General features: G+C 73.3%; 53 protein-coding genes (2 of these 53 running past the window's edge). 26 read left to right on the top strand and 27 right to left on the bottom strand.

Annotated elements, in window-relative coordinates; translation table 11 throughout:
• On the top strand, positions 1 to 310 hold the 3' portion of the coding sequence (locus ACIA5A_RS11900) for a methylated-DNA--[protein]-cysteine S-methyltransferase (protein ID WP_396759898.1). It extends 170 nt beyond the left edge of the window; only the last 310 of its 480 coding nucleotides appear in the window; its start codon lies off the left edge, out of view; it ends in the stop codon at positions 308 to 310.
• Positions 311 to 375: 65 nt separating this feature from the next.
• Here the strand turns inward: ACIA5A_RS11900 and ACIA5A_RS11895 are convergent, their stop codons facing one another.
• Together ACIA5A_RS11895 and ACIA5A_RS11890 are read right to left on the bottom strand one after the other, a co-directional pair.
• Positions 376 to 1,455, bottom strand: coding sequence for an inositol-3-phosphate synthase (locus ACIA5A_RS11895; protein WP_396759895.1), 1,080 nt, complete (start codon positions 1,453 to 1,455; stop codon positions 376 to 378).
• 24 nt (positions 1,456 to 1,479) lie between these two features.
• Complete coding sequence (locus tag ACIA5A_RS11890; protein WP_181570972.1) at positions 1,480 to 2,118, bottom strand: PadR family transcriptional regulator; 639 nt, start codon at positions 2,116 to 2,118, stop codon at positions 1,480 to 1,482.
• 177 nt (positions 2,119 to 2,295) lie between these two features.
• On the opposite strand from ACIA5A_RS11890, the gene ACIA5A_RS11885 reads away from it, so the two are divergent.
• The 3 genes from ACIA5A_RS11885 (at position 2,296) to ACIA5A_RS11875 (ending at position 7,444) form a co-directional block, all read left to right on the top strand.
• Positions 2,296 to 2,742: a DUF5318 domain-containing protein gene (locus ACIA5A_RS11885; protein ID WP_396759892.1), complete on the top strand. Its 447-nt coding sequence runs from the start codon at positions 2,296 to 2,298 to the stop codon at positions 2,740 to 2,742.
• 194 nt (positions 2,743 to 2,936) lie between these two features.
• The gene (locus ACIA5A_RS11880) at positions 2,937 to 5,762 is read left to right on the top strand and encodes a transglycosylase domain-containing protein (protein WP_396759889.1); all 2,826 of its coding nucleotides are present in this window, start codon (positions 2,937 to 2,939) and stop codon (positions 5,760 to 5,762) included.
• A gap of 122 nt (positions 5,763 to 5,884) precedes the next feature.
• Entirely contained in the window at positions 5,885 to 7,444 is a 1,560-nt protein-coding gene (locus tag ACIA5A_RS11875) for a glycosyltransferase family 87 protein (protein WP_396759886.1), read from the top strand.
• Positions 7,445 to 7,514: 70 nt separating this feature from the next.
• On the opposite strand, the gene ACIA5A_RS11870 is transcribed toward ACIA5A_RS11875, so the two are convergent.
• Both ACIA5A_RS11870 and ACIA5A_RS11865 read right to left on the bottom strand, forming a co-directional pair.
• Positions 7,515 to 9,707 (bottom strand): hypothetical protein, encoded by a 2,193-nt coding sequence (locus tag ACIA5A_RS11870; protein ID WP_396759884.1) that lies wholly within the window; start codon positions 9,705 to 9,707, stop codon positions 7,515 to 7,517.
• Positions 9,704 to 10,486 (bottom strand): deoxyribonuclease IV, encoded by a 783-nt coding sequence (locus ACIA5A_RS11865; RefSeq protein WP_396759881.1) that lies wholly within the window; start codon positions 10,484 to 10,486, stop codon positions 9,704 to 9,706. The genes ACIA5A_RS11870 and ACIA5A_RS11865 overlap by 4 nt, the downstream gene beginning before the upstream one ends.
• Positions 10,487 to 11,115: 629 nt before the next feature.
• On the opposite strand from ACIA5A_RS11865, the gene rpsF reads away from it, so the two are divergent.
• From rpsF to rplI, 4 genes are all read left to right on the top strand, one after another.
• Entirely contained in the window at positions 11,116 to 11,406 is a 291-nt protein-coding gene (gene rpsF / locus ACIA5A_RS11860; protein ID WP_088643630.1) for a 30S ribosomal protein S6, read from the top strand.
• 82 nt (positions 11,407 to 11,488) lie between these two features.
• Entirely contained in the window at positions 11,489 to 12,025 is a 537-nt protein-coding gene (locus tag ACIA5A_RS11855; RefSeq protein WP_269694542.1) for a single-stranded DNA-binding protein, read from the top strand.
• A gap of 41 nt (positions 12,026 to 12,066) precedes the next feature.
• Positions 12,067 to 12,306 (top strand): 30S ribosomal protein S18, encoded by a 240-nt coding sequence (gene rpsR / locus ACIA5A_RS11850; RefSeq protein WP_007073789.1) that lies wholly within the window; start codon positions 12,067 to 12,069, stop codon positions 12,304 to 12,306.
• A gap of 14 nt (positions 12,307 to 12,320) precedes the next feature.
• Positions 12,321 to 12,767: a 50S ribosomal protein L9 gene (rplI, locus tag ACIA5A_RS11845; RefSeq protein ID WP_396759877.1), complete on the top strand. Its 447-nt coding sequence runs from the start codon at positions 12,321 to 12,323 to the stop codon at positions 12,765 to 12,767.
• Between the two features lie 79 nt (positions 12,768 to 12,846).
• Here rplI and ACIA5A_RS11840 read toward each other — a convergent pair whose 3' ends face one another.
• Positions 12,847 to 14,358 (bottom strand): hypothetical protein, encoded by a 1,512-nt coding sequence (locus tag ACIA5A_RS11840; protein WP_396759874.1) that lies wholly within the window; start codon positions 14,356 to 14,358, stop codon positions 12,847 to 12,849.
• Positions 14,359 to 14,750: 392 nt separating this feature from the next.
• Here ACIA5A_RS11840 and dnaB point away from each other — a divergent pair, with 392 nt between their 5' ends.
• A complete protein-coding gene (dnaB, locus tag ACIA5A_RS11835) occupies positions 14,751 to 16,154 on the top strand; it encodes a replicative DNA helicase (RefSeq protein WP_396759871.1) in 1,404 nt (467 codons plus the stop codon).
• 6 nt (positions 16,155 to 16,160) lie between these two features.
• Here dnaB and ACIA5A_RS11830 read toward each other — a convergent pair whose 3' ends face one another.
• The 5 genes from ACIA5A_RS11830 to ACIA5A_RS11810 form a co-directional block, all read right to left on the bottom strand.
• Positions 16,161 to 16,844: a maleylpyruvate isomerase N-terminal domain-containing protein gene (locus ACIA5A_RS11830; protein ID WP_396759868.1), complete on the bottom strand. Its 684-nt coding sequence runs from the start codon at positions 16,842 to 16,844 to the stop codon at positions 16,161 to 16,163.
• 100 nt (positions 16,845 to 16,944) lie between these two features.
• Positions 16,945 to 17,328: a zf-TFIIB domain-containing protein gene (locus ACIA5A_RS11825; protein WP_396759865.1), complete on the bottom strand. Its 384-nt coding sequence runs from the start codon at positions 17,326 to 17,328 to the stop codon at positions 16,945 to 16,947.
• A gap of 23 nt (positions 17,329 to 17,351) precedes the next feature.
• Positions 17,352 to 17,984: a phosphoribosyltransferase gene (locus ACIA5A_RS11820; RefSeq protein ID WP_396759863.1), complete on the bottom strand. Its 633-nt coding sequence runs from the start codon at positions 17,982 to 17,984 to the stop codon at positions 17,352 to 17,354.
• On the bottom strand, positions 17,981 to 19,339 hold the full coding sequence (locus ACIA5A_RS11815; protein ID WP_396759860.1) for a glycosyltransferase 87 family protein: 1,359 nt from the start codon (positions 19,337 to 19,339) through the stop codon (positions 17,981 to 17,983). Before ACIA5A_RS11815 ends, ACIA5A_RS11820 begins: the two co-directional genes overlap by 4 nt.
• Positions 19,340 to 19,393: 54 nt before the next feature.
• Positions 19,394 to 21,931 (bottom strand): putative bifunctional diguanylate cyclase/phosphodiesterase, encoded by a 2,538-nt coding sequence (locus ACIA5A_RS11810; RefSeq protein WP_396759857.1) that lies wholly within the window; start codon positions 21,929 to 21,931, stop codon positions 19,394 to 19,396.
• A 504-nt stretch (positions 21,932 to 22,435) separates the two neighbouring features.
• Here ACIA5A_RS11810 and ACIA5A_RS11805 point away from each other — a divergent pair.
• From ACIA5A_RS11805 to ACIA5A_RS11785, 5 genes are all read left to right on the top strand, one after another.
• Positions 22,436 to 25,435 carry a BTAD domain-containing putative transcriptional regulator gene (locus ACIA5A_RS11805; RefSeq protein ID WP_396759854.1) on the top strand — a complete coding sequence of 1,000 codons (3,000 nt, stop codon included), beginning with the start codon at positions 22,436 to 22,438 and terminating at the stop codon, positions 25,433 to 25,435.
• A gap of 232 nt (positions 25,436 to 25,667) precedes the next feature.
• The gene (moaC, locus tag ACIA5A_RS11800; RefSeq protein ID WP_396759851.1) at positions 25,668 to 26,159 is read left to right on the top strand and encodes a cyclic pyranopterin monophosphate synthase MoaC; all 492 of its coding nucleotides are present in this window, start codon (positions 25,668 to 25,670) and stop codon (positions 26,157 to 26,159) included.
• The gene (locus ACIA5A_RS11795) at positions 26,156 to 26,626 is read left to right on the top strand and encodes a molybdenum cofactor biosynthesis protein B (RefSeq protein WP_396759848.1); all 471 of its coding nucleotides are present in this window, start codon (positions 26,156 to 26,158) and stop codon (positions 26,624 to 26,626) included. The genes moaC and ACIA5A_RS11795 overlap by 4 nt, the downstream gene beginning before the upstream one ends.
• A 37-nt stretch (positions 26,627 to 26,663) precedes the next feature.
• The gene (locus tag ACIA5A_RS11790) at positions 26,664 to 27,920 is read left to right on the top strand and encodes a molybdopterin molybdotransferase MoeA (protein ID WP_396759845.1); all 1,257 of its coding nucleotides are present in this window, start codon (positions 26,664 to 26,666) and stop codon (positions 27,918 to 27,920) included.
• Positions 27,917 to 28,348, top strand: a complete 432-nt coding sequence (locus tag ACIA5A_RS11785; protein WP_396759842.1) for a molybdenum cofactor biosynthesis protein MoaE — start codon at positions 27,917 to 27,919, stop codon at positions 28,346 to 28,348. The genes ACIA5A_RS11790 and ACIA5A_RS11785 overlap by 4 nt, the downstream gene beginning before the upstream one ends.
• Positions 28,349 to 28,361: 13 nt before the next feature.
• Here the strand turns inward: ACIA5A_RS11785 and ACIA5A_RS11780 are convergent, their stop codons facing one another.
• Entirely contained in the window at positions 28,362 to 29,798 is a 1,437-nt protein-coding gene (locus ACIA5A_RS11780) for a glycosyltransferase 87 family protein (protein WP_396759839.1), read from the bottom strand.
• A gap of 204 nt (positions 29,799 to 30,002) precedes the next feature.
• Positions 30,003 to 30,548 (bottom strand): DoxX family protein, encoded by a 546-nt coding sequence (locus ACIA5A_RS11775; protein WP_396759836.1) that lies wholly within the window; start codon positions 30,546 to 30,548, stop codon positions 30,003 to 30,005.
• A 126-nt stretch (positions 30,549 to 30,674) separates the two neighbouring features.
• On the opposite strand from ACIA5A_RS11775, the gene ACIA5A_RS11770 reads away from it, so the two are divergent.
• Positions 30,675 to 31,220: a GNAT family N-acetyltransferase gene (locus tag ACIA5A_RS11770; protein WP_396759833.1), complete on the top strand. Its 546-nt coding sequence runs from the start codon at positions 30,675 to 30,677 to the stop codon at positions 31,218 to 31,220.
• Between the two features lie 34 nt (positions 31,221 to 31,254).
• Here ACIA5A_RS11770 and ACIA5A_RS11765 read toward each other — a convergent pair whose 3' ends face one another.
• Positions 31,255 to 32,490, bottom strand: coding sequence for an AAA family ATPase (locus ACIA5A_RS11765; protein ID WP_396759830.1), 1,236 nt, complete (start codon positions 32,488 to 32,490; stop codon positions 31,255 to 31,257).
• Positions 32,491 to 32,624: 134 nt separating this feature from the next.
• Positions 32,625 to 33,485 (bottom strand): flagellar basal body protein FliL, encoded by an 861-nt coding sequence (locus tag ACIA5A_RS11760; RefSeq protein WP_396759827.1) that lies wholly within the window; start codon positions 33,483 to 33,485, stop codon positions 32,625 to 32,627.
• An 85-nt stretch (positions 33,486 to 33,570) separates the two neighbouring features.
• Here ACIA5A_RS11760 and ACIA5A_RS11755 point away from each other — a divergent pair, with 85 nt between their 5' ends.
• On the top strand, positions 33,571 to 34,578 hold the full coding sequence (locus ACIA5A_RS11755) for an EamA family transporter (RefSeq protein WP_396759824.1): 1,008 nt from the start codon (positions 33,571 to 33,573) through the stop codon (positions 34,576 to 34,578).
• 11 nt (positions 34,579 to 34,589) lie between these two features.
• On the top strand, positions 34,590 to 35,312 hold the full coding sequence (locus ACIA5A_RS11750) for a prepilin peptidase (RefSeq protein ID WP_396759821.1): 723 nt from the start codon (positions 34,590 to 34,592) through the stop codon (positions 35,310 to 35,312).
• A 58-nt stretch (positions 35,313 to 35,370) separates the two neighbouring features.
• Here ACIA5A_RS11750 and ACIA5A_RS11745 read toward each other — a convergent pair whose 3' ends face one another.
• The 5 genes from ACIA5A_RS11745 to ACIA5A_RS11725 form a co-directional block, all read right to left on the bottom strand.
• On the bottom strand, positions 35,371 to 38,550 hold the full coding sequence (locus ACIA5A_RS11745; RefSeq protein ID WP_396759818.1) for a UvrD-helicase domain-containing protein: 3,180 nt from the start codon (positions 38,548 to 38,550) through the stop codon (positions 35,371 to 35,373).
• A 102-nt stretch (positions 38,551 to 38,652) separates the two neighbouring features.
• On the bottom strand, positions 38,653 to 39,990 hold the full coding sequence (locus ACIA5A_RS11740; RefSeq protein ID WP_396759815.1) for a metallophosphoesterase: 1,338 nt from the start codon (positions 39,988 to 39,990) through the stop codon (positions 38,653 to 38,655).
• A gap of 11 nt (positions 39,991 to 40,001) precedes the next feature.
• A complete protein-coding gene (locus ACIA5A_RS11735; RefSeq protein WP_181570944.1) occupies positions 40,002 to 40,253 on the bottom strand; it encodes a MoaD/ThiS family protein in 252 nt (83 codons plus the stop codon).
• Complete coding sequence (moaA, locus tag ACIA5A_RS11730; RefSeq protein ID WP_396759812.1) at positions 40,250 to 41,266, bottom strand: GTP 3',8-cyclase MoaA; 1,017 nt, start codon at positions 41,264 to 41,266, stop codon at positions 40,250 to 40,252. The genes ACIA5A_RS11735 and moaA overlap by 4 nt, the downstream gene beginning before the upstream one ends.
• On the bottom strand, positions 41,263 to 42,180 hold the full coding sequence (locus ACIA5A_RS11725; protein ID WP_396759809.1) for a fructosamine kinase family protein: 918 nt from the start codon (positions 42,178 to 42,180) through the stop codon (positions 41,263 to 41,265). The genes moaA and ACIA5A_RS11725 overlap by 4 nt, the downstream gene beginning before the upstream one ends.
• 161 nt (positions 42,181 to 42,341) lie before the next feature.
• On the opposite strand from ACIA5A_RS11725, the gene ACIA5A_RS11720 reads away from it, so the two are divergent.
• Positions 42,342 to 43,475, top strand: a complete 1,134-nt coding sequence (locus tag ACIA5A_RS11720) for a DUF4192 domain-containing protein (protein WP_396759806.1) — start codon at positions 42,342 to 42,344, stop codon at positions 43,473 to 43,475.
• 28 nt (positions 43,476 to 43,503) lie between these two features.
• On the opposite strand, the gene fdhD is transcribed toward ACIA5A_RS11720, so the two are convergent.
• Positions 43,504 to 44,358, bottom strand: coding sequence for a formate dehydrogenase accessory sulfurtransferase FdhD (gene fdhD / locus ACIA5A_RS11715; protein ID WP_396759803.1), 855 nt, complete (start codon positions 44,356 to 44,358; stop codon positions 43,504 to 43,506).
• A gap of 171 nt (positions 44,359 to 44,529) precedes the next feature.
• Here fdhD and ACIA5A_RS11710 point away from each other — a divergent pair, with 171 nt between their 5' ends.
• The 3 genes from ACIA5A_RS11710 to ACIA5A_RS11700 are packed head-to-tail and all read left to right on the top strand — an operon-like array spanning position 44,530 to position 46,535.
• Entirely contained in the window at positions 44,530 to 45,129 is a 600-nt protein-coding gene (locus ACIA5A_RS11710; RefSeq protein WP_396759800.1) for a molybdenum cofactor guanylyltransferase, read from the top strand.
• Positions 45,126 to 45,383, top strand: coding sequence for a DUF6457 domain-containing protein (locus ACIA5A_RS11705; RefSeq protein WP_396759797.1), 258 nt, complete (start codon positions 45,126 to 45,128; stop codon positions 45,381 to 45,383). The genes ACIA5A_RS11710 and ACIA5A_RS11705 overlap by 4 nt, the downstream gene beginning before the upstream one ends.
• Positions 45,384 to 45,437: 54 nt before the next feature.
• Positions 45,438 to 46,535 (top strand): T3SS (YopN, CesT) and YbjN peptide-binding chaperone 1, encoded by a 1,098-nt coding sequence (locus ACIA5A_RS11700; RefSeq protein WP_396759794.1) that lies wholly within the window; start codon positions 45,438 to 45,440, stop codon positions 46,533 to 46,535.
• Here the strand turns inward: ACIA5A_RS11700 and ACIA5A_RS11695 are convergent.
• Together ACIA5A_RS11695 and ACIA5A_RS11690 are read right to left on the bottom strand one after the other, a co-directional pair.
• Complete coding sequence (locus ACIA5A_RS11695) at positions 46,532 to 47,488, bottom strand: zinc-binding dehydrogenase (protein WP_396759791.1); 957 nt, start codon at positions 47,486 to 47,488, stop codon at positions 46,532 to 46,534. The two genes, ACIA5A_RS11700 and ACIA5A_RS11695, sit on opposite strands and share 4 nt — an antisense overlap.
• 58 nt (positions 47,489 to 47,546) lie before the next feature.
• Positions 47,547 to 48,008 (bottom strand): Lrp/AsnC family transcriptional regulator, encoded by a 462-nt coding sequence (locus tag ACIA5A_RS11690; protein WP_396759788.1) that lies wholly within the window; start codon positions 48,006 to 48,008, stop codon positions 47,547 to 47,549.
• Positions 48,009 to 48,067: 59 nt separating this feature from the next.
• Here ACIA5A_RS11690 and ddaH point away from each other — a divergent pair, with 59 nt between their 5' ends.
• On the top strand, positions 48,068 to 48,901 hold the full coding sequence (ddaH, locus tag ACIA5A_RS11685; protein ID WP_396759785.1) for a dimethylargininase: 834 nt from the start codon (positions 48,068 to 48,070) through the stop codon (positions 48,899 to 48,901).
• Between the two features lie 54 nt (positions 48,902 to 48,955).
• Here the strand turns inward: ddaH and ACIA5A_RS11680 are convergent, their stop codons facing one another.
• Together ACIA5A_RS11680 and ACIA5A_RS11675 are read right to left on the bottom strand one after the other, a co-directional pair.
• Positions 48,956 to 50,173, bottom strand: coding sequence for an ABC transporter substrate-binding protein (locus ACIA5A_RS11680; protein WP_396759782.1), 1,218 nt, complete (start codon positions 50,171 to 50,173; stop codon positions 48,956 to 48,958).
• A 49-nt stretch (positions 50,174 to 50,222) separates the two neighbouring features.
• On the bottom strand, positions 50,223 to 51,035 hold the full coding sequence (locus ACIA5A_RS11675) for an alpha/beta hydrolase family protein (RefSeq protein ID WP_396759780.1): 813 nt from the start codon (positions 51,033 to 51,035) through the stop codon (positions 50,223 to 50,225).
• A gap of 57 nt (positions 51,036 to 51,092) precedes the next feature.
• Here ACIA5A_RS11675 and ACIA5A_RS11670 point away from each other — a divergent pair, with 57 nt between their 5' ends.
• The gene (locus tag ACIA5A_RS11670) at positions 51,093 to 51,683 is read left to right on the top strand and encodes a bacterial proteasome activator family protein (protein ID WP_396759777.1); all 591 of its coding nucleotides are present in this window, start codon (positions 51,093 to 51,095) and stop codon (positions 51,681 to 51,683) included.
• Between the two features lie 37 nt (positions 51,684 to 51,720).
• On the opposite strand, the gene ACIA5A_RS11665 is transcribed toward ACIA5A_RS11670, so the two are convergent.
• The 3 genes from ACIA5A_RS11665 to ACIA5A_RS11655 all read right to left on the bottom strand — a co-directional run bounded on the left by ACIA5A_RS11665 (position 51,721) and on the right by ACIA5A_RS11655 (position 54,280).
• A complete protein-coding gene (locus tag ACIA5A_RS11665) occupies positions 51,721 to 52,533 on the bottom strand; it encodes an HAD family hydrolase (RefSeq protein ID WP_396759775.1) in 813 nt (270 codons plus the stop codon).
• Positions 52,533 to 53,354: an HAD family hydrolase gene (locus ACIA5A_RS11660; RefSeq protein ID WP_396759772.1), complete on the bottom strand. Its 822-nt coding sequence runs from the start codon at positions 53,352 to 53,354 to the stop codon at positions 52,533 to 52,535. The genes ACIA5A_RS11665 and ACIA5A_RS11660 overlap by 1 nt, the downstream gene beginning before the upstream one ends.
• 179 nt (positions 53,355 to 53,533) lie before the next feature.
• Positions 53,534 to 54,280: a hypothetical protein gene (locus tag ACIA5A_RS11655; protein WP_396759769.1), complete on the bottom strand. Its 747-nt coding sequence runs from the start codon at positions 54,278 to 54,280 to the stop codon at positions 53,534 to 53,536.
• Between the two features lie 121 nt (positions 54,281 to 54,401).
• On the opposite strand from ACIA5A_RS11655, the gene ACIA5A_RS11650 reads away from it, so the two are divergent.
• The 3 genes from ACIA5A_RS11650 to ACIA5A_RS11640 all read left to right on the top strand — a co-directional run.
• Positions 54,402 to 54,830: an OsmC family protein gene (locus tag ACIA5A_RS11650; RefSeq protein WP_181570928.1), complete on the top strand. Its 429-nt coding sequence runs from the start codon at positions 54,402 to 54,404 to the stop codon at positions 54,828 to 54,830.
• Positions 54,831 to 54,919: 89 nt separating this feature from the next.
• A complete protein-coding gene (locus ACIA5A_RS11645; protein ID WP_396760157.1) occupies positions 54,920 to 55,264 on the top strand; it encodes a metallopeptidase family protein in 345 nt (114 codons plus the stop codon).
• Positions 55,265 to 55,359: 95 nt separating this feature from the next.
• Positions 55,360 to 55,481, top strand: the beginning of a protein-coding gene (locus tag ACIA5A_RS11640; RefSeq protein WP_181570927.1) for an AIM24 family protein. 601 nt of this gene lie beyond the right edge of the window; only the first 122 of its 723 coding nucleotides appear in the window; the start codon lies at positions 55,360 to 55,362; its stop codon lies beyond the right edge, outside the window.

Below are 55,481 nucleotides of genomic sequence, written 5' to 3'. Positions count from 1 at the left end.
GACCGAGTTCGGCGTGCCGGTGTCGGCGCCCCGGGGCTCGGAGTTCGAGCGCGCGGTGTGGCGGGAGATGACAGGCATCCCCTACGGGGAGACGACCACCTACGGCGAGGTGGCGAAGGCGCTCGGTGAACCGGGCGCGGCCCGCGCGGTGGGGGTGGCGTGCAACCGCAACCCGGTGCCGGTGATCGTGCCGTGTCACCGGATCGTCGGGGCGGGCGGCAAGCTGGTCGGCTTCGGCGGCGGGCTGCCGCGCAAGGTGACCCTGCTGGAGTTGGAGGCGGGCGTCGCGCTGCGGCGTGCCTGGTCCTGACGTACACAAGGAGGAAGGCCGGGTCCGCGCGGACCCGGCCTTCCTCCTTGTGTACGTGCAGCGCGTCAGCGCTCGATCTCGCCCTTGATGAACGCCTCGACGGCGGCGTGCGCGTCGTGGTCGGCGTACTGCTCCGGCGGGGACTTCATGAAGTACGAGGACGCGGAGAGGATCGGCCCACCGATCTTCCGGTCCAGCGCGATCTTCGCGGCGCGGACGGCGTCGATGATGACACCGGCCGAGTTCGGCGAGTCCCACACCTCGAGCTTCAGCTCCGCGTTGAGCGGGGTGTCACCGAAGGAGCGGCCCTCCAGACGGATGTACGCCCACTTGCGGTCGTCCAGCCACGGCACGTGGTCGGACGGGCCGATGTGCACGTCGCTCTTGCTCATCTCGTGCGGGATCTGGGAGGTCACCGACTGGGTCTTCGAGATCTTCTTGGAGACCAGGCGGTTGCGCTCCAGCATGTTCATGAAGTCCATGTTGCCGCCGAAGTTGAGCTGGTAGGTGCGCAGCAGCTCGACCCCGCGGTCCTCGAAGAGCTTCGCCAGCGCGCGGTGCACGATGGTGGCGCCGACCTGGCTCTTGATGTCGTCACCCACGATCGGCAGACCGGCGTCGGTGAACTTCTGCGCCCACTCCGGGTCGGAGGCGATGAAGACCGGCAGGGCGTTCACGAACGCGCAGCCGGCGTCGATCGCGGCCTGGGCGTAGAACTTGTCGGCCTGCTCGGAGCCCACCGGCAGGTAGCAGACGACCACGTCGACCTGCGCGTCGCGCAGCGCCTGCGCCACGTCGACCGGCTTGGCGTCCGACTCCTCGACGATCTCCCGGTAGTACTGGCCGAGACCGTCGAAGGTCGGCCCGCGCTGCACGGTCACGCCGGTCGGCGGGACGTCGCAGAGCTTGATCGTGTTGTTCTCGCTGGCGACGATCGCCTCCGCGAGGTCCATGCCCACCTTCTTGGCGTCCACGTCGAACGCCGCGACGAACTTCACGTCGGAGACGTGGTAGTCGCCGAAGGTGACGTGCATGAGACCCGGGACGCGGTCGTTCGGGTCGGCGTCCCGGTAGTACTCCACGCCCTGCACGAGGGACGAGGCGCAGTTACCCACACCGACGATGGCGACGCGGACGGAGCCCATAGCGTCTGCCTCCTTCTTCTTTCATCACGGCCGCTCTGTCCTGGACGTTCCAGGCGTGGGCGGGCTGTCGTTGTCTCCTCGGCCCGTGGCCGTCCCGGTGCCCGGGGCGGTCGGGGCCCGGCCGGAGCGCTCGTTGGCGATGAGCTCCTCCAGCCAGCGGACCTCGCGCTCGCAGGCGTCGAGCCCGTGGCGCTGCAGTTCCAGGGTGTACGCGTCGAGGCGCTCGGCTGCCCGGCCGAGCACGTCACGAAGACCCTCGCGACGTTCCTCGATCTTGCGACGGCGACCTTCCAGGATCCGGAGTCGGGTGGCCTGGTCGGTCCGGGCGAAGAACGCGAAGTGCACGCCGAAGCCCGTGTCGTCGTACGTCTCGGGTCCAGCCTGCGCTATCAGCTGGGCGAAGCGTTCCTTGCCCTCCGCGGTAATGGTGTAGACCACCCGACCGCGTCGGCTGGTCAGCGCGGGAACCTCCTCGGCGGTCGCGGGTGTCTCGGCGGCTTCGGTGATCCATCCCGCCGCCTGCAGCCGGCGCAGGGTCGGGTAGAGCGAGCCGTAGCTGATCGCCGCCCGGATGGCGCCGAGCTTCGCGGTCAACTCCTTGCGCAGCTCGTAGCCGTGCATCGGCGCCTCCTGCAGGAGACCCAGGATGGCGAACTCGAGCACGGGCGCCATCCCTTCTTTTCCCCCTGCGCGGAGAGCTAACCACCGCGATGTATCGGGCCGATACATCGAACGTTAGCGGACGGCGGTGGCCAGGGCAAACCCCCGTCTACGCGACGCGATCATCACTGATCGTGACCATGGTCGCCTCGGTTCGCCGGAGCGCGTACCCTTTGCCGCATGCGTACGCAGCGCCAGGTGGTCGACTACTCGCTCCAGAAGCGAGCGGTGCTGCGCGAACTCCTGGCCGGGCGGATCGGCACGTACGACGTGTGCGACGCCTCGCCGTACCTGAAGAACGCCGCTCGCTTCCACGGCGAAGCGACCGACAGTCGCTGCCCGATCTGCCGTAGCGAGAACCTGATCCACGTCCACTACATTTACGGTGACGAACTCAAGCAGTCGGCGGGCCAGGCGCGTACCCGGGCGGAGTTGCCCGTCCTGGCCATGACGCTGCGTGAGTTCCAGGTGTTCGTGGTGGAGGTCTGCCCCGGCTGCGACTGGAACCATCTCGTCGAGCAGTTCCTGCTCGGCCGGGACGGTCTCGCGGACGAGGCGCAGGACGCGACCGGGTCGGTCGCGGCCGACGGCTCCACCCCTCGGCGAAGGCGAGAGGCGCAACGGTGAACGCGACTGTCCCGAGCGTCGCCGGCCCGTTTCCCGGGCGGCACGAGCGACAGTCTTTAAGCGTAATTGATCCGAATTGGTCGGATTTGACGGGCGCGCGCCGGCACGACCGGCAGGTAACGTCCCGTGTTTCAGCTCACGGCAACCCGGTGGCGACGCCCCCGCGTCCCACCGCGACCGGCAGGGTGTGAGGAATGAACTACGGCGATCCCAGTTCTTCGCGTGGGCGGGCCCAGATCCCGGGCCCGAACGGCGACCCCGGCTCCGAGCGGAGTCCGCGCGGGAACGGCTGGTCCGGCGCGCCGGAGGGCGGTGCCTCGGCGCGCGCCTCCGTCACCCCGCGCGACCCCGGCGGCCGGGCCCCGGTCAGCGGCGTACCACCGATGCCCCGTGGCGCCACGGGCGCGGCCCCGGTCGGCCGCGCCGGCGCGGGCCGGGCCTCGGTTCCGGTCTCGCCGGCACCCGGCGTCTCCGGACGCGCGGGCGCCGGCCGGGCGTCGGTCCCGATCTCCCCGGCCGGCCCGGCCGGTCGCGCCTCGGTGGGCGCGGCCAGCGTGGGCGGCGCCGGGCGGGCAAGTGTCGGCGCGGCGCCGGTCGGCGGCCGGGCCGCGGTGGCGCGGGCCGGCGTGCCCGGCTTCAGCGGGGGCGGTCCGGGTGGTCCCGGCGGCCCGGGGGGCCCGACCGGGCCCGGCCGGAGCGGTCGTGGCGGGGACCCGGCGCGGGCGAAGAAGCGGCGTCGGCTCAACATGCTGATCGCCGGCTTCGCCGTGTTCATCATGCTCGCCGGCATCGGAGTGGTCAGCTTCACCTGGTACTCGCAGAAGGTGCTGCTCCCCGAGGACACCATCCCGCCGCTCTCCACCACCATCTACGACTCGACCGGGAAGACGGCGATCGCCCGGATCGGTGACCAGAACCGTCAGTTGGTCACCATCCAGCAGATCCCGGTGCACGTCCAGCACGCGGTCGCGGCCGCCGAGGACAGGAACTTCTACCGCCACTCCGGCGTCGACTACAAGGGCATCGCCCGGGCCGCGTGGAACAACCTCAGCGGTGGCGACAAGCAGGGCGCCTCGACCATCACCCAGCAGTACGCGCGCAACGCGTTCGACAACCTGAACCAGGACACGTACGGCCGCAAGGTGAAGGAGGCGATCCTCGCCTCCAAGCTGAACGACAAGTACGACAAAAGTGTGATCATGCAGCACTACCTGAACGTCATCTACTTCGGACGTGGGGCGTACGGCATCCAGGCGGCGGCGCAGACCTACTTTCAGAAGGACGTCGCCAAGCTGACCGTGGCCGAGGCCGCGGTGCTGGCCGCGCTGATCAAGCAGCCGGAGCCGAGCGCCACGCACCAGGGCTACGACCCGGCGATCAATCCGCAGGCCGCGCTGGACCGGTGGAACTACGTCATCAACGGCATGATCACCGAGAAGTGGCTCGACGCGCCGAACACGCCGCAGCACCCCACCGAATACCCGAAGAACGTCCAGAAGCCGACGAAGACCGGCGCCGGCAGCTTCGGCGTCAACACGCCGTACGGCAACGTCGTCAACTACGTCTCGCAGGAACTGCGCGAGATGAACCTCTGCACCGACAACGAGGCCGAGGCGACCGCCGACACGCCGCTGTGCGCGAAGGCGCTGAGCCGGGGCGGCTACAAGATCACCACGACGATCGACAAGAAGATGCAGGAGGCGGTGCTCGACGCGGCCCAACGGGCCAAGAAGGGCTCCGCGCTCGCCGGGCAGCCGTCGAACCTCATGGCCGCGGTGGTGTCGATCGACCCGAAGACCGGCGGCGTGCGCGCCTACTACGGCGGCGACAACGGCACCGGCACCGACTACGCCGGCAAGAACGTGGAAGGCAAAGTGGTCAGCGGCGGCCACTCGCCGGGATCGAGCTTCAAGATCTACACGTTGGCGGCGGCCCTCAAGGAGGGCATCTCCATCAAGTCCCGGTGGAAGGGCTCGGCGTTCACGCCGAAGGACACCAAGTTCAAGGTGAGCAACGCCGGCGCCGACAAGGTCTCTTGTGGCGACTCCTGCACGCTGGAACTGTCCACGCTGAAGTCGCTGAACGTGCCGTTCTACTACATCACCGAGAAGATCGGCCCGGACAAGGTCGTCGAGATGGCCAAGCAGGCAGGCGTCACCACCATGTGGCGGACCGACACCAACCCGGCCCAGGCGTACGACCTGACCAAGGTGAAGGACATGAAGGAGGTCGCGCCGGACCCGTTCTTCAACGTGGTCGGCTACGGCCAGTACCCGATCACCGTGCTCGACCACGCCAACGGCGTCGCCACGTTCGCCAACGAGGGCGTCTACAACAAGGCGCACTTCATCAAGCGGGTCCAGAAGCAGAACCCCAGCACCGGGAAGTGGGACACGGTCGGCGGCGAGAAGCTCAAACCGCAGCAGCGGATCGACAAGGACATCGTCGCCGACGTCACGTCCGTGCTGAAGCAGTACCCGGGCCAGGTGAACCGCCGGCTCGACGACGGCCGCCAGGCCGCCGAGAAGACCGGCACCTGGGAACTCGGCGACGGCAGCACCCGCAACGGTGACGCCTGGATGATCGGCTACACGCCGCAGCTCGCCACCGCCGTCTGGGTCGGCAACGTCAAGGACCGCAAGGCGATCAAGTACAAGGGCGGCGCGGACATCAGCGGCGCCAAGATGCCCGGTGAGATCTTCCAGCGCTTCATGAACGACGCGCTCAAGGGCAAGGACAAGGAAGAGTTCCCACCCGCCGCGAACGTCGGCAAGGACGACGTCGGCAACGGCGAGATGCCGGCACCGCCGCCCCCGACCGGTGGCGGCCCCGCCTGCGACCCGCTGGGCCTGTTCTGCCCCGACGGCGGCAACCAGGGCGGCAACCCCGGCGGCGGCAACCCGGGTGGCGGCAACCCCGGCGGCGGCGACCAGGGCGGTGGTCTCCCCGGCTTCCCGGGTGGCGGCGGCCGGGGCGGTGGCGTGCTGCCGAGCACCCCACCGACCAGACAGACGAACTGACGCGAACCACCTGACGGCGGCGGCCGGACCCGAGCGGTCCGGCCGCCGCCGCGTTCCGCGGACCGGAATTTCTCCGCGCGCGGCGGGACGGACACCCCCGGCGTACGGCAGGATGCGTCTCCATGAGCACCCAGTCGACCGCAGGCATCGATGAGCCCGGCTCGTCCGGGGAGGCGCCCCGGCCCGGATCGGCCGCCGACCACCCGTCCCGCTCGGACTGGTTCGTGCGGGGCACGTCCGGTCTGATCGGTGGCCCGCTCGGTGACCACGCCACCGCTCTCGACCAGCCGGCCGGTCGGGAGGGTCGGTTCTGGACCGCGGCGCGGATCGTGCTGGCGCTGGTCTGCCTCACGCTCGCCCTGCACTGGGTGCAGAAGTCGCCCTGCCAGGACGGCGCCTGGCAGAACAACGTCCAGTACACCCGGATGTGCTACACCGACGTGCTGGCGCTCTACTACGCCGAAGGGCTCAACGAGGGCAAGGTCCCCTACGCCGACCACCCGGTGGAATACCCGGTGCTCACCGGCTACTTCATGGGCGCGCTCGGCCTGCCGGTGCACGCCCTCGGCGTCGACAACCCCGGCATCAACCAGGGGCAGTGGTTCTACAACCTCAACGCGCTGGTGCTCGGCGCGCTCGCGGTCGCCACCGTCGCGGTCATCCTCAACCTGCGCCGACGACGACCCTGGGACGCGGCACTCTTCGCGCTCTCCCCGGCCCTGGTGCTCACCGCCACCGTCAACTGGGACCTGCTCGCCGTCGGCCTGGCCGCGTTCGGGCTGCTCGCCTGGGCACGCGCCCGCCCCGACCGGTACGGCATGCTGCTGCCCGGGCTCGCCGGCGTGCTGCTCGGGCTCGGCGGCGCGGCGAAGATGTGGCCACTGTTCCTCCTCGGCCCGATCCTCGTCCTCACGGCGCGGGCCGGCCGGCTGCTGGCCGGGCTCGTCGCCACCGGCACCGCGCTGGTGACGCTTGTCGCGGTCAACCTGCCGGTGGCCATCCCCTACCGGGAGAGCTGGGGCCGGTTCTTCGACCTGAACACCACCCGGCCCATCGACTGGGGCACGCTCTGGTACATCGGCCGCTACCTCGACGGCCGGATCAGCCCGTCCGCCCCCGGCGAACTCGGGCCGTTCGAGTGGCTCAACGCCAACATCTCCGCGCTCAACTGGGTGTCGTACCTGCTCTTCGGGCTGGCCTGCCTCGGCGTGGCCGCGCTCGCGCTGCTCGCCCCGCGTCGCCCCCGGCTCGCGCAGGTCGCCTTCCTCGTCGTCGCCGCGTTCCTGATCTTCAGCAAGGTCTGGTCGCAGCAGTTCGTGCTCTGGCTGCTGCCGCTCGCCGTGCTCGCCCGGCCCCGCTGGGGCGCGTTCCTGGCCTGGCAGTTCGCCGAGGTCTGCTATTTCGCCGCCTTCTACGGGGAACTGCTCGGCACCGCCACGTCCCGGCCGGTGTTCCCCGAGGGCGTCTTCGTGCTGGCGTCCACCCTGCGCCTGGTCACCGTCGCGGTGCTCTGCGGCTTCGTGATCCGGGACATCCTGCGGCCGGAGCGGGACGCGGTGCGCCAGACCTACGCCGACGACCCCGACGGTGGGCTGCTCGACGGCGCACCCGACGCGCCCTGGCACCGACGCTGGCGTGCCGGCGCCACCACCGACCGCCCCGCCGAACCCGTGCCCGCCTGACCGGTGTGGGATCGGCGGGGACCACGGCCCCGCCACCCGCCATGCCGCGCAGTCGTCGGAGCGGCCGGCCTCACAGCCGGAAGACGACCGCCTCGCCGACCTGCTCCCGGGTCACGCCCAACCCCTCCACCGGCCGGTCGAGCATTCCCTCCCACGGGGTGCCGCCCAACTCGTCCCGGAGCACCACCACGTTCTTGACCCCGATCCGCCGCAGATAGTCGACGCTGGCGTAGTCGGGGAAGCTGACCGCGGCGTCGCGCACCTGGGCCTGGGAGTCCGGGGTGAAGCCGCTGCCGCCGTTGACCATCCGCTGGAACCGATCGGTCGACCAGAGCATCACCGGCTGGTCCAGGTTCTGGCTGCTGGGCAGCACCAGCATCGGGCCGTCGACGCTACGCATCGCCGCCGGCTGCTGCGGCACCACCGGGTGCGGGGTGACGTTCAACCCTTCGACCAGCACCAGCGCCAACGGCACCAGCGTGGCCAGCCGCAGCCACGGGCCCGGCCACGGCGGGACCCGCTCCGCCGCCAGCTCACGCACCCGCATGCAGAACGCGGTGACCGCACCGGCCGCGAGCAGACCGAGCAGCAACGTCGTCCAGAGCATCATCCGACCCGGCGTACGCAGCCCGTTCCAGCCCGGCAGGTAGTCGAAGAGCGGCACGTAGGTGAACCGGCCGCCGAGGAACCGGGTGCCCATGGCCAGCGCCATCGTCACCAGCACCCCGGCGAGCAGGAAGAGCCGGTGGCGGACCCGCCAGACCGAGAAGAACAACCCGCCCGCGGCCAGCGCGTAGAGCGCGAAGCCCGGCAGCAACGTCATCTCCGGGTGCCAGGGCAGCACCGCCCGCGCCCCCTCGTGCAGCTCACCCCAGACCCGGGACTCGGCCGGCGCGGTGAAGAAACCGCTGCCCGGCGGGGAGTAGAGCTGGATCTCGCCGAGCGTGCGCGCCGCGTTCGGGTGCATCTCGGCGACCTTGAAGAACGGGATCGCGAGCAGCCCGCCCACCGCGGCGAAGACGAGCGCGCCGGCCAGGTCGGCCAGGAACAGCCGCCGCCCGAACGGGCGCTTCACCCGCCGCCGACGGACGAACCACAGCACCACCGAGACCAGCCCGACACCGGCCAGCAGGTAGGCGAACGGGAGCCCGATGCCGAAGCCGAGACTGAGCTGCCAGGCCGCCACCAGCCAACCGGCGAACGCCCAGCCCGCGTGCCGGCGACGCGGACGGTAGCCGTGGCGCAGCGACCAGCCGTGACCACGGGCGAGCATGGCCAGCGCCAGCGGGATGCCACCGTTGGAGATGATGTGCAGGTGCCCGGCCTGGGCCAGCAGCCACGGGGCGTACGCGAAGCTCACGCCCGCCACCGCCCCGCCGATCCGGCCCGCGCCGAGCTGCCGGGCCAGCGCGTACGCCCCGAACGCGGCGAGCGCGTGGGCCAGCACGAACATGATGTTGTAGCGCAACACGGCCTGCTCCGGGCCGACCCCGATCAGGCCGGCCGGGGCGTATCCGAGCAGCGTGTCCGAGAAGGCGAAGCTCCAGTTCTCCGGGAAGAACGTGTTGGAGTGCCACAGCATCGCCGGGTCGGTGCGCAGGATGTGCCCGGACCACGCCATCTGCCACGCCTGCAGGCTCGGGTCCCAGTAGTCCTGCGGCAGCGTGTAGCGCGGGTAGCGCAGCGTGGGCCAGGTCATCGCGGCGGCCAGCGCCAGCGTGGCGACGGCGGCGAGGGTCCACTCGTGCACCAGGAACCGGCCCACCGCGCGGGCGGCCCGCCGGGCCCGGCCGAGCACCGGCTCGGGCGCCGGACCGAACGCGGTCCAGCGATCCGCCGGCTCGTCGCCGTCCGTACCGTCGGCCTGGTCGGCGCTGTCCGTGCCGTCGGCCCCGCCCTCGCTCGTGTCGTCGCCGGGCTTGTCCGTGCCCGCGGTGGCGTTCTGGTCGTTGGCCGCCTTGTCCGTGCTCGCGGTGGCCTCCTGGTCGTCGCCGGGCTCGTCCTTGCTCGCGGCGGCGCTGTCGAGGTCGGCGGCCCTGTCGTCCTCGCCGGTGGCGGTCCGGGCGACGTCGTCCGTGCCGGCGGTCGGGGCGCTGTCGTGCTCGTCGCCGGCGGCCGGGGCGGGCCTGTCGCGGGCGGCGGTCGTCGCGGTCGAGGAGGCCCGGGGCCGGCCCGCGCGCGGCTTGCCGCCCGCCGGGGCGTCCGCAGGCTGCGGATCGGCGCCGGACCGGTCACCGGTCGCGCCGGACTGCTCCGTGGTCATGCCGCGGCACCCAGCTGCCCGCGCAGGAACGCGATGTCGGACGCCTGACCCTCGACGCCTCCCGGGGTCTCGACGATCACCGGCGCCCCGGCCGCCCGGATGACCGCCACCAGCAGCTCGGGGTCGATCGTGCCGCCGGTGAGGTTGTCGTGACGGTCCTGGCCCGAGTCGAAGGCGCCCTTGGAGTTGTTGGCGTGCACCAGGTCGATCCGGCCGGTGATCGCCTTCACCCGGTCGACCAGGCCGAGCAGCTCCTCGCCGCCGGCGTGGGCGTGGCAGGTGTCGAGGCAGAAGCCGACCTCGTGGTCGCCGAGCGCGTCCCAGAGCCGGGCCAGCGCGTCGAGGTGCCGGGCGCAGGCGTTGTCACCGCCGGCGGTGTTCTCGATCAGCACCGGCAGCGGGAAGCCACCGGAGTCGGCCGCGTAGGCGAAGGTCTTGCGCCAGTTGTCGAAGCCCTTGGCGAGGTCGTCCCCGGCGTTGACGTGGCCGCCGTGCACGATCAACCCCCTGGCGCCGACCGCCGCGGCGGCGGTGGCGTGGCCGAGCAGGAGCTTGCGGCTGGGGATGCGGATCCGGTTGTTGAGCGTGGCCACGTTGATCACGTACGGCGCGTGGACGTAGAGGTCGACGTCGGCGGCGCGCAGGCGTTCGGCGTCCTCGCGCGGCTTCGGGGCCTTCCAACCCTGCGGGTCGGCGAGGAAGAACTGCACCGCGTCCGCCTCCCGGGCGGCCGCCTCGGCCAGCGGGTCGGCCGGATCGACGTGGGCTCCGATTCGCATGCAGGGCAGCCTACGTCGCCCCTGCGACGCGCGGTGCGCGCGCACGCGGCGTGGTCGCGGCTCCTCCCGCGTCACCACCCGGCCCGGCGGTCGTTGTCCGAGGTGGGATCGATGGTCGACGCTCCACCCGGACGTGGTCCACAGCACGGAACGGGTGGGCGCGGCCCCCGGCAACGGGACGCCCCGCCGTGCGGCCCGACACGACGGGGCGGGACCCGCTCCCCGGCGGCACCGCAATCGGTCAGGTGGACGAATTTCTTCATTTACCCCAAGTGGTGACGAGAGCCGCTGTATGGTCAGACCAGGCAACAACATGATAAAGCTCCGCGGGGCGTCCTCGATCCAACCTCATCGGTGTGGTCGTTCCTCCCCAGGTCCCACCCAAGGAATGCGGACGGGACGCCCCGCGGCCCCGTGGACAGGGGTCCACCTTCTCGGCGCGCGACGCCGAAGGTGGGCCCCTGTCGCCGCCTCCGGGGCCACCGGCCCCGGCATGATCGTCCGGACCGGCTATCCTGGTCCGGTTGTCCGCGTCCGGCCGGGTTCCCCCGGCATCGGGCGGGCCACGACGCACGACCTCCTGCCACGGAAGGACCGTGGCCGCCTAGCCCACAGGAGGTGAGCACGTCTTGCGTCACTATGAAGTCATGGTGATCCTCGATCCCAGCCTCGAGGAGCGCACCGTCGCCCCGTCTCTCGACACGTACCTGAACGTGATCCGGACCGCGGGTGGCTCGGTGGAGAAGACCGACGTGTGGGGCCGCCGGCGCCTCGCGTACGAGATCAACAAGAAGGCCGAGGGCATCTACGCCGTCGTCGACCTCCAGGCGACGCCGGAGGCCGTGGCCGAGCTGGACCGTCAGCTCCGGCTCAACGAGTCGGTGCTGCGTACCAAGGTCATTCGCCCGGAGATGCGCTGAGCATCTAGGACCCGGCACGTCCGGATCAAAACCTCATCCGCGCTGTCGGAGGGCTCTGAGAGCCTGTACGGCACAACGATGAGTGCGCGAGGAGATGGTCATGGCAGGAGACACCACCATCACGGTCATCGGCAACCTGACCGATGACCCCGAGTTGCGGTTCACCCCGTCCGGTGCGGCGGTCGCGAAGTTCCGGGTCGCTTCGACGCCCCGGTTCCTGGAGAAGGCGTCCGGCGAGTGGAAGGACGGCGAGCCGCTGTTCCTCTCGTGCACGGTCTGGCGCCAGGCCGCCGAGAACGTCGCCGAGTCGCTGCAGCGCGGCGCCCGGGTGATCGTGTCCGGCCGGCTGCGTCAGCGGTCGTACGAGACCCGCGAGGGTGAGAAGCGCACCGTCATCGAGCTGGAGGTCGACGAGATCGGCCCGTCCCTGCGCTACGCCACGGCGAAGGTGCAGAAGATGTCCCGCTCCGGTGGCGGAGGCGGCGGCTTCGGCGGTGGTGGCGGTGGTGGCCAGGGCGGCGGCGGAGGCAACTTCGACGACCCCTGGGCCTCGGCTGCCCCGGCCCCCTCCCGCGCTGGTTCGGGCGGCGGAAACTTCGACGAGGAGCCCCCGTTCTGATGGCGCCGAGCGCCCGCGATCGCAAACCAGGAGCAAGAGCAATGGCGAAGGCTGCCGCACTGCGCAAGCCGAAGAAGAAGGTGAACCCGCTCGACAAGGACGGGATCACCTATATCGATTACAAGGACACCGCGCTGCTGCGCAAGTTCATCTCCGACCGCGGCAAGATCCGCGCTCGACGGGTGACCGGCGTGACCTCGCAGCAGCAGCGGCAGATCGCCCGTGCGGTCAAGAACGCCCGCGAGATGGCGCTCCTGCCGTACACGGCCACGGCACGCTGAGGGGAGGCACGGACATGAAGATCATCCTTACCCAGGAGGTGTCCGGCCTCGGCTCTCCGGGCGACATCGTCGAGGTGAAGGACGGCTTCGGCCGTAACTACCTGCTGCCGCAGGGCTTCGCGATCGCCTGGACCAAGGGCGCCGAGAAGCAGGTCACGGTCATCAAGCGGGCCCGCTCGGCCCGCGAGGTGCGCGACCTCGACCACGCCAACGAGATCAAGGGCCAGCTCGAGGGCCTGAAGGTCAACCTGAAGGCCCGCGCCGGCGACGGCGGGCGGCTCTTCGGTTCGGTCACCCCGGCCGAGATCGTCGACGCCGTCAAGGCGGCCGGCGGTCCGACCCTGGACCGTCGCCGGCTGGAGACGCCCGGCCACATCAAGTCGCTCGGCGCCTACCCGGTCAGCATCCGGCTGCACCCCGAGGTGACCGCCAAGTTCGACCTCAACGTGGTCAAGGGCTGACACCCACCGCACGACGGAAGGGCCCGCACCGGTTGTCCGGTGCGGGCCCTTCCGCATGTCCGACACCCGGCCGGCCGCCTCAGCCGATCGCCTGGCCGGTCACCGCGCTGATCACCACCGTGGACAGACCGCCACCCACCACGGCCGCCGCCAGCGCCACCGTCGCCGACCGCCAGGTCGTCCCCACCTGACGCAGCAGCACCGCCACCACGAGACTGCTCACCAACGCCAGCCCGAAGCGCGGCGCCGCCGCCGACAACGACGCGAACGCGTGCGCCCGCGGCGAGTCACAGCCGCCGCCGCTGATGTCGGTCACGCACCCCGCCGGCGCCTGCCCGTCCAGGAACACCAGACCCAGGAACAGCAGCACCGCCGGCACCAGATAGCAGGCCGCCGTGTAGACCAACGGACGCAGCGGACCACCCGGGTCCGGATCCAGCAGGTCGTCCTCCAGCCGCCGGCCCCACGAGCCGCCGCCGATCGTGTCCATCCCCCGCCGCAACGCGGAACCACCCGCCGCGACCGGCTCCGGCGACCGGCGACGAGGCGCGGGCCGCGGACGCGGCGACGGGTACGCGACCATCGGCGAGCGCGGCGCCGACGTCGGAGTCTCCATCCAGCGCGGATCGTCGCCCGCCAGCCGGGTGCCCGACCAGAACTCCTCGACCCGCTCCGGCGACGCCCAGCCCTCCCGGACCGGCGGCGCCGTCCGGTCCCACGGGTCGACCGCCGGGGAGCGGTCGCCGGTGTCCCGCACCCGGTCCAGGTGACCGGTGTCGGTGAACCGGTCCCACTCGCCGGTGTGCTCCGTCCGGTCCCACCGGTCCTCCGGCCGGTCCCACCGACCCGCGGACGCCGGTCGTCCCCACGCCTGCACGCCCGAGGCGTCCCACGGGTCGACCGCAGGCGGCTGCTCCACCGGCGGCGGCTCGACCGCACGGCCCCGCTCCCACGGATCGACCGCCGGTGGCGGCCAGGAGGAACCCGACGTCGACCGCCGGGCCCGGCGGGCCGGCCGCTCGGCCTCCCACCCACCGGCGGCATCAGCCGGTCTCGCCTCCTCCGGCAACCCCGACCAGGTCACCTCCGGCTTACGCGTGGCCGCCCGGCGTGGCCGGCTCCTCGGGATCGAGCCGGACACCGGCTCGTCCTCGTTCTCGGCCCGACGGCTGCCGACGTACCCCCGCTCCTGCGGGGCGTCGAGCGTCCACTCGGCGGTGTGGTCCGACACCGGCCCGGCGCCGATGGCCCGCAGCTCACGCCGGCCGCCGTCGCGGCGCCACCCGGCGTCGGCGCGCCAGCCGCCACCGGAGGACGGCGACTCGACCTCGTCGCCTGCGTCGTCGTCCGGCGCGGCGTGCCGACCACCACCGTCGGCCCGGCCGATCCCCGACTCGACCGCCCACCGCGGAAGGTAGGCGTCCACCGGCTCGTCCTGGCCACGCTCGATCGCCCGTCGTCGGCTCGGAGTGCGGTGGCGCTCCGGCGCGTACGGGTCGACCTCGCGCGGACCACCGGAGGTGTCCCAGGAACCGCTCGGCCGGCGCTCGCGCGGGGTGTCCTCCCCGCTTGCCCAGTCCCGGTGTCTCACGGCCGGAGCGTGACCCTTCTCAACCCGAAAGTGCAATCCGCTGTCCAGGTGCAGCCGTTCGCAGCGATAGTACGGGACGAACGGCGACAAGGCTCGACCTGAAATCTTCCGTCCACAGGGTGGGGATGGGAAAAGCCCAGGTCAGGAGCGATAGGCCCGGAATTCCCCATCACTTTTCCACACCCTGTGCACACCCTGCGCACATGCCGGTCCCCCTGCGTCCACAGGTTGTCCCGAGGCTCGTCCACCGCCTGTGTTGGTGGCTGACCTCGGGTTCCGTATCGTGGCCAGCGACCGCCGGGCGATGGCCCCCGATCGACCGGAGGGTCGGCGGAAGTTGTCGTACCCCGGCGATAGAGCTGGACACGATCCGACGCAGCAAGGGGGGACCCGTGTCGGTCACCGACGAGACGCGCGCGGAACGGACCGGGGGGCAACCGTCCGAGCCGCCGCACCGGGACGCGTCCTTCGAGAAGACCCCGCCCCAGGACGTCGCCGCCGAGCAGTGCGTCCTCGGCGGCATGCTGCTCTCCAAGGACGCCATCGCGGACGTCGTGGAGATCCTCAAGACCAACGACTTCTACCGCCCGGTGCACGCCACCATCTTCGACGCGATCCTCGACATCTACGGCCGGGGTGAACCCGCCGACCCGATCACCGTGGCGGCGGCGCTCGCCGACTCCGGCGACCTCGCCCGGATCGGCGGCGCGCCCTACCTGCACACCCTGATCGCGAGCGTGCCCACCGCCGCCAACGCGGCCTACTACGCCCGCATCGTCGGCGAGCGGGCGGTGCTCCGCCGGCTGGTCGAGGCCGGCACCCGGATCGTGCAGCTCGGTTACGGCACCGGCCCCAGCGGCAGCCGCGACGTGGACGACATCGTCGACCTCGCCCAGCAGGCCGTCTACGAGATCACCGAGAAGCGGGTCAGCGAGGACTTCGCGATCCTCGCCGACATGCTCCAGCCGACGCTGGACGAGATCGAGGCGGTCGGCGCCCAGGGCGGCGTGATGACCGGCGTGCCGACCGGCTTCACCGACCTCGACCGGCTGCTCAACGGCCTGCACGCGGGTCAATTAATCATCGTGGCGGGCAGGCCCGGTTTGGGAAAATCGACCGCATCAATGGACTTTGCCCGAAATGCGGCTATCCGCGCCAACCAGGCGTCGGCCATCTTCTCGCTGGAGATGAGCAAGGTCGAGATCGTCATGCGACTCCTCTCGGCCGAGGCCCGCGTACCGCTGCACATTCTTCGTAGCGGGCAGCTCTCCGACGACGACTGGACCAAGCTGGCCCGCTGCATGGGCGAGATCAGCGAGGCGCCGCTCTTCGTCGACGACACCCCGAGCATGAACCTGATGGAGATCCGGGCGAAGGCGCGCCGGCTCAAGCAGAAGCACGACCTGAAGCTGATCGTCGTCGACTATCTCCAGCTGATGACGTCACCGAAGCGCACCGAGAGCCGGCAGCAGGAGGTCGCGGACCTGTCCCGTGGCCTGAAGCTGCTGGCCAAGGAGGTCGAGTGCCCGGTGATCGCGGTGAGTCAGCTGAACCGTGGCCCCGAGCAGCGCACCGACAAGCGTCCACAATTGTCCGATCTGCGCGAATCGGGCTCCATTGAGCAGGATGCTGACGTTGTCATTCTTTTGCACCGTGATGACTACTATGACAAGGAGTCGCCGCGGGCCGGGGAGGCGGACTTTATTGTTGCCAAGCACAGAAATGGTCCTACCGACACGGTGACGGTCGCCGCCCAGCTGCACCTGTCGCGCTTCGTGGACATGGCCATCGTCTGAGGGCGGTCAGCCGAGCAGGGGGACCCAGCCCGCGGCCTCGCCCAGCTCGAACCGGTCCCGGTCGGTCAGCGGCACCCGCCCGGTGGCCTTGAGCAGATACTCGTGGTCGTCCCAGCCGGCCGGGCGTACCGCCTCGTCGGGCAGCAGCCCGTCCATCGTGGTCACCGCCACCCGGGTCGGGTCCGCCGCCGGTCGCGGCGCGTCCGGCAGGTCCACCACCAGGTCGAGGTGGTGCACGACCGCCTCGGTGGTCAGGGTGGCGAGCAGATCGGGTACGCGCAGCACGTGCCCCTGCGTGGTCACGTACCCGTCCGGGTGGGCCGCGGCTGCGGCGCGGGCGGCGGCCGGGGCGGTGTCGGACCAGATCCGGACCACGCCGGTGGGCCGGTCGAAGGCGGCGGCCGAGCGGCGGGCCCACCACGCGTGCTTCGCGCCGGCACCGTCGTCGTCGCCGGAGGAGAACGCCCGCCAGTAGCTGACGTCGTCCACGTCGGCCGGGCCGGGCGCCGGGCTGGCCAGCGCCACGAGCGCGCGTTGGGCGTCGCAGAGCACGTGGAACAGCAGGTCGGCGACGACCCAGCCCCGGCAGCGGGTCGGTCGTTGCAGGCCGGCGTCGTCGAGCGGGGTGACGGCGGCGGTGATGCCGCCGTACGCCTGGGCCAGCGCCTCGTGCTGCCGGATCGGGCTCATGGGGTGCAGCCTGCCACGGCGCGCGCCGGTCGGCACGGTTAGGCGGGGGCCCCTGCTATCGCCCAGGCGTTAACAAGGGGCCCCTCCTAACCTGAGCAGCTCAGTCGAAGAGCTCGCCGAGGAAGCCGTGCTTCTTCTTCCGGCGGTAGTGACCGTGGTAGCCGTAGTGCTGCTGCCCGTGGCCGTACGCGGGCTGCGCGTAGCCGTGGCCGGGCGGCGGCGGAGGGGGCGGCGGGGGTACGGCGCCGTAACCGGGCTGGTGCGGGGCGGCGGGCGGCGGCGGGGGCGGGTAGCCGGCTCCGGCGGGCGCGGCCTGCGGGGCGCCGCCCTGCTGCCGGTTCCAGTTGGCCTCGGCCTCGAACAGCTTCTCGAGTTCGCCTCGGTCGAGGAAGATCCCGCGGCATTCGCCGCACTGGTCGATGACTACTCCACTGCGCTCGTACTGGCGCATCTCTCCACGGCATTTGGGACACGTGAGCTGCATGCCATCGACGGTACCGGGTGATTTCACGCGATGGCGGTCAGCGCCTGCGTCACCTCGTCGTCGGAGACCTCGTGGAAGTCGTCGTAGTAGGCACCGACGGCGGCGAAGTCGGGCGGGAGTTGGCAGCTCACCACCGTGTCGGCGGTGGCGGCGAGCATGCCGTACGCCTGCGGGGCGCCGACCGGGACGGCGACGAGTACGCGGGCGGCGCCGAGGTGGCGGGCGACCTGGACGGCGGCGCGGGCGGTGGCGCCGGTGGCGAGTCCGTCGTCGACGACGACGGCGGTGCGGCCGGTCAGGTCCAGCGGCGGCCGGCCGCCTCGGTAGCGCTGTTCACGGCGGTCCAGCTCGGCCTGTTCCCGGCGGCGGACCTGGGCGCGGTCGTTCTCGCTGATCCGGTCGGCGACCGCGTCGTTGAGGACCTGCACGCCGCCGGGGCCGAGCGCCCCGAAGGCGACCTCGGGCGCCCAGGGCACGCCGAGCTTGCGGACGACAAGCACGTCGAGGGGGGCGTTGAGGCGGTCGGCGATCACCCGGGCGACGGGTACGCCGCCGCGGACCAGACCGAGGACGATGACGTCGGGCCGACCGGCGAGGTCGGTGAGGCGCTCGGCGAGGTCCCGTCCCGCCTCGGCCCGGTCGCGGTAGGTGGTCATGCCTCAGGTGTACGCCTTCCGGCCGGATCACGCCGGGCGGTTGCCGGGAATGCCGTTCGGCCGGTGTCCCGCGTCGAGGTCTCGGCGAGTGCCAGCGCCGGGGCGAGGACGAGCAGGGCGATCGGGTAGAGCAGGTAGCCGAAGCGGGTGGAGGGCATCAGCAGGATCGCGGCGAGCAGCCCGTACCCGCAGACCGCGGCGGTGGTGGCGGCGGTGCGTGGCGGGCGGCGCAGCAGCCGGACGGCGATCGCCAGACCGACCGCGACGAGCAGCGCGGCGGCGACCACCCGGCCGGCGGGGAGCGTCTCGGCGATCAGATGTCCGGGGAACGGGGACTGGGCCGGGCTGGTGACCAGGCCGTGGCCGAGCGGGAAGCGCAGCACGTTCTCGACCAGGGCGTCGGAGTCGACGAGCAGCACCGGGAGCAGGGCGAGGACGGGCAGGCCGAGCGCGCCGAGCGCGGTGCGGGCGCCGGCCCGCCGGGTGGCGGCCCAGCAGATCAACACGATCGCGACAGGCAGCGCGAAGAGCTTCAGGGCGCCGGCCGCGCCGACCGCGAGGCCCGCGCGACCGGGTCGGCCGGCGGCGGCGAACCCGAGCGCGAGCAGGCAGAGCGCGAGTACGGGCAGGTCGTCGCCGCCGGTGGCGAGCGTGAGCGCGCAGACCGGCAGGACGGTGGCGGCCTGGACGGCGCGCAGCAGCGCGGCGGCGCGGGGGGACGATCCCGAGCCGGTGGCCGGTGGGCGCAGCGCGGCGACAAGCGCGGCGAGGGCGAGCGCGGTGGCCACGGCGAACCAGACGCGGGCGTCGGTCCACCAGGCGTCGCCGAGGGCGCGGGGCAGCCCGAACAGCGCCATGCCCGGTTGGTAGGGCGTGTAGCCGAGGAGTTGCTCGCCGGGGGGCAGGGCGGCGATCGCGTCGGGTCCGAGGTAGGGGGTGCCGTGCTCGGCGAGGCGGGTGCCGGCGTGTTCGACCACGAGCACCTCCTCCTGTGCCCGGTCGGTGCGTCCGGCGGCCCGCTGGACGCTCTGCGTGACGACCGGCAGCAGCGCGGTGGTGGCCCAGGTGAGGCCGGTGACCGTCCAGCGGGCGGGCAGCCCGGCCAGGCGGGTGCCGGGGTCGCGGCGGCGGGCGAGGAGCTGGATGGTCGCGGCGAGCGTGGCGAGGGCGTACCCGATGGTGGCGACCGCTCCCCACGCGCGGTGCGGGGGCAGCGTGGAGGTGGCGGCGGTGACCGCGGCGAAGACGGTGGCGGTGGCGTAGAGGGCCAGGTCGAGGGCGAGGCCGCCGGCGGCGGTTTCGAGCGTCGACCAGCGGCGGGTGGCGGGGCTGGCCGGGTCGGCGTGCGCGGTCACGCGGGCCAGTCTGGCAGACCGGGGGTGTGGTCCGGCCGGGTCGGGGCCGGGTGCTCAGGGGTGTCGGGCGTCGGCGGCGGGCGGGGCGGGGCGGTTGCGGGCGCCGCCGGGGCGGCGGCCGGGGAGCCGGATGACCGCGCCGGCGTCGTGCAGCGGCCGGGCGAGCGCGCCGGGCCGGCCGCCGGCACCGCGGTGCAGGGCGGCGAGCAGCGCGCCGGCGGCCAGCGGGCGGGCGAACAGGTGGCCCTGCCCGGCCGCGCAGCCCAGTTCCCACAGGGCGCGGCGTTGCGGTTCGCTCTCCACGCCCTCGGCGACGACGGTGAGGTCGAGGCTGCGGCCCAGGTCGAGGGTGGAGCGGATGACGGCGGCGGCCTCGGGTGCGGTCTCCATGGCGGTGACGAAGCTGCGGTCGATCTTGAGTTCGTGGACCGGGATGCGGGAGAGCAGGGAGAGCGACGAGTAGCCGGTGCCGAAGTCGTCGAGGGCGAGTCGGACGCCGGAGTCGCGCAGCCGGCTGAGCACCCGGTCGACCACGTCGAGCTGGCTGAGGGTGAGTGTCTCGGTCAGTTCCAGCACGAGCCGGTCCGGTGGCAGGTCGTGGGCGCGCAGTCGGGCCAGCACGGCGCCGGGGAAGCGGGCGTCGAGGAGGCTGCGGGGTGACACGTTCACCGAGACGGGCAGGTCGAAGCCGGCGTCGTGCCAGGAGCCGGCGGCGATCAGCGCTTGGTCGAGGATGGCCTCGGCGAACGCGGGCAGCAGCCCGGAGCGTTCCACCGCTTCGAGGAAGCGCAGCGGGTCGATCAGCCCGTGGGTGGGGTGGTGCCAGCGGGCCAGCGCCTCCGCGCCGACGACCTGACCGCTGCCCAGGTCGACGATGGGCTGGAAGTTGACGGTGAACTCGTGGTCGGCGACCGCCCGGGGCAGTTCCCCGCCGAGGGTGAGCCGGTTCAGGTCGGCGGTGTCGCGGGTCGGCGCGTACGTGGCGGTCCGCTGGCCGGCGCGTTTGGCCTGGTACATCGCCACGTCGGCGCGGCGGAGCAGTTCGGCCATGCCGCCGGTGGCGGGGGCGGCGGCGATGCCGCCGCTGGCCTCCACGCTGATCCGCATGCCGTCCAGGTCGAGCGGGTCGTGCAGGGCGGCGAGCAGGACCTCGGCGCGATGCGCGGCGACCGCCGGGGCAGGCAGGCCGCGCAGGAGCACGGCGAACTCGTCGCCGCCGAGCCGGGCGACCAGGTCGTCGGGGCGGGCCGCGTCGCGCAGCCGGTCGGCGACCTGGACGAGCACCTGGTCCCCGGCGCCGTGTCCGAGCGTGTCGTTGACCTCCTTGAAGTGGTTGAGGTCGATCAGCACCAGGGCGGTGACGCCGTCGGCGTGCCGGGTGGTGAGCTGGGCGGTGCCCTCGTCGAGCAGGTGGCGGCGGTTGGACAGGCCGGTGAGGGCGTCGTGGGTGGCGGCGTAGGCGTGGTCGGCGGCGATGCGGGCGAGTTCGGCGTACGCCTGGGCGTTGCGGACCGCGGTGCACAGGGCGGAGGCGAAGGTACGCAGGGTGTACTGCTCGCGTTCGGACAGCTCGACCGGGCCGGCGAAGCGGAGACGCAGCTCGCCGATGTCGACGGTCTGGTCATGGCCTTCGAGGCGGCTGGTGAGCACCGGTCCCTGGATTCCGCTCGGTTCACCGGTCGGACCGCGGTAGGTGATGGCTCCGCCCACGCCGCGGACGACCTTCTCCTCCTCGCGCAGCTCGATCTCGACCTCGTCGGCGGAGAAGAGCTCGGCGGCCTGGGTGACGGCGGTGGTGAGGACCTGATCGAGGTCGACCACGTTCAGCGCGTCGGTCGTCCGGGCCAGTCGCTGCCACGCCTCGCGTTCGGCCCGGCTGCGGAGGCGGCTGGAGTAGGCGAGGTGCAGGCTCAGCACGAGTGGCGGTACGACGATCAGGAAGGTCGGGTTGCTCCTCAGGATGAGGAGCGTGGACAGGACCACCGAGAACCGGGCGAAGACACTGGCCAGCCGGAGGTCCACCTGCTCACGGAACCGTTTGCGGATCGGGGTGCCCGTTGCGAAGGCGAGAACCGGGAAGGTGAGCACCTCGTCGAGGACCACGACGGTCAGATAGGCGAGCACCAGGGCGGGGAGTGAGTGGTTGATCGGCCCTGTCCACGGCCAGGACCATCCGGCGGCGACGAGGACGAGTCCGCCTGCGGCGACAAGCGTCATCTCCTTGGCCACGCCGAAGGCCAGCTTGATCGGCGGGAGCCGGCCGATCAACCGGGCGATCGCGACGCCCAGCCCGGTGGCGATGACGACCCAGGGCACGGGCGCGACCGCGAGCCCGATCACCGAGGCCGCGTCGGTCCAGGAGACACCGTGGGTCGTGGCACGAATGCGGATTCGTACATTGACGGTCGCGGCTACCGCGACGAGGAAGGTGATCGTGCCGGCGCGGGTGAGGTTGTTCTCCGTCAACAGGCCGGTGGCGCCGATGAGCCGGACACTGACGAGGGTGGCGACGGTGGCCGTAAACACGACGAGACCGACAAGCAGCAACAGCCGCCGATCGGTCCCATTGTCGCGTGCCTGGGCGCGAGTCACGTGTTCGCCTCCACCGCACTCGGGTCGTCGCGGTGCGTCAACACGTACTGTACGACCCGCTCGGGTGCCCGGGAAGTTCGCTTCAGAGCCAGTCGTTGCCGCGCATCTGCCTCGCCTTTCGTCCGATCTGCGGGAGCCGGATCACGTCCCCTTGGATGAACGACATCTTATGGCGTTTAGGCCGCGTTGGTTATATTAGATGTCCATATGCGCATATTGCGCCAATGAGACGGGTGCTTGTTACGCAGCGTCTTTGCCTGGAAACTGAACGCATATTCAACTGGTCGTTCTATGGGATTATCGAGCCGCCTCTCGCCGATGTCTGTAGTCGTTCGGTTTCGGCGTCCGTAACATGCGGCACGTCAACTTACAGAAAATGCGTCGTCGCTCTCCGGTGTCATTTACGGAGCCACGACGGATCGGGCGCAATCTTCCATATGCCCGCAATGCGGCGCAGTAGCGGGAATGCGCCCGCATTCGAATGCGCGTGGGACGGGGGAGTAATTGGCGGAGATCCGACTGCTGGGCTCGCCCCAGGTGTGGCAAGGATCCGTCTCGCTGCCCCTGGGTACACCCAAGCAGCAGGTCGCCTTGGCTGTGCTGGCATTGCACAGCGCCCGCCTGGTTACCGTCGACGTGCTCGTGGACGAACTCTGGCCGGACGACCCACCGCCGTCCGCGATAGCGAACGTGCGGTCCTATGTCGGAAATCTTCGGCGGATGTTCGTTCAGAACGATGGGCCGGAACTCGTTCGTCTGCCGGGGGGCTACCGGCTGGACGTCAACGCCGAGCATGTCGACGTCCATCGCTTCGAGCGCCTGGCCCAAGTGGCCCGGTCCGCCCGGTCCGAAGGGAACAGGCAGGCGGCAGACGCCCTGTTGGCGGAGAGCGAGGGGCTCTGGCGGGGCTCCTTGGTGGCCGGTCTGCGGGTGGGGCCGGTGCTGTCGGCGCGCCGGGCGTCCCTGGACGAGCAGCGGCTGGCCGCGGTCGAACTCCGGGCCGAACTGGATCTCGAGCTGGGCCGCACACGAGCCGCGATCGCGCTGCTCACCGCGCACGCCGGAAGCAACCCGTACCGGGAGCACGCGCAGGTCTTGCTCGCCCATGCCCTGTGGTCCGACGGAGACCAGGCCGGTGCGCTCGCCGTCATCCGTCGGACCGAGAGGGTGCTCGCCGAGCAACTCGGCATCCAGCCTGGTGCCGAACTGCTTCGCCTGCGGCACTCTCTGCACGACGGCACATCCCCGCAGCACTCGTCCGTCGGCCCTTCGACCGGTCCCGAGCCGAACGTACGGGGGAACAGGCACCACCTCCCGCGGGTGCTCGTCACCTTCGTCGGTCGTCGCGAGCTCGTCGAACGAACACTCACTGAGATCGCCCTCACGGCGGCCGACGCATCGGCGGTACGGGTTGTCGACGGCATGGCGGGTAGCGGCAAGACGGCCTTCGCGCTGCATCTGGCGAACCTGCTCGCCGACCGGTACCGGGACGGCCAGCTCTTCATCGACCTTCGCGGGCACGACGGGAGCGATCCGATCCACCCGGCCGAAGCGATGACCGTGCTGCTTCGGCAGATGGGCGTACCGGCCGGTCGGATTCCGACGGATCACGACGAGCGCGCCGAGTTGTGGCAGCACGAGCTAGGGCATCGCCGCGTGATCGTGGTGTTGGACAACGCGGCGAGCGGGGCGCAGATCCGTCCGCTCCTGCCGACCGGCGCGGGCACGGTGGCGCTGGTGACCAGCCGGCGCCGATTGTCCGTCGGCGACATCGGACCGGCTGTGTCACTTCCCGTCCTGACCTCCGGCGAGGCGGTGGAACTGCTGGCCCGTACCGCCGGCGAGGACCGGATCCGCGCCGAACCGGAGGCGGCGGTGGAGGTGGCGCGCCGCTGCGGCCATCTGCCACTCGCAGTTCGGCTGGCCGGCGGATGGCTGGCCCACCGGGCCACCTGGCGGGTCACCGACCTCGCCCGGCGACTGGGCGCCGGAGGTACCGTGCTCCGACGGCTCGCGATTGACCAGCAGACCGTCGCCGGAGCATTCTCCGCCTCGTACGAGCAGTTGGCCGAGCCGGTCCGGAGACTGTTCCGGCTCGTCAGCCTCCACCCGGGTGACTCCCTCGACGCGCGGATGGTCGCTGCCCTGGTCGACCTGCCGGTGGAGCCCACCGAGCAGATGATGGACGATCTCCTCGACCAGCATCTGATCGAGGAGACGGCCCCGGGGCGCTACCGGTTGCACGACCTGATGCGCCAGTACGCCGCCGACCTCTTCCATGACTCGGCCGACCCGGCGGAACGTCAGCAGGCTGGCGCCCGCCTGCTCGATCACGTTCTCCATCAGGTGGTGGTCCGAGCCAGCGAGTTGGACCAGCGGGTGCTGCACGCCCACCTGCGCCTTGATCCGCCGCGCCGCCCCGACCTCGCCGACCGGGCCGATGCATCGGACGTCGAATGGCTGGAACGGGAGCGGGCCAACCTCGTCGCCCTGATCGCATTCGCCGAGCGGGAGGGGCATTCCGGCTACGCCTGGCGGCTCGCGCGGGCCATGTGGCGGTTCTGCTACGTGCGGGGGTACTTCGACGACATCGTGGTCATCCACCGTGCCGGCCTGAGTGCGGCGGAACTGGGCGACGACCTGGCTGCCCAGGCGGTCATGCACAACTATCTCGCGTCCGCGTACACCCGGACGGGCAGCTACCTGGACTCACTACGGCATCTGGAGACGGCCGTGTCCATCTCCCGGAAGCTCGACGACCGCGGCAACGAGCACCGCTACCGGGCGAACCTCGTGGTGGTGCACTGGCTGACCGGTGATCCGGAACGATCGGTCACCCTCGGCCGGCAACTGCTCCGCGAGGACTCGCGGGGCCACGTCGACCCCATCCCCTCCCTGCCGAACCTCGGCTACGCGCTGACCGCCGTCGGGCGGTACGCCGAGGCGTTGGAGGCTCATCGCCGGCATCTCTTCCTCGCGAGATGCCAGGGCAGCGACTATCACGTGTCGAACGCCTTGGGGCACATTGCCTCGGTGGAGAATCGTCTCGGGCGCCACAACAAGGCGATCCGCCTGCTCCAGGCCTCGATCCGGCTCCGGGACCGCACCGGGCACCGGTTCGGCGAGGCGGAGGTGCGCAACGACCTCGGCATCGCGTACCGACATCTGGGCCGGTTCGGAGACGCACTCACGCAGCACGAACTCGCGCTCGACCTGTCGCGGGACTCGGGCGAGCGACATGTTCAGGCGGCGGTGCTCAACGACCTCGGACTGACCCTGACCGCCGCCGGTCGGGCCGACGAAGCGGTGGCGGAGCACCACCGTGCGCTCGCCCTCGCCACCCGCATCGCTCACCCCTACGAGCAGGCCCGAGCGTCGACCGCCCTGGCCGGCCATGTCACCGGAACCGACGGTCAGCAGGCGGAGCGGTTCCGACAGCGGGCCCAGGCGATCTTCGAGCGGATGGGCGCCCCCGAGCGCCACCAGGCGCACCCCAGCCCCTGAACCAGTTTATCGATTTCTTATCGCGGTGCCCGGTAGCGTCCCGTCGTCGGCCAACGGGGAGGGTCCGCCGCACGCGGCGGACCAGGCCGGAGAGGCCCCCACCGTCGAGTCTCCCCAGCGGCTCGACGGTGGGACGGAGGGGTGTCGTGCCGACCTTCGGCACCCGGCGCGACGCCCCTCCCCATCGACGGCGCGGGCCGCTCGCGTCGTACCCGACGGATAGGGTCGGACGGTGACCGAACCCGCGCAGCTCACCCACGTCGATCCGGCCGGCGCGGCCCGGATGGTCGACGTCTCCGCCAAGCCGGTCTCCGGCCGGCTCGCGGTCGCCGCCGGCCGGCTCCGCACCACCGTCGAGGTGGTGGAGCTGTTGCGCCGCGACGGCCTGCCCAAGGGCGACGCGCTCGCGGTCGGGCGGCTCGCCGGGATCATGGGGGCCAAGCGCACCCCCGACCTGATCCCGCTGTGCCACCCGATCGCCCTGCACGGCGTCGCCGTCGACCTGAGCCTGACCTCCGACACCGTGGAGATCACCGCGACCGCGCGGACGGCCGACCGCACCGGCGTGGAGATGGAGGCGCTCACCGCGGTGGCCGTCGCCGGGCTCGCCCTGGTCGACATGGTGAAGGCCGTCGACCCGGCCGCCTCGGTGGACGCCGTGCGGGTGCTGCGCAAGTCCGGCGGCAAGACCGGCGAGTGGGTGCGGCCGGAGGACCGGCCGTGATCCGCGCCCGGGTGATCGTGGCCTCCAACCGGGCCGCCGCCGGGGTCTACGAGGACACCAGCGGGCCGCTGCTCGTCGCCGGCCTGCGGGAGCTGGGCTGCGCGGTCGACGCGCCGGTGGTGGTGCCCGACGGCGACCCGGTCGGCGAGGCCCTGCGGACCGCCCGCGACGAGGGCGTCGACGTGGTGTTGACCAGCGGCGGCACCGGCATCACCCCGACCGACCGCACCCCCGACGTGACAGGTGCGCTGCTCGACTACGAGATTCCCGGCATCGCCGAGGCGATCCGCGCGCACAGCCGCGACGCGGTGCCCACCGCCGCGCTGTCGCGGGGTCTGGCCGGGGTGGTCGGCCGGATGCTCGTGGTCAACCTGCCCGGCTCGCGCGACGGGGCCCGGGACGGCCTGGCCGTGCTGGGGCCGATCCTGCGGCACGCGGTCGACCAGCTCCGCGGCGGCGACCACTGAGCCCGCGGGCCGCGTGCGCCGGCGTTAGGCTCGCCGGATGAGCACGGAAACCGAAGCCGCCGGGGCCGAGGTGGGCGCGCCCCCGCCGGCCGGGTGGGAAGAGGCCCGCGCCCGGGTGTACGCGGTCGGTCTCTCCGCCGCGCTCCCCGTGGTCGCCCGGCCGTTGGCCGACACCGACGGGCAGACCCTGGCCGAGCGGCTGACCACGCGTACCGCCCTGCCGGCGTTCCCGACCTCCAGCGTGGACGGCTGGGCGGTGCGCGGGCCGGGGCCGTGGCAGGTGGTCGGCCGGGTGCTCGCCGGGCACACCGCGCCCCCGCTGGCCGACGACGGCACCACGGTGGAGATCGCCACCGGCGCGATGGTGCCCGCCGGCACGAGCGCGATCCTGCGGATCGAGGAGTCGACCCGCGCGGCGGACGGCCGGGTGGCCGGCACGCCCCGGCCGCAGCCGGAGTGGCGCGAGCCGGGCGAGGAGGCGCACCTCGGCGAGGAGTTGCTGCCCGCCGGCACGCCCGTGGATCCGTCGGTGATCGGCCTGGCCGCCTCGTGCGGGCACGACACGCTGCGGGTCCGCCGGGCACCCCGGGCCGCGCTGCTGGTCTTCGGCGACGAACTGCTCACCTCGGGCGCGCCGGGCGCCGGCCGGGTGCGCGACGCGCTCGGCCCGTCGGTGCCGGCCTGGCTGCGCCGCTACGGCTGCCAGGTGCGGGCCGGCGACGTGGTCGGCCCGGTCGCGGACACGCTGCCCGCGCATGTCGCGGCGCTGCGCGGCGCGCTCGGCAACGCCGACCTGGTCTGCACCACCGGTGGCACCATGCACGGCCCGGTCGACCACCTGCACCCGACGCTGGAGGCGCTGGGCGCCGACTACGTGGTCAACACCGTGGCGGTGCGCCCGGGCTTCCCGATGCTGCTCGCCCGCCTGGTCGACGGTGACGGGCGGGTGCGTTTCGTGGCCGGCCTGCCGGGCAACCCGCAGTCCGCGGTGGTGGCCCTGGTCTCCCTCGTGGTCCCCCTGCTGGCCGGTCTCACCGGCCGGCCGATGCCGGTGCTGCCGCAGGTCACCCTGGCCGAGCCGGTTCCCGGGCGCGGCGACCACACCCACCTCGCGCTGGCCCGGTGGGACCGGGTCGCCGGCACCGCCCACCCGGTGCGCCACGTCGGGTCGGCGATGCTGCGCGGCCTGGCCGGCTCGGACGGCTTCGCGGTGATCCGTCCCGGCACCAGCGGCGCGGTGGGTGACCGGGTTCCGTTCGTGCCCCTGCCCCTGATCCCGGGAGAGCGTTCATGACCGTGGAGACGCGAGTGGTGCTGGGCGCGGTCACCGACCGGCCGCTCGACCTGGCCGCGCACGAGGCGGCGGTCGCCGACCGCCGGGCCGGCGCGGTGGTGTCCTTCCAGGGCGTGGTCCGCGACCACGACCACGGACGGGCGGTGACCCGCCTCGAATACGAGGGCCACCCCACCGCCGAGGCGGTGCTGCGGGAGGTGGCGGCGGAGATCGCCGCCGACCCGGCGGTCCACGCGGTGGCAGTGTCGCACCGGATCGGCCCGCTGGAGATCGGGGACGTGGCGCTTGTCGCGGCGGTCAGCACCGCGCACCGGGCGGCGGCGTTCGCGGCCTGCGCCCGGCTGGTCGACGAGGTCAAGGCGCGGCTGCCGATCTGGAAGCGGCAGGTCTTCGACGACGGCACCGAGGAGTGGGTGAACTGCCCCTGAGCCGGGCCGCCGCTCAGCGTCGGGCGGCGAGCTGGGCGGTGCGGGCCGACCGGTCGGAATAGAAGGCCGGCTCGGCGCCGGGCCGCCACGGCAGCGCGGCGACGAGCACGATCAGCGCGATGGCCAGGGAGTTCTCCATCAGCGCCCCGAACAGGCCGTCCTGGTAGTGGGACACCTCGGGGAGCTGGTGCTCGTACGGCCAGATCGGCGAGATCAGGAACAGCAGGTAGAGCCCGAGCGCACCGGCCGCGTGCCGGAGCCCGGTCAGCGTGGGATACCAGATCGGCGGGCGCAACGGGGGTACGCCGTTCGTCGCGGGCAGCGTGCTGCCGCGCAGCGGCAGGCCCCGACTGGCGTCGCGGCGGCGTACCGCGGCGTCGGCCAGCACCACGATCGCCGGGATCACCCAGACCAGGTGGTGCGACCAGGAGATCGGGCTGATCACGTTGGCGGTCAGCCCGACAAGCGTGAACGCGGTCAGCTCGTCGCCGTCGGCGCGGGCGTTGAGGGCCCGGGACAGGCCCAGCGCCAGCACCAGCACCGAGAAGGCGAGCCAGAGCAGTCCGGGCGTCTCGATCGAGTCGTACAGCCGGGCCAGCAGGCCGGCGAGGGACTGGTTGGCGGTCATGTCGGCGGCGCCGACCCGCTCGGTCTGCCACAGCACGTCGGTGAAGTAGGTGCGGGACTCCGCGCCGACCACACCGAACGTCGCGAGCGTCACGCCGACCGCGGTGGCGACCGCGATCCAGGCGGCCCGCCACTGCCGGGTGAGCATCAGGTAGCCCACGAACAGCGCCGGGGTGAGCTTGACGGCGGTGGCGAGCCCGATGCCGACCCCGGCCCAGGCGCCGCTGTAGACGAAGCGGGCCAGCGGCGTCACGGCGGTCTCGTGGTGGGTGCCGCGCCGGGCCCGCCAGCGCAGCCCCACGAGGTCCGCCATGATCAGCGCGAAGAGCAGCAGGTTGACCTGGCCGTAGCCGAGGGTCTCCCGGGACGGCTCGATGGCCAGGGCGAGCGGGGTGGCGATGCCGACGGTGAACCAGAGCGGCCAGCCGAGCCGGTCCACGATCGGCCGCAGCAGCGCGGCCAGCACGACGGCGAGCGCGGCGATGCTGGCCAGCGCGTTGACGAACCCGGCGGCGTCCACCGGCAGCCAGGACATGGGCAGCATCACCAGGCCGGCGAAGGGTGGATAGGTGAACCCGAGGGTCGTCGACGGCGCGACGAAGTCGTACAGCTCGTTGCCGCTCGCCCACCACAGCACCGCGCCGTGGTAGATCTTCATGTCGAAGAAGTTGTACGGCCGACCGAAGGCGCCGACGGCGAGCCAGGCCGCGTACGACACGGCGGCCACGATGCCCACGCGTACCGCGAGCCGTTGGTCGACCCCGAGGACGACCCGGGGGGCCGGGGTGAGGCGGTTGGTCCGTCTACCGACTGTCGTCGGCATGGCGTGGCCACCCCCGTACCAAGGTCGTCGTGCCCGTCCAGGTCCAGAACGGAGCCTAGAACGGTGCCTCACGATGCTGCCTCCCGCGTTACGCGACCGTGTCCGATCCCACACGTGTTTGCGACATTTCCGCCGCGTTAACGGGTCTCGGACGGTTCAGGTGATTGGTGGCCTTGCGGGGGGTGGTGGCCGTCTCGGTGCAGGTCAGCCGGGCCTGCGGCGCGCGGTGGCGGCGGAGCGTACGGCGATCTTCGCCTCCCGGCGGGCGGTGCGGACCGCGCGCTTGACCGACCGGCGGGAGTGGTCGATCCGGTGGCCCGCGCGCCAGCGCAGCCCCGGCTTGCCCTCGGTGTCGGCGGCGGCGAGGAGGAGACCACCGAGCAGGCCGAGGTTCTTCAGGAAGTGGATCTGGTTGTTGTTGCGCGCGGCCGGGTCGTCGTTGTTCCAGAAGGGATGCCCGGCGGCGGTCGTCGGCACCAGGGTGCCGGCGAGCACGAGCGCGGCCGGACGGCTGAACCGGCCGGTGGCCAGCATCAGGCCGCCGACCAACTGCGTCGCGGCGTTGGCCCGGATCAGCGTCTCGGTGTCGGTCGGGATGCGCGGGTGCAGGTTCTGGATCAGCGGGGTGACCCGGTCGGTGACCGGCTTCGCGGCGGGCACCAGCCGTTCCGGGTTGCGCAGGTTGCGGGCGCCGCTGACCACGAAGATGCCGCTCAACATGACTCGGGCGAGGGAGCGCACGGGCTTCATGCTTCCAGTCATACCCCGTCCCCGGGCCTGTCACCCCTGCAACACACGAAAGGTATCGACGTCCGTCCGGTATCGATTTCAGCGACCGTCGCGGATGGACCGGCCGTGTTCGGTAAGGTCGCGCGGGTGACGACGCTGCGACTTCGCCCGGAGGACCCGGCCGACGAGGCACCGGTGGCCCGGCTGCTCGCCGCCGCGTTCGCCCGACCCGACGTGGCCGCCCCACCGGAGGTGGGCCTGGTCGAGGAGTTGCGGCACAGCGCCGCGTGGATCCCCGAGCTGGCCATGGTCGCCGAGTACGGCGGCGAGGTGGTGGGCTTCGCGCTGCTCACCCGGGTGCGGGTCCGCACCGACGGTGGCGGCTGGCCGGCGCTGGTGCTCGGACCGGTGGCGGTGGCCCCGCACCGGCAGCGCGTCGGGCACGGCGCCGCAGTGGTGCAGGCGGCGCTCGACGCCGCCACCGAGCTGGGCGAGCGGCTGGTGGTGGTGCTCGGCGACCCGGCGTACTACCGGCGGTTCGGTTTCGGGCCGGCCGACCGGCTGGGGCTGACCAGCCCGTGGTCCGGGCTGGGGGAGCCGTGGCAGGCGCTGGTGCTGCCGCCGTCCACCGGCGGGGAGCCACCGCCCCCGGCCGGCGAGGTGGTCTTCCCCCCGCCGTGGTCGCGGGTCTGACCGCCGGCGGCGTCCCGGTCGAGCCGGTTGTCGCTCAGGCCGGCTGGGTGCGCAGGTAGCGGCCGAAGTGCGGGACGGTGAACGCGACGGTGCCACGCTCGCCGGAATAGATCAGGCCCTTCTTGATCAGGGCGTCGCGGGCCGGGGAGAGACTGGCCGGCTTGCGGCCGAGGGCCCGCGCGATCTCGGCGGTGGGCACCGCCGCGTCCATGTCGTCGCGTGCACCCTCCTCGCCGTCCACCAGCGCCAACGTGGCCATGGCCCGCATGTATTCGCGTTCGGCCGGGGTGGCCCGCTCGAAGCGGGAACCGAAGAAGCCCACCGCCAGCTCCGCCTCCGCCTCCGGCGCGGCGACCCGGACGTCCGCCGCGGTGATCGGCGAGCGGGGCGCGTGGTCCCAGGTCGCCTTCCCGTACGCCTGGACGAAGTACGGGTAGCCGCCGGACTTCTCGTAGAGCAGGTCGAGCGCCTTCTGCTCGTACTCGACCTCCTCGCGCTCGGCCGGCGCGCAGAGCGCCTGGTCGGCGGCGATCCGGTCCAGCCGGTCGATCCGCTGGTAGCGGTAGAGCCGTTCGGAGTACGACTTGGCGGCGCTGAGCACCGCCGGCAGGTGCGGCAGGCCGGCGCCGACCACGATCAGCGGCGCGCCGAGTTGGGACAGCTCGTGGCACGCGGCGCAGAGCGCCGACACGTCCTCGGCGCCGACGTCCTGCATCTCGTCGATGAAGATGGCGATGCCGGTGCCCACGTCGGTGGCGACCGCCGCCGCGTCGGTGAGCAGCTCGATTAGGTCGATCTCGATGTCACCGGAGTCGGCCCGGCCGCTGGTGGCCGGCACGTCGATGCCGGGCTGCCAGCGGTCCCGCAGTTTCGGCGCGGCGCCACCGCGCCCGGTCGGCGCGGAGCGCTGCGCGAACGCCTTGAGCACGCCGAGGAAGCCGTCGATGCGGTCCGGCGCGCGGTGGCGTGGGGCCAGCTCCCGGACCGCCATGTGCAGCGCGGCGGCGACCGGCCGGCGCAGGGACTGGTCCGGCCGGGCCTCGATCTTGCCGGTGCCCCAGAGGTGGTTGATCGCCTCCGAGCGCAGCGTGTTGAGCAGGACCGTCTTGCCGACCCCGCGCAGCCCGGTGAGCATCAGGCTGCGTTCCGGCCGGCCGCGTGCGATGCGTTCCAGCACCACGTCGAACACGTCCAGCTCCCGCCCCCGCCCGGCGAGTTCGGGCGGGCGCTGACCGGCGCCGGGGGCGTACGGGTTGCGGACGGGATCCACGAATCGCACAGTATCGGCTTCTCTAGCGGCCAGGCTAGACGTGCGTAGAGGCGACTACCGCGTGTCGGCGTCGAGACAAAACTAGGGCTGTCTAGCGTGGATGCTAGACAGCCCTAGTTTTGACTACCGCCGGCTCACCGGCGCTTCAGGCAGAGCACGAAGTCGAGCGTGTCCAGCTCACTGTCGAAGAAGTACCAGTCGGTGTAGCCGGTCACCTTGCCGCACTTCGCCTCGGCGTCCTTCTTGCCACTCGTCGCGCCGTCGATCCGGCGCAACACCTCGTAGGTCTTCGGCGCGCAGTCGGCGATCACCAGCTTCGGCTGGCTGCCGCCGCCCTCGTTGGCCACGCACTGCCCCGCCTTGACGAAACGCGGATCGGTCGACGAGGCCGGCGCCGCCGCCGTGGGCGTCGCGTCCGCCGCCTCGCTCGGTGCCGCCGCGGTCGGATCCGCGGCCGGCGCGGTGGCGGCCGTCGTCCCGGCCGTCGGGCTCTCCTCGTCCCGGCCGAGCAGCCAGTACGCCCCGGCGCCGCCCAGCAGCAGCACCGCCAGCACGATCAGCACCACCAGCAGCGGCCCCCGGCCCCGCTTCGGCGGCGTCGGCTCGTCGTAGGGGGCCGGCCCGGCGAGGTACGGCGGAGGCCCGCCCGCGTACGGCGGCTGCCCCCCGCCGGCGTACGGGCCCGGGCCGGCCTGGTACGGCGGCTGCCCGGTGTCGTAGCCCGGCGGGCCGGCCTGGTACGGCGGCTGGCCGGCGTCGTAGCCCGGCGGGCCGGCCGGGTACGGCGGCTGGCCGGCGTCGTAGGCCGGTTGCCCCGGGTCGGCCGGGTAGCCCTGGTGCGGCGGGGTGCCGGTCCACTCCGGCGCCGGCCCGTACTGCTGCGGCGGGCCGTACTGCGGGCCGCCCCGGTGCGGATCGGGAGCGTAGCCGTCGTCGGGGCGTCGTGCGCCCCACGGCTCGGGTGCGCCGCCGCCCGGTGGTCCGAAGTTCGACATGAACGCCTCCTGCGTACGCCAGTGCTGAGAGGCCGGCCACCAAGGGGCGACGCCGACGCCGTGGTCACCGTAGCGTGGTCCACCGATGAGCTCACGCCCCACGACTGCGACGGACGCCACCGGACCGGTGGCGCCGCCGGCCCGTACCGCAGTGATCTGGACCGCCCTGGCCCTGGTCTACGTGTTCTGGGGCTCGACCTACCTGGGCATCCGCGTGGCGGTCGAGTCACTGCCGCCGCTCACCTCCGCCGCGATGCGGTTCGCCGCCGCCGCCGTCGTGCTGGCCCTGGTGCTCCGGCTGCGGCGCGGACCGGGATCGCTGCGCGTGCCGCCCCGCCGCCTCGGCTCGGCCGCGCTGGTCGGCGTGCTGCTGCTGGCCGGGGGCAACGGGCTGGTGGTGGTCGCCGAGTCCGGTGCGCCCGGCGACGCGGTGCCCTCCGGTGTCGCCGCGCTGCTGGTCGCCACCGTTCCGCTCCTGGTCGTGGTGCTGCGCACCGTCGGCGGGGACCGTCCCCGCCCGTGGACCTTCGCCGGCGTGGCCCTCGGCTTCGTCGGTCTCGTCCTGCTCGTGCTGCCCCGCGATGGCGTGGACGGCGTGCCGTTGGCCGGCGCGCTGACCGTCGTCGCCGGCGCGGTCAGTTGGTCGGTCGGCTCCTACCTGGCCGGCCGGATCCGGATGCCGGCCGACCCGTTCGTGGCGACCGTCTACGAGATGGTGGCCGGCGCGCTGGCGCTCGCCGTGATCGCGGCCGTCCGCGGTGAGCTGCGCGACTTCGACCCGGCCGAGGTGACCGGCCGATCCTGGGCGGCGCTGGCGTACCTGATGGCCGCCGGCTCACTTGTCGCCTTCACCGCGTACGTCTGGTTGCTCGCCCACGCCCCGATCTCCCTGGTCTCCACGTACGCGTACGTCAATCCGGCGGTCGCGGTGGCGCTCGGCGCCCTGCTCGTCGCCGAGCCGGTCACCGCGCAGGTGCTGCTCGGCGGCGCGGTGATCGTGGCCGGTGTGGCGGTGGTGGTGAGCACCGAACGTCCGCGCCGGAGGACGCCGGCAGCCGTCGACGGGGCGGACCCCGCACCGGACGGGCGGTAGCGTCCCGCCCCGTGTCGACGGCGTCGGTGGCGGGGGTGACGGTGCTCGGGGCGCTGGCCGGCTGGTTCGCGGTGCCGCTCGCCAGCCACGTCCTCGGCGTACCTCCCGGCGGGCCTGTCGCCGGGAGTGCCGGCGGGCCTGTCGTCGGGAGTGCCGGCGGGGCGGTTGTCGGCGTGCCTCGCGGCGGGTCGGCGCGGGCCGTCGTCCGGCCGCGCCGGGTCGGCGTGGTCGTGGCCGGGGCGGTGGTGTTCGGTGGGCTGGCCGCCGGGCACGGCGCCGACCCCGCGCTGCCGGTGCTCCTGCTGATCTCGGCGGCCGGCCTGGCGCTCGCGGTGACCGACCTGATCGCGCTGCGACTGCCCGACCCGCTGGTCGGCGCGGTGGCGATCGGGGGCGGACTCGGGCTGGGCGGGACGGCGCTGGTCACCGGCGAAGCGGGCCGCGCGGCCACCGCGCTGACCGGCGCCGGCCTGTCCCTGTGCGCCTACCTGCTGCTCGCACTGCTGCCGGGTGCCCGGCTCGGCTTCGGCGACGTGAAGCTCGCCACCGCCCTCGGGCTCCCGCTGGGCTGGCTCGGCTGGCCGACGCTCCGACTCGGGCTGCTCCTCCCGCACGTGCTCGCCGGGGTGGTGGTGCTCGCGTTGCTCGCCGCCGGCCGGATCCGCCGGGACAGCCCGCTGCCGTTCGGCCCGGCGATCCTCGCCGGCGCCTGGCTCGCCGCCGTGCTCGCCTGAGCGGGTGGTGAGAAGGGGCCCCTTCTCTACCGTAGGCGTTAATAAGGGGCCCCTCCTTTCACATCAGGCGGAGCTGGTGATCGCGCGGCCGGCGCGGCTCGGCGGCGCCGAGCCGGTCGAACAGGGCCGGGTCGATCACGTCGAGGAACGGCGTCGGGCGGGTCTGGCGTTCCGTGCCGTGCCGGCTGCGCCGGGCGGTGTGGCTGACGTAGAGCCGGTCCTGCGCCCGGGTCAGCCCGACGAAGAAGAGCCGACGCTCCTCGGCCACCGCGTCGTCGTCCGGCTCGCTGCCGGGCCAGCGCAGCGGCAACAGTCCGTCCTCCGCCCCGACCAGGAACACCACCGGGAACTCCAGGCCCTTGGCCGCGTGCAGGGTGAGCAGTGTGACCGCCTCGGCACGCGGGTCCAACGCGTCCACCTCGGCGCCGGTCGCGAGCTGGTTGAGGAAGGAGTCGAGGTCGTCGCCGCAGCGCCGGGCCAGCGGGGTGAGCAGGTCCGCCGCCGTGTGGACGTCCTCGGGGCGTACCGCGCCGGAGCCGTCGAGCGTCGGCACGGCGAAGCGTTCCGCCAGGATCCGGCCGGCCTCGCGCACCCGACCGGTCAGCGAGCCGTCGAGGCCGGCGTGGCGCAGCTCGCGGGCGAGGGCGGTGACGCCCGGCCGGTCGCGCAGCCGGTCGTGCGAGCGCTTCTGCACCGGGATGTTCGCCCGGGCCAGCGCGTCCACGATCGGCGCGGCCTGGGAGTCGGTGCGGTAGAGCACGGCGATGTCGGAGAAGGACAGCGAGGTCGCCCGCCCGTCGATCCGGCCCGAGTCGAGCGACCGGTGGGACAGGCCGCCGACCAGCTCGTCGACCGTACGCGCCACGAAGTCGGCCTCGTCGGAGACCGTGGTCGCCGCGTACCGGCCGACCAGCGGGGCCTCCGGGTCGAGCCGGGCCGGGTCGAGGCGGCGACCCCGGACCAGCGACGACGGCGCGATGGCCTGCACGGCGGCGGCCAGGATCGGCGCGGAGGAGCGGTAGTTGCGGTTCAGCCGGACCAGCCGGGCATCGGTGAAATCCTGCGAGAATCGCAGGAAGTAGCCGACGTCGGCGCCCCGGAACGAGTAGATCGCCTGGTCCGGGTCGCCGATCGCGCACAGGTTGCCGGTGGGCGGGCTGAGCAGTCGCAGCAGCTCGTACTGGACCGCGTCGACGTCCTGGTACTCGTCGACGAAGATCCACTTCCACCGTTCCCGGTAGTCCCGGACCAGCTTGCGGTCGCCCTTCAGCAACGCCACCGGCAGGGTGAGCAACTCGTCCAGGTCGACCAGGTCCCGCTTGCGCAGCAGCGCGACGTACCGCTCGTCGTCGTCGCCGGCCTCCGCGCGGGCCGCCGCCCGGTCGGCGTCGTCGGCGATCCGGAAGTCCGCCGGCAGCCCGGCGGCCGCCGCGTTCTCCCGCAGCACGGTCAGGCCCAGCGCGTGGAACGTGCCCACCGTGACGTCCTCGGCCACCGGGCCGAGCAGCCCGTCCAGGCGGTGCCGCAGCTCCTCGGCCGCCCGCCGGGTGAACGTGATCGCCAGGCACTGGTCCGGGAAGACGTTCAGCTCCGCGCACAGGTAGGCGATCCGGTGCGTCAGCGTCCGGGTCTTGCCGGTGCCCGGGCCGGCCACGATGAGCAGCGGACCACCCGGCGCCGACGCGGCCACCCGCTGCATCGCGTCCAGCCGGTCCAGCAGCCCGGTGCCGACCTCCTCCATGCCGGCCAGCATCGGCTCGAACGGCTCGTGCGGCGACGGCGGCGGCGCGAGCGGGGGCGCGGCCGGCTTGCGCTTCGACTCCGGTCGCGCCTCCGCCGGGCGCTTGGCCCTCGGCTTCGGCGCGGGCTCCGCCGGCCGCCGCTGCGCGGGCACGGGTACGTCGAAGAGCGCGTCCTGTCCACCGCCACCCGAGGCGCCCAGTTCCGCCGGATCGAACAGCGTGATCACCCCGTACTCGCCGTCGTAGCCCGGCACCCGGCGCACCTCGCCGCGGCGCAGCCGGCCGATGCCCTCCGCGAGCAGCTCCCCGCCGACGCGGCCGATCTCCTCCACCGGCGTACGGGTCAGGATCTCCAACTCCGGGCCGAGCGCCGCGACCAGCTCGTTGAGCTTGCCCGCGACCTTCTTCGACCGCGCGCCCACCCGGTTCAGCTCACCCAGGATCTCGGCCAGCGGCACCAGGTGGGCCACCTCGCGGGCGTGCGCCGGCCGATGCCCCGCCGGCCGGTCGGCAAGCGCCTCGACCCGACTGAGCACGCCGACGGTCAGCGGCTTCCCGCACTCCGGGCAGCGCCCACCCGCCTCGCGGGTCCGCTCCGGCGACCAGTTCACCCCGCAGAGCCGGTGCCCGTCGGCGTGGTACTTGCCCTCCTCCGGGAAGAACTCGACGGTGCCGGCCAGCCCGTCCCCGGTGCGCAACGCCTCGCGGATGGAGAAGTAGTCGCGCGGCGCGGTCAGCACTGTCGCCTCCCGGGCCAGCGCGGGCGGCGAGTGGGCGTCCGAGTTCGACACCAACCGGTAGCGGTCCAGGCTGCCGACCCGCCAGTTCATCTCCGGGTCGGAGGAGAGCCCGGTCTCCACCGCGAAGATGTGCTCGGCCAGGTCGGCGTAGCAGTCGGCGATCGCGTCGAAGCCGGACTTCGAGCCGAGCGCGGAGAACCAGGGCGTCCAGATGTGCGCCGGCACCAGATAGCCGTCCTCGCTGGCCTGCAACGTGATCTCCAGCAGGTCGCGGGAGTCCAGTCCGAGGATCGGCCGGCCGTCCGAGCCGAGGTTGCCGATCCGGCCCAGCGCGGCGTTGAACCGGCCCACCGCGTCGAGGTCCGGCAAATAGATCAGGTGGTGCACCTTGCGGGTCCGGTCGTCCCGCTTGTAGATGGTGGAGATCTCCACGCTGAGCATGAACCGGACCGGGTCCGACTCCGCCTCGCTGGCCAGCCGGGGCGGGAGCCGCCGGGCGATGTCCCGCTCCGCCTCCGGCGACAACCGGTAGAGACCGGGCTCGGCCGGGTGCAGCGTCTCGCGCAGGTGGTCGTACCAGGCGGGGTGGGTGAAGTCGCCGGTGCCGAGCACCCCGATGCCCTTGCGCCGGGCCCACCAGCCGAGGTTCGGCAGGGTCAGGTCCCGGCTGCACGCCCGCGAGTATTTCGAGTGGATGTGCAGATCCGCGACGTAGGGCGGGGAGCCACCGGGGGGTGCGGCACTGAACGGAGGCACGCCGCATCCTGTCACGTCCGGTTGCCTACCCGCCCGCCGCCACGCGTACGCGTGACCTGAGCAATGCGGTGCTGGACGCGGCGGCGCCGGCAGGCTATGGGGTCACGGGCTCCGCAGCTCGACCAACGTCACCTGCGGCGGAGCGCCGACCCGCACCGGCGGCCCCCAGAAGCCGGCGCCGTTGGTGACGTAGACCTTGGTGCCGTCCACCTCGCCCAGACCGGAGACCACCGGCTGCTGGAGCTTCACCGCCAGGTTGAACGGCACCATCTGGCCGCCGTGGGTGTGCCCGGAGAGCTGGAGGTCGACGCCGAACTTCGCCGCCTCGTGGGCGGCCACCGGCTGGTGGGCCAGCAGCACCACCGGGCGGCTCGGGTCGCGGTCGGCGAGCGCGGCGGCGTAGTCGGCGGGTCCGGCCAGCCCGGTGCCGTCGGCGGTCACGTCGTTGACGCCGGCCAGGTCCAGCACCCCGCCCCGGGCCCGGATCTCCTGCCGTTCGTTCTGCAGCACCCGCAGGCCGAGCCGGTCCACCTCGCGGACCCACTCCTCCACGCCGGAGTAGTACTCGTGGTTGCCGGTGACGAAGAAGCTGCCGTAGCGGCTGCGCAGGTCGCGCAGCGGCTCCGCCGCCGCGCCCAGCTCGGCCACCGAGCCGTCGACCAGGTCACCGACGACCGCCACCAGGTCGGCGTCCAGCCGATTGATCATCGCGACGATGCGCTCGGTGTGCGCCCGGCCGCGCAGCGGGCCGAGGTGGATGTCGGAGACGGTCGCGATCCGCAGCCCGTCCATGCTGCGGGGCAGCTTGGCCAGTGGGATGCCGACCCGGTCCAGTCGGGGCGGCCCCATCGCGGTGCGCACGCCGTAGCCGGTCACACCGGCGGCGGTGAGCCCGGCGAAGATCGCCGCGCCGCGCGCCAGCAGCAGTCGGCGCGACGGGTCGTGGTCCGCCGGCCCGTCCGGCGGCGTGGTGGCGGCGTCACGCTCCGCGGGGGCGTCGCCGACCGGTCGGTTGTCGTCCGCCTCGCCGGCCGGCGACGGGTCGGTGGCGTCCGTCGGCGGGGACCCGGTGCCGGCGGAGTTGCCGGCGCCGACCAGCGCCGGTTCGGGTTCCGGCCCGGTGGTGGGGGCCGAGCGGGCCCGCCGGCGCAGCGCCAGCCGGACCACCGCGAGCGGCACCTCCAGCACCAGCAGCAGCACCAGCAGGTAGAACATCAGGGCGAGCCAGAGGTAGCCCGGCCAGGCCAGCCAGTAGAAGCCGTTCTGCGTGCCGGCCATGGTCGCCGGCACGAGCAGCGCCAGCAGGATCGCCACCACCGCACCGGCTCGCCGCCACCGCCCCGGGCGGGTGGTGTCGCGGACCATCCGCTTCCACAGGTAGAAGTGGATCAGGCCGATGACGAGCACGACGAAACCCACGAATGTCGCCATCGCCAGCACGTCGGCCTCCCTCAGCCGCCCGCGAAGGGTGGCAGCACGTCCACCGTCACCCCGGCCGGCAACGGTGTCCGACGATCATGACAGGCCACGCCGTCGACCAGGAAACTCGCCGCCTTGAGCACGACTGCCAGTCGCTCCCCGTGCCGGGCGGCGAGGTCGTCCAGGAGTTCGTCGAGCGACCGGCCGGCGGATGCGGTCTCCTCGGCGCGACCGGCGGCGGCCCGGGCCCCGGCGAAGTAGCGGACGGTCAGCTCCACGGTCATCCTCCGATCGCCGACATCGGCCGGACGGGCTGCAGGAAGGTCGGGTCGTCGATGCCGTGCCCGGCGCGCTTGCCCCACATCGCGGCACGCCAGCGGCGGGCCAGCTCCTCGTCGTCGGCGCCGCCCCGCAGCGCGGCCCGCAGGTCGGACTCGTCGGTGGCGAAGAGGCAGTTGCGCACCTGGCCGTCGGCGGTGAGCCGGGTGCGGTCGCAGTCGCCGCAGAACGGCCGCGTCACACTGCCGATCACCCCGACCCGGGCCGGCCCGTCGTCGACCAGCCAGGTCTCGGCCGGCGCGGCGCCGCGCTCGGACGGGTCCGCCCGCAGGGCGAACTCGGCGCGCAGGGCGGCCAGGATCTCGTCGGCGGTGACCATTGTCGACCGGTCCCAGCCGTGCTGGGCGTCCAGCGGCATCTGCTCGATGAACCGCAGCTCGTAGCCGTGGGCCAGGGCGAACCGGAGCAGCTCCGGCGCCTCGTCGTCGTTGACGCCGCGCATCAGCACCGTGTTGATCTTCACCGGGGTGAGCCCGGCGGACGCCGCGCCGGCCAACCCGGCGAGCACGTCGTCGTGCCGGTCCCGCCGGGTCAGGGCGGCGAACCGCTCCCGGTCGAGCGTGTCCAGCGAGACGTTCACCCGGTCCAGCCCGGCCGCGCGCAGCGCGGGCGCGAGACGGGCCAGGCCGATGCCGTTCGTGGTCAGCGAGATGCGCGGCCGGGGCGTCAGCGCGGCGACGGCCGCCACGATGCCGGGCAGGCCGGGCCGGATCAGCGGCTCGCCGCCGGTGAACCGCACCTCGGTGATGCCGAGCCGGCGCACCGCGACGCCGACCAGGCGGACGATCTCGTCGTCGGTGAGCAGTTGCGGCCCGGCCAGCCAGGGCAGGCCCTCCGCCGGCATGCAGTAGGTGCAGCGCAGGTTGCACTTGTCGGTCAGCGAGACCCGCAGGTCCCGGGCGACGCGACCGTAGCGGTCCGCGAGAGGCCCGTCGGCCGTCGTCCGGGAGGCGGTCATTGCTCGACCGTAGCGCGTCCGGGGGCCCGGAGCGCGGCCCGTGCGGCGGAGGACACCGCCTCCGCGTACGCCTCGCCGAAGAGCGCGGTGTGCACCAGCAGCAGGTGCAGTTGGTGCAGCGGCATCCGCTCGCGCCAGCCGTCGGCCAACGGCCACGCCTCCTGGTAGGCGGCGAGGATCCGGTCCAGGTGCGGCGGGCCGCCGAAGAGGGCGAGCTGGGCCAGGTCGGTCTCGCGGTGGCCGCCGTGCGCCGCCGGGTCGACCAGCCACACCCGGCCGTCGGCGCCCCAGAGCAGGTTGCCGGGCCAGAGGTCGCCGTGGACCCGGGACGGCGGCCCCTCGTCGCCGCCGAACTCGCCGGCCCGGTCGACCACCTGCTCGACGAGCGCCGCCGTCGCCCCGGTCAGCGCGCCGCGATCGACCGACGCCCGCAGGTGCGGCAGCAGCCGCCGCCGGGCGAACCAGTCCGACCACGGCCCCGGGTCGGGCGTGTTGTCCTGCGGGAGCGCGCCGACGAATCCGGTCCACTCGGCGCCGAACGCGGGCGCTCCCGCCCGGTGCAGCCCGGCCAGCCCGCGGCCGAACGCCTCGGCCGCCTCCGGCCCCGGCTCGCCCGGCTCCACCCAGTCGAGCGCCAGCAGCTCCGGCAGCGCGACGAGCACCTCGGGCACCGGCACCGCGTCGGCCTCGCGCAGCCACCGCAGGCCGGCCGCCTCGGTGGCGAAGAAGCCGTCGGGCGCCGGCCGCGCCGCTCGCGCCGGCCAGCTCTTGGTGAAGACGGAGTGCCCGTCGTCCAGGGTGAGCCGGGACGCGACGCAGATGTCACCACCGGAGACCGGCGTCTCCCGGATCCGCTGGTGGGTCAGGAAGGTCGGCAGGTGCTCCGGGTGTGCCCGCAGGTATGCCAGGTCCATGCCCGCAAGGTAGCCGGTGGTTGGGACATCCGGGGGCCGGGTCGAACCGCGATCGCCGCCGATCGGCGCCCGCCTGGACCGATACGCTGCGTGTCTGTGGACGAACCGCGTGTCGTCCACAGGGTCTTCCGCCGCGACCGGGCGCCTCGCAGGCTCCCGGCATGAACTCGACCGAGCGTCCCCGCCTCTCCGTCCGCTCGCCGGCCGACCTGGTCGCCGCCGTGCCCTACCTGCTCGGGTTCCACCCCGCCGACAGCGTCGTGGTGGTGGCGGTGCGGGGCCGGCGCGTGGTCTTCGCCGCCCGGGGCGACCTGCCCGAACCGGGCACCGACCCCGGCCCGGCGGCCCGACATCTGGCCCAGGTGGTGGCGCGGCAGGACGCGGACGCCGCCACGGTCGTCGGCTACGGCCCGGCCGCCCGGGTCACCGGCGCGGTGGACGCGGTCGGCGGTGCGCTGGACGCGGCCGGGCTGGTCGTCCTCGACGCGCTCCGGGTGACCGAGGGCCGCTGGTGGTCCTACCTCTGCGGCGAGCCGGCCTGCTGCCCGGCCGACGGCACCCCCTACGACCCGGCGGCCAGCCAGGTCAGCGCGGCGGCCGTCTTCGCCGGTCAGGTCGCTCTGCCCGATCGCGCCGCGCTGGCCGCCCAGGTGGCGCCGCTCGACGGCCCGGTCCGGCTCGCGATGCGGCGGGCCACCGGTGCGGCACGACGCCGACTGGCCGCCCTCACCGGCGTCGACCCGTCCGGCGTCGACCCGTCCGGCGTCGACTCGTCCGGCGTCGACTCGTCCGGCGTCGACTCGTCCGGCGGCGGACCGTCCGGCGGCGGACCGGCCGGCGGGCGGCGCGGGGAGGGGCGGGCGGTGCGCTCGGCCGGTACGGCGGCGGTGCGCGCCGCGTTCCGCCGACACCGGCGCGGCGAGCGGCTCGACGACGACGAGGTGGCCTGGCTGACCGTGCTCCTGACCCACCTCGCGGTGCGCGACCACGCCTGGTCGCGTACCGACGGCCGGGACGCCGACATCAGTCTCTGGACCGACGTCTTCCGCCGGGCCGAGCCGGACCTGACCGCGGCGCCCGGCTCGCTGCTCTCGTTCGCCGCCTGGCGGGCCGGGCACGGCGCGTTGGCGGCCGTCGCACTGGAGCGGGTGCTCGCGACCCACCCCGAATACCCGCTCGCGGCGCTCCTCGACGACGCGCTCCGCCGCGGGGTGCCCCCGGCCGAGCTGGACGGCTGGCCCGCGAACGGCGGCGGCGCGGTGCTGCGCCGGCGGCGACGTCGTCCGCCCCGCTGAGCGCATCGGCGCCGCCAGCCGACCGGGGTCATCCGGTGACGCGTTGCGCGCCCGTGTAGACGTTCATGGTCGGGGCGCGGAGGAAGCCGACGAGCGTCATCCCGGCCTCCTCGGCCAGTTCGGCGGCGAGCGTGCTGGGCGCGGAGACGGCCGCCAGCAGCGGGACCCCGGCCATCCACGCCTTCTGGGTGAGTTCGAAACTGGCCCGGCCGGAGACGAGCAGCACGTGACCGGCCAGCGGCAGCCGGTCGGCGCGGGCGGCCCAGCCGATCACCTTGTCCACGGCGTTGTGCCGGCCGACGTCCTCCCGCAGCACCAGCAGCTCGCCGTCGGCGTCGAACAGCCCGGCCGCGTGCAGGCCGCCGGTGCGGTCGAAGGCGCGCTGCGCGGCGCGCAGGCGGTCGGGCAGCGCGGCCAGCAGTTCGGCGGTGACCTCCAGCGGGTCCTCCCGCACGGCGAACCGGGAGCGGGTGCGCACGGATTCGATGCTCGCCTTGCCGCACACCCCGCACGAGCTGGTGGTGTAGAAGTTCCGGGCCGGGTCGGTCGCCGGCTCGGGCACGCCGGGGGAGAGCACCACGTCGACCACGTTGTAGGTGTTGGGGGTGTCCGCCCCGGCGCACAGTTGCGCGGTGTGCACGTCCTCGGCCGACCGGATCAGCCCCTCGGTGAGCAGGAAGCCGACGGCCAGGTCCAGGTCGTCGCCCGGGGTTCGCATGGTCACCGCGAGCGGCCGGCGCCGACCGGGGCCGGCCGGTCCGACCCGGATCTCCAGCGGCTCCTCCACGGCCAGGGTGTCCTGCCGGCGGACCCGGGTCCGCCGGGCTCCCGTCGCCTCTAGGTCGATCCGCAGTACGCCTCGCCGGTCCGTCGCCCGTCCCATGGCGCCATCCTCTCCCGTGCCCGTCCCACCCGCACTCCCACCTCGACGCATCCCGCCCGACGCGCACGTGCCGGGTGGCAGGAGGGACCCGAGGCGCCGTTGCCGTTCCACCCGGCCGGACCGTGGACGGCAGCGGGCCGGCGCGAGGGGCGCCGTGGGTAGGGTGAGGCGGTGACCGGGTACGCGGCGGTGCTTCTCGCCGGCGGCGCGGCCCGGCGGATGGGCGGGGTGGACAAGCCCGCCCGTCCGGTCGGTGGCCGGCCGATGCTGCACCGGGTGCTGGCGGCGGTGGCCGACGCGGACGAGCGGGTGGTGGTCGGTCCGTCCGGGCCGGTGCCCGCGGGGGTGCTGGTGACCCGGGAGGATCCGCCCGGTGGTGGCCCGGTGGCCGCCACGGCGGCGGGGTTGGCCCTGCTGCGTTCCGGCGCGCCCACTGTCGCCCTGCTCGCCGCCGATCTGCCGCTGCTCACCGCCGAGGCGGTGGCCGTGTTGCGGCGTGCGCTCGACGCGTCGGCCGACGGCATGGCCTGTTACCTGGACGGCGACGGTCGCCGGCAGCAGCTCTGCGGCGTGTGGCGCCTGTCGGCGCTGCGGGCCGCCCTCGACCGGCTGGCGGCCCGGCGGGGCGGGACGGTAGACGGCGCGCCGGTACGCGGGCTGCTGGCCGGCACGACGGTCCGGGAGGTCGCCTGGTCCGGTGCGGGCGCGCCGCCCTGGTTCGACTGCGACACTGACGAGGACGTACGCCGGGCCGAGGAGTGGACGACATGACGGTGATGGACGACTGGGTCACCGCGGCCTGCGCCGAGTTGGACCTGGACCCGGCGCAGGTGCCGGTGTCGGCGGTGCTGGACGTGGCCCGGGACGTGGCGCACCAGGTGCTGCGGCCGGGCGCGCCGGTCAGCGCGTACCTGTTGGGGATGGCCGTGGGTCGCGGCGCGGATCCGGCCGCGGCGGCCGCCCGGCTCAGCGCTCTCGCGGGTTCGTGGCCGGTGGAGCTGGACGGGACCACCGACGCGGAGTGACGCGGCCGGCCGGAAGCGTCCTGGGTAGGGTGGCGGGAACGGACGGAGGCGATCATGACGGCAGACCACCCCTCGGCGCCGGTCGACGAGCCCTCCGGCGACACGCCGGAGCAGCACGAGTCGATCCTGCTGGACGAGCCGACCACGGCCGATCTGCGGGCCAAGGTGACCGAGGCCTGGCGGGAGTTCGCCCGGGCGCTGGCCGACCGGCTGCGGGGACTGCCCGCCGGTGGGCACCTGGAGGTCACGCTCGACCCGACGGCCTCCGGGACCGGGGACGCCGTCTACTCGGTCAGCGCGGACGCCGGTGCGGAGGGCGGGCTGTCGGCCCGCGCGGTCGGGAACGCCACGCTCCCGGCGGGTTACCGGCTGGACCGGGCGGCGGTGGCCGACATGGTGGCGCTTGGTTGGTCGCCGCCGGGTGTGGTGCCGGGTTCCGGTGAGCAGTTCGGCCTGGACTGCGGCGCGGACGAGGCGACCCGGCTGTCCGCCGTGCTGTCCCGGACGCTGCGGGACGTCTACGGCGCCCCGCATCCGGCGTTCCTGGTCTATCTGGTGCACGACGCCGACGGTGAGCCGTTGCCGGTGGAGCCGCTGGGCACCGCCCGCGCCGAGTTCGGCCCGGACCGGGACGTGGAGGCCGACCTGGACGAGGCGTTGGCCGCCGCGGCGGCCAACGCGGGTGAGAACGACGTGCTGGCGCTGGAGGAGCGGGTGCGCACGGTCGTCTCGACGATGTTGAAGTCCGACGCCGACCAGGTGCAGGTCGACTCCGACGGTGACATCAACATCCGGGCCGGGTCGGCGATGGTCTTCGTGCGGGTCCGGGACAATCCGCCGCTCGTCGACGTCTTCTCGCCGGTGCTCACGGAGGTGGAGCCGACCGAGCGGCTCTACGTGAAGCTCTCCGAGTTGACCAACCGGATGCCGATCGGCCGGCTCTACTGCGCCGACGACACGGTGTGGGCCTCGATCCCGGTCTTCGGCCGCAACTTCCAGGCCACCCACCTGATGCTTGCCGTGCAGGTGATGACCGGCCTCGCCGACGAGCTGGACGACCGGCTGCACGGCGAGTTCGGCGGCAAGCGGTTCTTCGGCGAGGGGGACAAGCCGGCGCGGGCGCAGGAGCACCGCACCGGCATGTACCTCTAGGCCACGTCGAGCAGGGTCTTGCCGACGGTGGCGCGGGCCGCCATGGCGGCGTGCGCGTCGGCGGCCCGCTCCAGCGAAAAGCGCCGGCCGATCAGCGGCCGGAGCCGTCCGGCCGCGGTCAGGGCGAGGGCCTCCTCGGTCAGCGCGCGCAGCTCGTCCGGCCGGGGGTGGGGCCGCAGCAGGGTCACCCGGCGGGCGGCGGCGAGGTCCGCCGGCACGTCCGCCCAGGTGCCACCGGCCAATCCGAAGCTGAGCATCCGGCCACCGGGGTCGAGCAGGTCGAACGCCTCCCGGGCGATCGTGCCGCCGACGCCGTCGAAGACCACGTCGACGGCCCCGACGGCGGCCCGTACCCGGTCGGTCCAGTCGGGCTCCCGGTAGTCGACCACCACGTCGAGCATGGCGGCGTGGAGCACGGCGACCTTGGCGGGGCCGCCGGCGGCGGCCACCACGATCGCGCCGGCCTGTGCGACGAGCTGCGTCAGCAGGGTGCCGACGCCGCCGGCCGCGGCCTCGACCAGGACCCGGTCGCCGGGCCGCGGGTCCGCCGCCCGGGCCAGCATCAGCGCGGTCCGGCCGTCGGCCATCACCGCGACCGCGTGGTCGAGCGGCAACCCCGGGGGTACGGGGATCGGCGCGTCCCGGTCGACGACGACGCGCTCGGCGTAGCCGCCGGTGCCGCCGGTGGCGGTGACGACGCGTCGGCCGACCAGTGCCGGGTCGACGCCGGGGCCGACCGCCGCGATCGTTCCGCCGACGCCGTTGCCGGGGATCAGCGGCGGGTCACCGGTGAACGGGCCGAAGCCGGTGGCCCGGAACATCGTCTCGACGAACGTGATGTTGGCGTGCGCCACCGCCACCAGGACCTGGCCCGGCCCGGGTTCCGGGTCGGGCGCCGCTCCGGGGACCAGCACCTCCGGTCCGCCGAACTCCCGTAGCCACACCGCACGCATCGCGCCTCCCCGGAATTCTTCGCCGATGCCGAGTCAACGACGTGAAGCCGGGTTGAGGTCAACTCGTGGTGGACGGCCCGACGCCGGGTGACTCGACCAGCCGGGACAGCACGATGGTGCTGCGGGACGAGGTGACGAACGGTTCGGCGCGCAGCCGTTCCAGCGCCTCCTCCAGGTGGGCGATGTCGGCGGCGCGCAGGTGCACGAGCGCGTCGGCCTCGCCGGAGACGGTGTACGCGCCGACCACCTCGGGGTGCCGGCGGGCGGCGACGCCGATCTGCGCCGGGGTGGTCCGGCCGGCGCAGAACAGCTCGACGAACGCCTCGGTGGTCCAGCCGACGGCGGCCGGGTCGACGACCGCGGTGAAGCCGCGGATCACCCCGGCCGCGCGGAGCCGGTCCACCCGACGCTTGACCGCGGGGGCGGAGAGTGACACCCGGGTGCCGATGTCCGCGTACGAGGCGCGGGCGTCCGCCACGAGCAACGCAATGATTCGCTGGTCGACCGCGTCGATCTGCAACGTTCCGCCTCTGGGAAGCAATGGTTGTGGCTGTTACCAAAGTTCTACCGTACCTACTCTTGGTGACCGTGAACCAGCAGCGAGTCCCGCGAAAGCGGACATATCTCATGTGCGCGCCCGAGCACTTCGCGGTCGAGTACGCGATCAATCCGTGGATGGACGTGACCACGGCGGTCGACGTCGACCTGGCGGTCAAGCAGTGGCACGGGCTGCGCGAGACGCTGCTCGGGCTCGGCCACGACGTGCACACGCTCACCCCCGAGGCGGGCCTGCCGGACATGGTCTTCGCGGCCAACGGCGCCTTCGTGGTCGACGGCACGGTCTACGGCGCCCGGTTCAAGCACGAGCAGCGGACCGGCGAGGCCGCCGCGCACCGGGCGTTCTACGAGGAGCAGGGCTGGCACTTCATCGCGCCCAGCGAGACGAACGAGGGCGAGGGCGACTTCGCCTACCTGCCGGACGCCCACGGCGGGCTGATCCTGGCCGGCCACGGTTTCCGCACCGAGCTGGCCGCGCACGGCGAGGCGCAGGAGGCGCTCGGCCGGCCGGTGGTCTCGCTGCGCCTGGTCGACCCGCGCTTCTACCACCTGGACGTGGCGCTCGCCTCGATCGACGACGGGAACGTCGTCTACTACCCGGGGGCCTTCTCCGCGGCCAGCCAGCGGGTGCTGCACCAGCTCTTCCCGGACGCGGTCGTGGCGGACGACGAGGACGCCCTGACCTTCGGCCTCAACCTGGTCAGCGACGGTCTCAACGTGGTGTTGAACAGCGAGGCCACCCGGCTGGCCGGCACCCTGAAGGCGGCCGGCTACCACCCGGTGCCGGTGGAGCTGGCCGAGCTGAAGAAGGGCGGCGGCAGCGTGAAGTGCTGCATCGCCGAGCTGCGGCACTGACGTCGGACACGGGCGAGGGGCGGTCTCCCGGTGGGGAGGCCGCCCCTCGTCGCGTCAGCCCAGCGTGGCCAGCTCGTTGATGACCACGTTGGAGAGCAGCCGGCCGTCCAGTTGCACCTTGCGCAGGTACCACTTCTGCTGCGGGGTACGCGGCTGGTTGAACTGCCAGGAACCGCGCGGGCTGTCGACCTGGCCGATCTTGCCGAGCGCCAGGTTGACCTGGGACGGGGTCGGTTCGCCACCGACCAGCCGGATCGCCTTGTCCAGCACCTGCGCGGCGTCGTACGAGGCCATCGCGTAGGTGGTCGGCGAGGTGTTGAACGTCTTGCGGTAGGCCGAGGCGAAGACCCGGTTCGGGGTGTTGTTCAGGTCGGCCGAGTAGTTCAGCGCGGTGGAGATGCCGTACTTCTCGATCAGTTTCCGGTCGCGGCCCGTCTCGCCGTCGTCGAGCTGTTCGAGCACGGTGCCCTCGGTGAGGAACCCGGGCGCGTAGATCGGCCCCCGGAAGCCCTCGTCGTAGAGCTGCTTGACGAACTGCACCGCCTGCGCGCCGGTGTAGTGGCAGAAGACCGCGTCCGGCTTGCGGGCCAGCGCCTTGCGGATCGGGCCGGCGTAGGCGCTCTTGCCCGGGTTGGGGTAGTCGGGCGTGTAGATCGGATCCTCGGTGAGCCGGCGGCCCTGCTCGTAGCCGCGCCGCAGGCCGGCGACGACGTCCTGGCTGCCCTGCCCCTGGGCGCCGAAGATGGCGATCCGGCTGGACGGGTCGAGGTTCTGGCGCAGGTATTCCCCGAGCGCGAAGCCCGGCTCGTCCAGCACGTACGAGGTGCGCCAGATGTAGACGACGCCCTGGAGCGTCGCCGGCGAGGCGTTGGAGCCGATCAGCGGCACCCGGGCCTGCTCCACGGCGTCCCGGATGCCGGTCATGACGGTCGGGCTGACCACGCCGGTCAGCGCGAGCACGCCCTCCTTGAGCAGCCGGTCGACGGCGGCCTTGCCGGTCGTGGCGCTGTCGCCCTCCTCCGCCGACACCAGCGTGACCGGGTGCCCGCCGAGCTGCTGGCCGTGGGTGCTGAGGAAGAGCTGGAAGCCGTTGGTGATCTCGTCGCCGATGGCCTTGTTGGGGCCGCTGCCGGGCGCGATCAACCCGATCTTGATGGGGCTGCCGGAGGGGGCCTCGTCCGCGTCGTCCCCGGAGCCGCAGCCGGCCACGAGCCCGGTGGTGCCGAGCGCGGCCAGCAGTTGCAGGGCCCGCCTGCGGTTCATCTGTGCCACCGAACTTCCTCCCCGCCGGGGTGGCCATGGTGCACACCCCTTCGGCGTTCTACCTGGTCGACGACGCTGCGTCAATGCCCGGAAGATCATCGTGAAAGGACCGCAACGCCTCGACAACCCGGGGCCAGGCGGCCGAATCCGGCGCGATCAGCCCGAAGTGCTCGCATTCCGGCAGCTCAACCAGCGTGGCGTCGCCTCCGGCGGCCCGGTCGGCGGCCACCCAGGAGCGGCTCGTGGACACCGGAACCTGCTGGTCGAGGGTCCCGTGCATGACTACCGTGCGTGCCTGAATCGGTACCAATGCCGATGGATCCGCGTCCGCGTACCGGTCGGGCACGTCGGCCGGGCCGCCGCCGAGCAGCGCCGCCACCGCCCCACCGTCCAGATCCAGCCGGTACGCCTCGGCGAGGTCCGCCACCGGCGCGAGCGCGAGCACGCCGCCGACGGTGTGCGGGGCGTGCGCGGCGGCGTACAGCGCCAGGTGCCCGCCGGCCGAGTGGCCGACCAGGACCGGCGGGGTGGGCGCCACCCGGCCGGGCAGCGCGGCGGCGGCCAGCGCGGGCAGCGCGGCGACCCCGGCGAGCACGTCGGTGAGCGTGCCCGGCCAGCCGGTCCGGCGGTATTCGAGCTGCGCCACCGGATGACCGAGCGCGGCCAGCGCCGCCGCCATCGGGCCGGTGTGGGCGCGGTCGTACTCCGCCCGCCAGAACCCGCCGTGCACCACCACGACCAGCGGCCGGGCGGGCCCTTCGCCGGCCGGTCGACGCAGGTCGGCGCACTGGTCCGGGTGGTCGCCGTAGGCGACTGTGGCGTCCGGCGGCGGAGCCGGCCGGGTCAGCACGTCGCGGGGGTCGCGGGGCATGCCGGGACGGTAGCCTGCCCGGTCCTGGGCGCGTGCGCCCGGCCGGGGTGGGTAAAGATGGGTGCCATGACCGAAGCACACTCCGGCGGACACGACGGCGAACAGAACGACGACGGCATCCCGGGCACCGTGGTGGTGGTCGGGCCGGACGGTCGACCGGTCGGCACGGTGCAGACCGAGGAGGGCAAGGGCGAGGACCCGACCCGCCTGGTCGAGCAGCCGGCCAAGGTGATGCGGATCGGCAGCATGATCAAGCAACTGCTGGAGGAGGTGAAGGCCGCCCCGCTGGACGACGCGAGCCGGCACCGGATGCGCGAGATCCACGAACGCTCGATCGTCGAGCTGAAGGAGGGCCTCGCCCCCGAGCTGCGCGAGGAGCTGGAGCGGATCTCGCTGCCGTTCACCGAGCAGCAGGCGCCCAGCGAGGGTGAGCTGCGCATCGCCCACGCCCAGTTGGTCGGCTGGCTGGAGGGGCTGTTCCACGGCATCCAGGCCGCGCTGGTCGCCCAGCAGATGGCCGCCCGCGTCCAGTTGGAGCAGATGCGCTCCGGCCGCCAGGCGCTGCCCAGCGGCCCGGGCGGCATGGTGCCCGGCATGCCGGGGATGCCCGGCGGCCACGAGGGCCACGCGCCCGGCCAGTACCTGTGACCCGCGCCGGCCGGGGCGCGTCGGGCGTCCCGGCCGGTCAGTCCAGCCCGAAGACCTTCTCCAGGTAGGCCGCCACGCCGTCGGAGGTGTTCGCGCCGGTGACCTCGTCCGCGATCTCCCGCACCGCCGGGTGGGCGTTCGCCACCGCCACCGCCCGACCGGCCCAGGTCAGCATCGGCACGTCGTTCGGCATGTCGCCGAAGGCCAGCACGTCCCGCTCGTCGACGCCCAGCCGGGCCGCGAACCAGGCCAGGCCGGCCGCCTTGGTCACGCCCGCGGCGGAGATCTCGATCAGCCCGCTGTACGACGAGTGGGTCGCCTCGGCCAGCCCCTCGAGCGCGCCGGCCACCACCCGGACGAACACGTCCGGGTCCTGCTCCCCGGCGCGGACCAGCAGTTTCACCGCCGGCGCGGCGAGCAGCTCCTCCGGCGACTCGACGGCCCGGATCGCCTCCGCGTCGGCGTCCCAGCGCAGCGGGTAGTGCGCCTCGTGCCGCATCTGCCGGCTGTCCACGATCTCCACCGCGAAGCTCACCCCGGGCACCTCGGCGCGCAGCCGGCGGGCCACCTCGGCCAGCAGTTCCGGGGCGAGCGGGTCGGCGCGCAGCACCTCGTCGGCCACCGGGTCGTACACCACCGCGCCGTTGGCGCAGATCGCCGGCAGCGGCGCGTCGAGCTGGTCGTACACGAGTTGGAGCCAGCGAATCGGCCGGCCGGTGACCAGCACGACGGGCGTGCCCCCGGCGGTGATCCGGGCCAGCACCCCGGCGGTGCGCGCGCTGAGCGTCCGGTCGTCCGACAGCAACGTGCCGTCGATGTCGGTCGCGACGAGTCGAGGTGGCTCTCCCATCACCGGGAGAGTAGTCGGTCCAGGTAGACCGCGACGCCGTCGTCGTCGTTGCGCAGGGTGATCTCGTCGGCGGCGGCGCGGACCTCCGGGTGGGCGTTCGCCACCGCCACCCGGGACCAGCCCGCCCAGCCGAACATCGGCAGGTCGTTGGGCTGGTCGCCGAAGACCAGCACGTCCGCCGGGTCCACCCCGAGCCGTTCGGCGACGACGCTCAGCCCGGTCGCCTTGTCGACCCCCGGTGGGCAGATCTCGACGAAGCCGAGGCCGGCCTGGGTGAGCGTGGCCACCTCCGGCGACACGATCCGGCGGGCCGCCGCGAGCAGCTCGTCGACGTGGTGGTCCTCGGTCCGGGCGAACGCCTTGACCACGTCGCAGGAGAGGCACTCGGCCCGGCTGCGCGCCTCGAACCGGTCCGGATAGGGCCAGCTCGGGTGGTAGTCGCCCCAGAGCGGCGCGTCGTGCTCGCCGGACGCCTCCACCATCACGGTGAGCGGGCCGACGGCGGCCTCCAGGTCGGCCAGGAGACGGGCCAGCACCTCGCCGCGGAGGCGTTCGTCGCGCAGCACCAGCGGGCCGGCCGGGTCGCTCTGGTCGACCACCCAACCGCCGCCGGCCATCACCAGGAAGTCGGCGGCGCGGATGTCGTTGCGGCTCAGCTCGGCCAGTCGCGGCCCGCGCCCGGTCGCGCCGACGACCGGGATCCCGGCCGCGCGCACCCGGTCCAGCACCCCGTGGGTGTACGCGGAGACGGTGTCGTCGCTGCGGACGAGCGTGCCGTCGAGGTCGGTGGCGATCAGCTTGGGCAGGCCCGGGCGGGTCATGGTTCCTCCTTCGCCCGCCACCGTCACGCCGGCCGACCAGGTCCTCGGTGCCGCGGCCACCGGACGGTGGGCAGGCAACCGTATCTCGCGCGACCGGGGGCGACCACGGCATTCCGGCGAATCGGTCGCGAATGCCCGGCGGCGATCAGGTGGCCGGCGTGCGGGTGGGTCGGCCCTGCTCAGCGCTGTCGTTCCGGGCCGGCGAACGGCCTGGTCGGTTCCACCGTCAGGTCGGCCGGCGCGGGCGGCGCCTCGTCGTCCCGGCCCCGGCCCCACCGTCGACCGCGCCTGTCGGCGGGCGTCCCGTCGTCGTCCGGCGCCGTGGTCTCCACCCGGTCGGTGGCCCGGTCCCCGACCCGCCCGCTCAGGTGCAGCGCGGCCGCCAGCAGCACGACCGCCAGGAACGCGGTCACCAGGCCCCGGCCGTGCTCCACCTGGAGGCGCTGCTCGGTGGGGAAGAACAGCACGCGCCGGGCGAGCTGCTGAAGGGAGGCCGCGGCCGCGACCAGCACGCCGAGCAGGGTCGCCGCGAGGCCCAGCCCGGCGATCCGGGCGTGCTGCCGCACCGCCGGGGCGCCGCGCAACGCCAGCGCCACCGCGACCGACAGGCCGAGCAGACCCACGAGGTACGCGGCGCCGAAGCCGCCGACCTCGGCGACGCCGCTGGGCAGCCGGAACGTGGTGTTGCCGTCCTCACCCTCGTTCGGCACCGTGATCACCAGCCACTCGCCGATCAGCGAGGCGAGCACGGCGACCGCGCCGAGCCCGGCCAGCACCGGCGGCAGGCGGTGGTCGCGCCCCAGTCCGGCCAGCGACCGGCCCACCCGGCCGGACGAGGTCGTCCCGGTGTCGGTGTCGCCCCACTCCACCACGGTGGTGCCGTCGGAGCGGTTGTCCTGTCTGGGAATCGGGAGATCCTGCGACATCGGCCACCCTTCGGCGTCGGTGGGGCCTGCGTCGAATCATGGCACAGCCGACACCCGGTCACCGGGAGCGCGATCCGGGCGGGCGGTGCGGGGCGGCCCGCTTTCGGTTAGCGTCGGTGCCATGCCTATCCGTACCGCTTCCGCTCGTTGGCAGGGCGACCTCGCCGAGGGCTCGGGCACCGTCCGCACCGGCAAGGGCGGCCTGTCCGGCAACTACTCCTTCAAGTCGCGCTTCGAGGAGGGTGAGGGCACGAACCCCGAGGAGCTGATCGGCGCCGCGCACGCGAGCTGCTTCTCGATGGCCCTCTCCAAGCAGCTCGCCGACTCGGGCGCCACCGGCACCTCGGTGGAGACGACCGCCAAGGTGCACTTCGACAAGACCGACGCGGGGATGACCGTGACCCGCATCGACCTGGAGACCGTCGGCCAGGCCCCGGGCCTGGACGAGGCCGGGTTCACCAAGCTGGCCGAGGCGGCCAAGGAGAACTGCCCGATCTCCCGGCTGCTCTCCCCGGGCGCGCAGATCACGCTTACCGCCCGCCTGGCCTGACCACGCGGAGACGCGGCGGGGGCGTCCTGCTCGGGGCGCCCCCCCCGCGCCGGGTGCCGATCGTGAGGGAGTGACCGGGCGGCGTGGCCGTGGAGATGAGCCGGGACCGGTTCGAGGAACTGGTCGGCGAGGCGCTCGACGAGGTGCCCGAGGAGCTGCTCGGGCTGATGAGCAACGTGGTCATCCTGGTGGAGGACGACCCGCCGCCCGGCGAGAACCTGCTCGGGCTCTACGAGGGGCACGCGCTCACCACGCGCGGCTGGGACTACGCCGGTGTGCTGCCCGACCGCATCCTGATCTACCGGAACCCGATCCTGGCGATCTGCGACACCGACGAGGACGTCGTCGACGAGGTCGCGGTGACAGTGGTGCACGAGATCGCCCACCACTTCGGCATCGACGACGAGCGACTGCACGCCCTCGGCTGGGGCTGACCGGGTCCCGGCCGCCTCCGCTCGGCCGATCCCCGCGCTTGCGCCCGTCCCCTAACCTCCGGTGCAGGCACATCCCGATGCAGGAGGAAGAACCCATGCGCAGCGAGCTGTTCTCCGCGGCGAATCTCGAGAAGGAGTCCCAGCAGCCGGGCATGCGGCTGCAGAACTCCAAGATGCTGAAGATCGAGCTGAACGGCGAGGCGATGGCCCGCGTCGG

This window comes from Micromonospora sp. NPDC051300, from assembly GCF_044455315.1.
Classification (GTDB): domain Bacteria; phylum Actinomycetota; class Actinomycetes; order Mycobacteriales; family Micromonosporaceae; genus Micromonospora; species Micromonospora robiginosa.
This window is presented reverse-complemented; position numbering and strand designations above follow the sequence as displayed.

Bases quoted from the DNA above. Each gene is read 5' to 3' on its own strand.
- ACIA5A_RS11895 (WP_396759895.1), bottom strand. From the start codon at position 1,455: ATGGGCTCCGTCCGCGTCGCCATCGTCGGTGTGGGTAACTGCGCCTCG.
- ACIA5A_RS11885 (WP_396759892.1), top strand. From the start codon at position 2,296: ATGCGTACGCAGCGCCAGGTGGTCGACTACTCGCTCCAGAAGCGAGCG.
- ACIA5A_RS11880 (WP_396759889.1), top strand. From the start codon at position 2,937: ATGAACTACGGCGATCCCAGTTCTTCGCGTGGGCGGGCCCAGATCCCG.
- ACIA5A_RS11875 (WP_396759886.1), top strand. From the start codon at position 5,885: ATGAGCACCCAGTCGACCGCAGGCATCGATGAGCCCGGCTCGTCCGGG.
- ACIA5A_RS11870 (WP_396759884.1), bottom strand. From the start codon at position 9,707: ATGACCACGGAGCAGTCCGGCGCGACCGGTGACCGGTCCGGCGCCGAT.
- ACIA5A_RS11865 (WP_396759881.1), bottom strand. From the start codon at position 10,486: ATGCGAATCGGAGCCCACGTCGATCCGGCCGACCCGCTGGCCGAGGCG.
- rpsR (WP_007073789.1), top strand. From the start codon at position 12,067: ATGGCGAAGGCTGCCGCACTGCGCAAGCCGAAGAAGAAGGTGAACCCG.
- rplI (WP_396759877.1), top strand. From the start codon at position 12,321: ATGAAGATCATCCTTACCCAGGAGGTGTCCGGCCTCGGCTCTCCGGGC.
- ACIA5A_RS11830 (WP_396759868.1), bottom strand. From the start codon at position 16,844: ATGAGCCCGATCCGGCAGCACGAGGCGCTGGCCCAGGCGTACGGCGGC.
- ACIA5A_RS11825 (WP_396759865.1), bottom strand. From the start codon at position 17,328: ATGCAGCTCACGTGTCCCAAATGCCGTGGAGAGATGCGCCAGTACGAG.
- ACIA5A_RS11820 (WP_396759863.1), bottom strand. From the start codon at position 17,984: ATGACCACCTACCGCGACCGGGCCGAGGCGGGACGGGACCTCGCCGAG.
- ACIA5A_RS11790 (WP_396759845.1), top strand. From the start codon at position 26,664: ATGAGCACGGAAACCGAAGCCGCCGGGGCCGAGGTGGGCGCGCCCCCG.
- ACIA5A_RS11785 (WP_396759842.1), top strand. From the start codon at position 27,917: ATGACCGTGGAGACGCGAGTGGTGCTGGGCGCGGTCACCGACCGGCCG.
- ACIA5A_RS11780 (WP_396759839.1), bottom strand. From the start codon at position 29,798: ATGCCGACGACAGTCGGTAGACGGACCAACCGCCTCACCCCGGCCCCC.
- ACIA5A_RS11775 (WP_396759836.1), bottom strand. From the start codon at position 30,548: ATGAAGCCCGTGCGCTCCCTCGCCCGAGTCATGTTGAGCGGCATCTTC.
- ACIA5A_RS11760 (WP_396759827.1), bottom strand. From the start codon at position 33,485: ATGTCGAACTTCGGACCACCGGGCGGCGGCGCACCCGAGCCGTGGGGC.
- ACIA5A_RS11755 (WP_396759824.1), top strand. From the start codon at position 33,571: ATGAGCTCACGCCCCACGACTGCGACGGACGCCACCGGACCGGTGGCG.
- ACIA5A_RS11735 (WP_181570944.1), bottom strand. From the start codon at position 40,253: ATGACCGTGGAGCTGACCGTCCGCTACTTCGCCGGGGCCCGGGCCGCC.
- moaA (WP_396759812.1), bottom strand. From the start codon at position 41,266: ATGACCGCCTCCCGGACGACGGCCGACGGGCCTCTCGCGGACCGCTAC.
- ACIA5A_RS11725 (WP_396759809.1), bottom strand. From the start codon at position 42,180: ATGGACCTGGCATACCTGCGGGCACACCCGGAGCACCTGCCGACCTTC.
- ACIA5A_RS11720 (WP_396759806.1), top strand. From the start codon at position 42,342: ATGAACTCGACCGAGCGTCCCCGCCTCTCCGTCCGCTCGCCGGCCGAC.
- fdhD (WP_396759803.1), bottom strand. From the start codon at position 44,358: ATGGGACGGGCGACGGACCGGCGAGGCGTACTGCGGATCGACCTAGAG.
- ACIA5A_RS11705 (WP_396759797.1), top strand. From the start codon at position 45,126: ATGACGGTGATGGACGACTGGGTCACCGCGGCCTGCGCCGAGTTGGAC.
- ACIA5A_RS11700 (WP_396759794.1), top strand. From the start codon at position 45,438: ATGACGGCAGACCACCCCTCGGCGCCGGTCGACGAGCCCTCCGGCGAC.
- ACIA5A_RS11695 (WP_396759791.1), bottom strand. From the start codon at position 47,488: ATGCGTGCGGTGTGGCTACGGGAGTTCGGCGGACCGGAGGTGCTGGTC.
- ACIA5A_RS11675 (WP_396759780.1), bottom strand. From the start codon at position 51,035: ATGCCCCGCGACCCCCGCGACGTGCTGACCCGGCCGGCTCCGCCGCCG.
- ACIA5A_RS11670 (WP_396759777.1), top strand. From the start codon at position 51,093: ATGGGTGCCATGACCGAAGCACACTCCGGCGGACACGACGGCGAACAG.
- ACIA5A_RS11665 (WP_396759775.1), bottom strand. From the start codon at position 52,533: ATGGGAGAGCCACCTCGACTCGTCGCGACCGACATCGACGGCACGTTG.
- ACIA5A_RS11660 (WP_396759772.1), bottom strand. From the start codon at position 53,354: ATGACCCGCCCGGGCCTGCCCAAGCTGATCGCCACCGACCTCGACGGC.
- ACIA5A_RS11655 (WP_396759769.1), bottom strand. From the start codon at position 54,280: ATGTCGCAGGATCTCCCGATTCCCAGACAGGACAACCGCTCCGACGGC.
- ACIA5A_RS11650 (WP_181570928.1), top strand. From the start codon at position 54,402: ATGCCTATCCGTACCGCTTCCGCTCGTTGGCAGGGCGACCTCGCCGAG.